Origin of the sequence: Pseudomonas sp. W15Feb9B (assembly GCF_000828175.1) — a bacterium.
Lineage (GTDB): Bacteria > Pseudomonadota > Gammaproteobacteria > Pseudomonadales > Pseudomonadaceae > Aquipseudomonas > Aquipseudomonas parakoreensis.
Window position 1 is genome coordinate 112,591 of record NZ_JTKF01000009.1, and the last position, 43,835, is coordinate 156,425.

37 protein-coding genes (1 of these 37 running past the window's edge) are annotated in these 43,835 nt (G+C 59.9%); 10 read left to right on the forward strand and 27 right to left on the reverse strand.

The window, feature by feature from the left end:
- Nucleotides 1-296, forward strand: the final stretch of a protein-coding gene (gene ycaC, locus OC71_RS07000) for an isochorismate family cysteine hydrolase YcaC (protein ID WP_041066222.1). It extends 328 nt beyond the left edge of the window; only the last 296 of its 624 coding nucleotides appear in the window; the start codon falls outside the window, past its left edge; its stop codon occupies nucleotides 294-296.
- Nucleotides 297-495: 199 nt separating this feature from the next.
- On the opposite strand, the gene OC71_RS07005 is transcribed toward ycaC, so the two are convergent.
- Nucleotides 496-1,923, reverse strand: coding sequence for a mechanosensitive ion channel family protein (locus OC71_RS07005; protein ID WP_041066224.1), 1,428 nt, complete (start codon nucleotides 1,921-1,923; stop codon nucleotides 496-498).
- Nucleotides 1,924-2,100: 177 nt separating this feature from the next.
- Nucleotides 2,101-3,117, reverse strand: a complete 1,017-nt coding sequence (locus tag OC71_RS07010; protein WP_041066227.1) for an alpha/beta hydrolase — start codon at nucleotides 3,115-3,117, stop codon at nucleotides 2,101-2,103.
- 129 nt (nucleotides 3,118-3,246) lie between these two features.
- Between OC71_RS07010 and OC71_RS07015 the strand changes: the two genes are divergently transcribed.
- Nucleotides 3,247-4,134 carry a LysR family transcriptional regulator gene (locus OC71_RS07015; RefSeq protein WP_041066230.1) on the forward strand — a complete coding sequence of 296 codons (888 nt, stop codon included), beginning with the start codon at nucleotides 3,247-3,249 and terminating at the stop codon, nucleotides 4,132-4,134.
- A 199-nt stretch (nucleotides 4,135-4,333) separates the two neighbouring features.
- Entirely contained in the window at nucleotides 4,334-5,140 is an 807-nt protein-coding gene (locus OC71_RS07020) for a class I SAM-dependent methyltransferase (protein WP_041066235.1), read from the forward strand.
- Nucleotides 5,141-5,447: 307 nt separating this feature from the next.
- Here OC71_RS07020 and OC71_RS07025 read toward each other — a convergent pair whose 3' ends face one another.
- From OC71_RS07025 to OC71_RS07105, 17 genes are all read right to left on the reverse strand, one after another.
- Nucleotides 5,448-6,140 (reverse strand): GNAT family N-acetyltransferase, encoded by a 693-nt coding sequence (locus tag OC71_RS07025; protein ID WP_041066238.1) that lies wholly within the window; start codon nucleotides 6,138-6,140, stop codon nucleotides 5,448-5,450.
- A gap of 55 nt (nucleotides 6,141-6,195) precedes the next feature.
- Nucleotides 6,196-6,987 (reverse strand): ChbG/HpnK family deacetylase, encoded by a 792-nt coding sequence (locus tag OC71_RS07030; protein ID WP_041066240.1) that lies wholly within the window; start codon nucleotides 6,985-6,987, stop codon nucleotides 6,196-6,198.
- Nucleotides 6,959-8,137, reverse strand: coding sequence for a GNAT family N-acetyltransferase (locus OC71_RS07035; RefSeq protein WP_041066243.1), 1,179 nt, complete (start codon nucleotides 8,135-8,137; stop codon nucleotides 6,959-6,961). Before OC71_RS07035 ends, OC71_RS07030 begins: the two co-directional genes overlap by 29 nt.
- A 4-nt stretch (nucleotides 8,138-8,141) precedes the next feature.
- A complete protein-coding gene (locus OC71_RS07040) occupies nucleotides 8,142-8,831 on the reverse strand; it encodes a GNAT family N-acetyltransferase (RefSeq protein WP_041066246.1) in 690 nt (229 codons plus the stop codon).
- 176 nt (nucleotides 8,832-9,007) lie between these two features.
- Nucleotides 9,008-10,927 carry a hypothetical protein gene (locus tag OC71_RS07045; protein WP_041066249.1) on the reverse strand — a complete coding sequence of 640 codons (1,920 nt, stop codon included), beginning with the start codon at nucleotides 10,925-10,927 and terminating at the stop codon, nucleotides 9,008-9,010.
- Complete coding sequence (locus tag OC71_RS07050) at nucleotides 10,924-12,228, reverse strand: lipopolysaccharide biosynthesis protein (RefSeq protein WP_041066252.1); 1,305 nt, start codon at nucleotides 12,226-12,228, stop codon at nucleotides 10,924-10,926. The genes OC71_RS07045 and OC71_RS07050 overlap by 4 nt, the downstream gene beginning before the upstream one ends.
- Nucleotides 12,225-13,226, reverse strand: a complete 1,002-nt coding sequence (locus OC71_RS07055) for a polysaccharide deacetylase family protein (protein ID WP_041066255.1) — start codon at nucleotides 13,224-13,226, stop codon at nucleotides 12,225-12,227. Before OC71_RS07055 ends, OC71_RS07050 begins: the two co-directional genes overlap by 4 nt.
- Before the next feature lie 13 nt (nucleotides 13,227-13,239).
- Nucleotides 13,240-14,376 (reverse strand): glycosyltransferase family 2 protein, encoded by a 1,137-nt coding sequence (locus OC71_RS07060; protein ID WP_041066258.1) that lies wholly within the window; start codon nucleotides 14,374-14,376, stop codon nucleotides 13,240-13,242.
- Complete coding sequence (locus OC71_RS07065) at nucleotides 14,369-15,337, reverse strand: glycosyltransferase (protein ID WP_041066261.1); 969 nt, start codon at nucleotides 15,335-15,337, stop codon at nucleotides 14,369-14,371. Before OC71_RS07065 ends, OC71_RS07060 begins: the two co-directional genes overlap by 8 nt.
- Nucleotides 15,334-16,701, reverse strand: a complete 1,368-nt coding sequence (locus OC71_RS07070) for an O-antigen ligase (RefSeq protein ID WP_041066264.1) — start codon at nucleotides 16,699-16,701, stop codon at nucleotides 15,334-15,336. The genes OC71_RS07065 and OC71_RS07070 overlap by 4 nt, the downstream gene beginning before the upstream one ends.
- A complete protein-coding gene (locus OC71_RS07075) occupies nucleotides 16,698-17,789 on the reverse strand; it encodes a glycosyltransferase family 4 protein (protein WP_041066267.1) in 1,092 nt (363 codons plus the stop codon). The genes OC71_RS07070 and OC71_RS07075 overlap by 4 nt, the downstream gene beginning before the upstream one ends.
- Complete coding sequence (locus tag OC71_RS07080; RefSeq protein ID WP_041066270.1) at nucleotides 17,786-19,378, reverse strand: Wzz/FepE/Etk N-terminal domain-containing protein; 1,593 nt, start codon at nucleotides 19,376-19,378, stop codon at nucleotides 17,786-17,788. The genes OC71_RS07075 and OC71_RS07080 overlap by 4 nt, the downstream gene beginning before the upstream one ends.
- A gap of 17 nt (nucleotides 19,379-19,395) precedes the next feature.
- The gene (locus OC71_RS07085; protein WP_041066273.1) at nucleotides 19,396-20,421 is read right to left on the reverse strand and encodes a polysaccharide biosynthesis/export family protein; all 1,026 of its coding nucleotides are present in this window, start codon (nucleotides 20,419-20,421) and stop codon (nucleotides 19,396-19,398) included.
- Between the two features lie 21 nt (nucleotides 20,422-20,442).
- Nucleotides 20,443-21,090, reverse strand: a complete 648-nt coding sequence (locus tag OC71_RS07090) for a CpsD/CapB family tyrosine-protein kinase (protein ID WP_041066276.1) — start codon at nucleotides 21,088-21,090, stop codon at nucleotides 20,443-20,445.
- On the reverse strand, nucleotides 21,090-21,836 hold the full coding sequence (locus tag OC71_RS07095; RefSeq protein ID WP_041066278.1) for a sugar transferase: 747 nt from the start codon (nucleotides 21,834-21,836) through the stop codon (nucleotides 21,090-21,092). Before OC71_RS07095 ends, OC71_RS07090 begins: the two co-directional genes overlap by 1 nt.
- 18 nt (nucleotides 21,837-21,854) lie before the next feature.
- Complete coding sequence (locus OC71_RS07100) at nucleotides 21,855-22,892, reverse strand: NAD-dependent epimerase (protein ID WP_041066280.1); 1,038 nt, start codon at nucleotides 22,890-22,892, stop codon at nucleotides 21,855-21,857.
- The gene (locus OC71_RS07105) at nucleotides 22,889-24,241 is read right to left on the reverse strand and encodes a UDP-glucose/GDP-mannose dehydrogenase family protein (RefSeq protein WP_041066283.1); all 1,353 of its coding nucleotides are present in this window, start codon (nucleotides 24,239-24,241) and stop codon (nucleotides 22,889-22,891) included. Before OC71_RS07105 ends, OC71_RS07100 begins: the two co-directional genes overlap by 4 nt.
- Nucleotides 24,242-24,631: 390 nt before the next feature.
- Here OC71_RS07105 and OC71_RS07110 point away from each other — a divergent pair, with 390 nt between their 5' ends.
- From OC71_RS07110 to OC71_RS07135, 6 genes are all read left to right on the forward strand, one after another.
- A complete protein-coding gene (locus tag OC71_RS07110) occupies nucleotides 24,632-26,329 on the forward strand; it encodes a sulfatase-like hydrolase/transferase (RefSeq protein WP_041066286.1) in 1,698 nt (565 codons plus the stop codon).
- Between the two features lie 194 nt (nucleotides 26,330-26,523).
- On the forward strand, nucleotides 26,524-27,177 hold the full coding sequence (locus OC71_RS07115) for an ABC transporter ATP-binding protein (RefSeq protein WP_041066289.1): 654 nt from the start codon (nucleotides 26,524-26,526) through the stop codon (nucleotides 27,175-27,177).
- A complete protein-coding gene (locus OC71_RS07120; protein WP_041066292.1) occupies nucleotides 27,174-29,645 on the forward strand; it encodes an ABC transporter permease in 2,472 nt (823 codons plus the stop codon). The genes OC71_RS07115 and OC71_RS07120 overlap by 4 nt, the downstream gene beginning before the upstream one ends.
- The gene (locus OC71_RS07125) at nucleotides 29,635-30,705 is read left to right on the forward strand and encodes a lipocalin-like domain-containing protein (protein WP_041066294.1); all 1,071 of its coding nucleotides are present in this window, start codon (nucleotides 29,635-29,637) and stop codon (nucleotides 30,703-30,705) included. Before OC71_RS07120 ends, OC71_RS07125 begins: the two co-directional genes overlap by 11 nt.
- 157 nt (nucleotides 30,706-30,862) lie before the next feature.
- Nucleotides 30,863-31,105: a hypothetical protein gene (locus tag OC71_RS07130; protein WP_041066297.1), complete on the forward strand. Its 243-nt coding sequence runs from the start codon at nucleotides 30,863-30,865 to the stop codon at nucleotides 31,103-31,105.
- A gap of 116 nt (nucleotides 31,106-31,221) precedes the next feature.
- Nucleotides 31,222-31,806: a hypothetical protein gene (locus tag OC71_RS07135; RefSeq protein WP_041066300.1), complete on the forward strand. Its 585-nt coding sequence runs from the start codon at nucleotides 31,222-31,224 to the stop codon at nucleotides 31,804-31,806.
- A gap of 330 nt (nucleotides 31,807-32,136) precedes the next feature.
- Here OC71_RS07135 and OC71_RS07140 read toward each other — a convergent pair whose 3' ends face one another.
- Nucleotides 32,137-32,943 carry a glycosyltransferase family 2 protein gene (locus tag OC71_RS07140; RefSeq protein WP_041066303.1) on the reverse strand — a complete coding sequence of 269 codons (807 nt, stop codon included), beginning with the start codon at nucleotides 32,941-32,943 and terminating at the stop codon, nucleotides 32,137-32,139.
- A gap of 215 nt (nucleotides 32,944-33,158) precedes the next feature.
- Between OC71_RS07140 and OC71_RS07145 the strand changes: the two genes are divergently transcribed.
- On the forward strand, nucleotides 33,159-33,971 hold the full coding sequence (locus OC71_RS07145) for a VanW family protein (RefSeq protein WP_041066306.1): 813 nt from the start codon (nucleotides 33,159-33,161) through the stop codon (nucleotides 33,969-33,971).
- A gap of 37 nt (nucleotides 33,972-34,008) precedes the next feature.
- Here the strand turns inward: OC71_RS07145 and OC71_RS07150 are convergent, their stop codons facing one another.
- The 7 genes from OC71_RS07150 to tssI form a co-directional block, all read right to left on the reverse strand.
- Nucleotides 34,009-34,506: a hypothetical protein gene (locus tag OC71_RS07150; protein ID WP_041066309.1), complete on the reverse strand. Its 498-nt coding sequence runs from the start codon at nucleotides 34,504-34,506 to the stop codon at nucleotides 34,009-34,011.
- 68 nt (nucleotides 34,507-34,574) lie between these two features.
- Entirely contained in the window at nucleotides 34,575-34,952 is a 378-nt protein-coding gene (locus tag OC71_RS07155) for an Imm50 family immunity protein (protein ID WP_371260354.1), read from the reverse strand.
- Nucleotides 34,953-35,165: 213 nt separating this feature from the next.
- A complete protein-coding gene (locus OC71_RS07160; protein WP_041066313.1) occupies nucleotides 35,166-35,636 on the reverse strand; it encodes a hypothetical protein in 471 nt (156 codons plus the stop codon).
- A gap of 177 nt (nucleotides 35,637-35,813) precedes the next feature.
- On the reverse strand, nucleotides 35,814-36,176 hold the full coding sequence (locus OC71_RS07165) for a hypothetical protein (protein ID WP_041066317.1): 363 nt from the start codon (nucleotides 36,174-36,176) through the stop codon (nucleotides 35,814-35,816).
- Nucleotides 36,177-40,886, reverse strand: a complete 4,710-nt coding sequence (locus tag OC71_RS07170) for an RHS repeat-associated core domain-containing protein (protein WP_084234152.1) — start codon at nucleotides 40,884-40,886, stop codon at nucleotides 36,177-36,179.
- Nucleotides 40,886-41,623, reverse strand: coding sequence for a DUF4123 domain-containing protein (locus OC71_RS07175; protein ID WP_041066319.1), 738 nt, complete (start codon nucleotides 41,621-41,623; stop codon nucleotides 40,886-40,888). The genes OC71_RS07170 and OC71_RS07175 overlap by 1 nt, the downstream gene beginning before the upstream one ends.
- Nucleotides 41,613-43,655 carry a type VI secretion system tip protein TssI/VgrG gene (tssI, locus tag OC71_RS07180; protein ID WP_041066322.1) on the reverse strand — a complete coding sequence of 681 codons (2,043 nt, stop codon included), beginning with the start codon at nucleotides 43,653-43,655 and terminating at the stop codon, nucleotides 41,613-41,615. Before tssI ends, OC71_RS07175 begins: the two co-directional genes overlap by 11 nt.
- Nucleotides 43,656-43,835 lie beyond the last annotated feature (180 nt).

The window sequence follows — 43,835 nt, forward strand, 5'->3', positions numbered from 1 at the left end:
TCGCCGGTGTGGTGACCGACGTCTGCGTGGCGTTCCCGACCCTGTCGGCCATCGCCGAAGGTTTTGAAGTGTTTGTGGTCACCGACTCGTCCGGCACTTTCAACACCACCGTGCAACAAGCGGCGTGGGCGCGCATGTCGGCGGCCGGTGCACATCTGCTGAACTGGTTTGCCGTGGCCTGCGAGCTGCAAGGTGACTGGCGCAATGACATGGAAGGCCTGGCGCACCTGCTGTCCGAACGCCTGCCGAACTACCGCAACCTGATCAACAGCTACACCAAGTTCACTGCCAAGTGATTGCTTGAACTGAAAGTGCCCGCTTGATTGCGGGCATTTTCATGTGCAGTAAAAAGAGGCGCAATCCACCACCTCCTGTGGCGAGGAAGCTTGCTCCCGCTGGGCTGCGCAGCAGTCCCCGAAATCTTGTGAGCGCTGCGCACTCAAGCGGGAGCAAGCTCCCTCGCCACGAGGTTTGGCGTTCACCTGTTTGACAGGGCTAGCGCTTTTGCAGCCAACCCAGAAAACCACCTTTGCGCACCGCCACCGGTTTGGCCATCAACGCCAGCCGGCTGTTCTGCTGTCGCACGGCCTGCAATTTGTTCAGCGCCTGGCCGACTTCGCTGCGCTGCTCCATGCACTGACGGGTCAGGGCTTTGTCGAGGCGGTAGATGATGCTCGACGTCAGTGCGGTGAACGTCGCTTGCGACGGCGTATCGGCGAGGATGCTCTGTTCGCCCATGACCTCGCTTGGCCCCATGCGTCCGGCCTCGGTCTGGCCGTCGCCGTCGGGCACGGTCGCACTGACCACGCCGGTGGCGATGACAAACAGACTGTCGGGCACTTCATCCAGCCCCAGCACCACCTGACCGGCCGCGTATTGTTGTGCGACCATCGATTCGGCGAGGCGATCACGTTCCTCATGGCTCAACGAGCGGAAAACTTTCACTTCATCGAGCAACGCCCGGGCGCGGGTCGAGGGCTCGATCACGCCATCGGGATGGCGGGAAATACCTGCAGCTTCGAGATGCCGGTGGGCGAGGTCGAACAGTTGATTGCGCACTTCGCCTTTCTTGCCCAGTTCACTGATGAAACCGCTGGCGACATACTCGGACATCTCCTCACCGGCCTCTTTCAACACGGCTTTGGGCGGCGGATTGAGCAGCAGACTGCTGCTGCCTTGCAGGGTGCGGTCGAGGGCGTCGAGCACCCGCCGTGGGCGAATGTGATTCGGCACCTTGATGCTGATCGAGACCCCGTGCAGGTTGGTCGGACGGCTGAGATTGACGATTTTCGCCTTGGCCGCCACCGAGTTCGGTACGACCGCCAGGGTGCCGCTGCTGGTCAACAAATGCGTGGCGCGCCAGTCGATGTCGATGACCTTGCCCTCGACACCGTCGATCACCACGAAATCGTCGACCTGATACGGCTTGGTGGTGTTGAGCACGATCCCCGAGAACACGTCGCTCAAGGTGCTTTGCAACGCCAGACCGACGACGATCGCCACCACCCCGGACGTCGCCAGCAAGCCTTTGACCGGCAGCTCCAGCACATACCCGGCGGCCGCGACGATCGCCGCCAGAAACACCAGCGCGCCAATCACGTCCTGCAACAGCCGACCGCTGTGGCCAATGCGTCGCATCAGAATCAGGCCGATCACTTCGGTCAGCACCCGCGCGGCGTACAGCCACCAGAGAATGCCCAGCGCCGTCGCCCCGAGCTGCGTCACCGGGTCATCGGCAAACAGTGGAGCCTGCAACGGACTGACGCCGGCATTGATGGCCAGCGCGCTGAATGCCAGAAACAGCACCAGCCGCACACCGACCCGCGGTGCGCGGTGCTTGAACGGGGCGAGGTGCCAGAGCAGCGCGTCGAGCAGCAGCAGGGCGGCGCTCCAGGACAGCAGGTGGGTGAGGAAGAAGGGCATGATGTGCTCCACGATGATGAGCGCTGTTGTGGCGAGGGAGCTTGCTCCCGCTTGAGCGCGCAGCGCTCACACAATTTCGGGGCCGCTGCGCAGCCCAGCGGGAGCAAGCTCCCTCGCCACAGAATGTGGTCAGGCAAAAAACTCGCCACACCGTCGGGTGTGGCGAGTGAGGGGACCTCAGTTCAGATGCGTCTTCAACTCCGCCGCGGCCTGGCGCACGGCCGCTTTCACTTCGGGAATCTGGTTCAGCGGATTGAGCAAGCCAAAGTCATGAATCATCCCGTTGTAGCGCACCGAGGTCACCGGCACGCCGGCCGCATCCAGATGCCGTGCGTAGCCTTCGCCTTCGTCACGCAGCACGTCGAATTCGGCGGTCTGTACCAGCGCGGCGGGCAGGCCCTTGAGCTGTTCGGCGCTGGCATTGAGCGGCGAGGCGTGGATCTGCGCGCGTTCGGCCGGGTTGGTGGTGTAGTTGTCCCAGAACCACTGCATCATGCCCTTGGTCAGGAAATGCCCCTCGGCAAATTGCTGGTACGAGCCGTTATCGAACCCGGCGTTGGTCACCGGCCACATCAACAGTTGGAAGCGCAGGGCCGGGGTTTGCTTTTCCTTGGCCATCAACGCGACGACCGCTGCCATGTTGCCGCCGACGCTGTTACCGGCCACCGCCAGACGCTTGCCATCGACCCCGATCTGCTTGCCGTTTTCCGCGACCCATTTTGTCGCCGCATAGGCCTGGTTGATCGCTGTCGGGTACTGCGCTTCCGGCGACGGCGTGTAATCGACGTACACCGCGACCGCTCCAGAGCCGACCACCAGATCGCGAATCAGGCGTTGGTGAGTCGGGTAATCGCCCAACACCCAACCGCCGCCGTGGAAGAACATGAACACCGGCAATTCGCCTTTGACCTTGGCCGGCCGCACCACTTTGAGGTTGATGGTCTGGCCATCGACCTCGATCGCCTTGTCGCTGACTTCAACCCCGGAGAGGTCGACTTTCACCGACGCCTGAGCGCCAGTCAGCACCGCACGGGCATCCTTCGGGCTCAACTGTTCCAATGGTTTGCCACCGCCGGCGGCGAGGGCTTCGAGAAAGGCCTGGGTGTTGTGTTCGACGCCCGGGCTGCCGGCGGCGAATGCGTTGCCGATAGAGAGGGCGAGGAGGGATGCGGTCAGGGTTTTTTTGATGTTCATGCTCAATTCCATTTTCGAAAGTTGTTGGTGTTGTGTCGGGCTGTTTTCAAACCGTGAACACAGATTAATGAGCTGTCGAAAAGTGAAAAAGCGGCTATAAAGCGTTTAACTGTCCACCAGAGAGTGACAATGAACCCGTTCGAAGACATGCGTATTTTTTGCCAGGTCATGGACTCCGGCAGCTTCACGGCCGCGGCTGATCAATTGGGCCTGTCCAAGCAGTTCGTCAGCCGCCGTTTGATGCAGCTCGAAGAGCGCCTCGGTGTGCGGCTGTTGAATCGTTCCACCCGACGCCTCGACGTCACGCCGCTGGGCCAGAGCTACTACGAATCGGCGCTGCGCCTGCTGGGCGAAGTGGAGCAGGTCGAACAGGGCATCGCCGGGCAGACCGCCGAGCCACGCGGGACGATTCGCCTCAGCGCGCCGCTGTCGTTTGCCGTGGCGCATTTGGGTTGTCTGTTGCCGCTGTTTTTGCAGCGCTATCGCGATGTCACGGTGGAGGTGGATTTGAGTGATCGCCCGGTGGACCTGCTCGGCGAAGGTTATGACCTGGCGTTGCGTATCGGTGTGCTGGAAGACTCGACGCTGATCGCCCGGCGCATCGCCGCCATCGAACGGGTGTACTGCGCCAGCCCGGCGTATCTGGCCGAACGTGGCACACCGCTCAACCCCGAAGACCTGCACAGCCACGACTGCCTGCCGTACGGCCATGGTCGTTCGGTGCAATGGCGCTTCAACGCGGGGCAGGGCAAGCCGCTGCTGGTCAACGTCACCGGGCGCATGCGGGTAAACAACGGCGAGCTGCTGAGGGATGCAGCGGTGCAGGGAATGGGGATTACCTATCTGCCGACGTTCATCGTCGGCGCGGCGCTGAAGGACGGGCGACTGGTGCCGGTACTCGACGACTACAGGCCCGAACCGCTGACCCTGTCGGCGGTCTACCCGCAGCATCGCCAGGCGTCGCGCCCGGTGCAGGCACTGGTCGAATTCCTGCGTGAACGCCTGAATCAGATGTAAGCGTTCCGAACTACAGGAGCGAGCCTGCTCGCGATAGCGGAGCTTCAGTCGATGATGATTTGGCTGAACCGCCGCTATCGCTGGCAAGCCAGCTCCCACAGTGGATCGGCGGTGCGGCTTACAAAGTCGCAACAACCGTATTGATCGGGCTGTTCTAGACTCGGGGCCGCTCAATCACGAGCATCGTCCGGAGTGCGCCATGGAAGTGCCCAACAATAAAACCGCCATCGACAGCAATCGACAGGCGTGGAACGATTCCGCTCGCCATCACCGTGAATCGGCGGAATGGCAAGCGCTGTTGAACGACGTTTCGCAGGCAGACTTTTCCTGCCTCGACGACACCTTGCGCGGTCTGCTGGAACAGGTCGGCGTGGACGGTAAAGAGTTGATTCAACTCGGTTGCAACAACGGTCGCGAAAGCCTGTCGCTGTTTGCCCTCGGTGCACGCAGTGTGGTCGGCGTCGATCAATCGGAGGCGTTTCTCGAACAGGCCCGTGAGTTGAACCAGCGCTCGCCGTACAACGCTGAATTCATCGAATGCGATATCCATCACCTGCCGGCTGCGCTGCACAGCCGCTTCGACGTGGCGCTGATCACCATCGGTGTGCTGAACTGGATGCCCGACATCGGCGAGTTCTTTCGCCACGTGGCGTTAACCCTGAAAACGGGCGGCAAACTGGTGATCTATGAAACCCATCCGTTTCTGGAAATGGTTGATCCTGAAGGCGAAGACCCGTACCGCCTCGCCAGCTCCTACTTCCGCGCCGAGCCATTCGTGCAGGAAGAACCGATTGTCTACGTCGGCAAGATCGAGCAGCAGGCTGCCAAGTCCTACTGGTTCGTGCACACCCTCGGCGCGATCTTCAGCGGCGCCATCGCGGCCGGGCTGAACATCGCACACTTCAGAGAATATGCACATTCGAACCGCGAAGAGGTGTATGACCAGTACCTGAATCGGCCAGCGCAGATGCCGCTGTGCTTCACCTTGGTCGCCAGCAAGGCCTGAAGTTTTCCATCGATCCAACCGGCCTCATCGCTGGCAAGCCAGACTCCCACAGTTTTTTGGTTCGCACGAAAATAGCGAGGACACCTGAACACCTGTGGGAGCTGGCTTGCCAGCGAAGGCGTCGGCAAGATCTCAAGTCTGGCTGAAAGAATCAGAACCAACTTCGCCCGTTTGACCCTTCTGAATGTTTGAGCAAGCCTGTGCCACATAGGCGATGGCTCGAAGATGGTGTCGTACACAAATCCAATGTGGGAGCGAGCCTGCTCGCGCTGGCGGCCAAATGGCCGCCAGCGCTCTTACGACCGAATCACGCCTGCGCCGCCGCACTCACCACTGGCCGCCCAGGTTTGCGCAGGGGTTCCAGGCGTGAGCCGTCATAGCGGCTTTCGCGGTAGAAGCGCCAGCGGCCGAACAGGCCGTAGACGTGGGTGACGCGGCCCTGTTCGTGGTAGCCCATGCGGATGTGCAGCTTCAGCGCCGGGATGTTGTGGGTTTCGCAGACATCGACGACTTTGTCGCAGCCTTGAGCCGCCATGGCTTCCCAGAGGGCGACTTGTACGTCCACCGACAGGCTGGTGCCGAAATACGGCCGGGCCATTTCGCCGCCGAATTCGAAGAACTCGCCAGGTTTCACCGGGAACCAGCAGCCGTAATAGTGGCGGTCGTGGTAGTCGCGAATGCTGCCCCAGATGAAGGCCACCGCGTGGCCGTCGGCATCGAGGTACATGTGTCCGGTGTGACCCTCGGCGGCGAGTTCGGCCATGGTGTCGACGCGATCGCCGAAGTGTTTGGCGAACGCCCCGGTGTTCAGCGGGGTGATATCGACTTTGCGCAAGCCTTCGTAGGGGCGCAGCTTGTGCGGCGGCACCGGGGAGACCAGGTCGCGCTCCATCCACAGCAGCTCCCAGTGGAAGAACACGTAGCGTTTCCACAGGGTGGCGAAGAGACGGCCGAGGCCTTTTTGACGGATGCGTTCGCGCAGCTTTTCGATAACACTCATGTTGCCCTCCGTGGCCGAGGCCCGGTGTGGTGGATGTTGCTGTTGTGAGAATGAATCAATCGAGTGCCGCGGCACCCCGTAAAAAATCCTTGTTCAAATCGGCATAGGACACCCGCGGTACCCCCGTCAGCCGCTGCTCCAGCACGCGGCTCAGGGATTCTCCGGGGTTGAGATAGGCATCGCCGAAATCGCTGTCGAGCTGATTGGGGTGGGCGACGATTTCCAGCACGCCGTCGCTCGGTGCGGGGGCGTTGCGCAGGTCCACTGGCGTGCACACGTAGTCCGCCGTGGCGCCGGCCAGACTCTGCAAGCGCCAATTGAGCAAACCTTTGAACAAGCGTTTTGGCAGACTGAGGTTCTGCCCCAGATTGCGCGCCAGGCGAATCGGCACGCCTTGCTGAGCGGCAAACCGCGCGACGATTTCACCAATCGGCCAGATGTTGTGCACGTGTTGGTGCGAGTCGATGTGGCTTGGCCGTACGCCATGCTCGACACAACGCTGCCACTGCGCCTGCAACTCTTCTCGTACTGCGTCGCGATCTTCGCGACTCAGCCACAGGCTATGGCGTGGCAGGCTCAGATCGAACACGCCATGCCCGTCGCAAAAGGTTCGGCTGCGCAGAATCGAAGCACTCAGCGGTCGACCGTAAGTCAGATTGAAGTGCAATCCGACCCGACCTTGCAGCGACGCATGCCGGGCCATCACACAGGCCGCCTCAAATGCCGGCATGTTGGCCATGGCCGTGGCCGAGCTGATGACCCCGGCCTGAAACGCGGCGAAGATCGTCGCGTTTTCGTTCGGGCTCAAACCGAAATCGTCAGCGTTGACTATGACTTGGCGAGGCATGATCGCCCTCCGTGGTGATGACGACAGGTGTGGGTGCCGGTCTGGCTGCACGTCGCGCGCGCCATTGCTGCACCGTCGGTTTCAAGCGATGCCAGAGGCGCAACCCCAGCCCCAGCAATATCCCGCTGGGGCGCCAGGAATAGAAACTCCAGCGCCAGTGTTCCAGTTGGCCGGTCATGCGCTCGTGTAACTGGTGGCTGGAGTTTTCCAGGCTGACCCGCGAGGCATCGATCCAGCGCCAGTGCTCATCCAGCCCCCAGCGAATCCATTCCTCCAGCAACACCCGACCGCTGCCCAGATCGGCGTATTGCGGCAGGAACGCGAGGTTGTAATCGTAGAGTCGACCCTGTTCCAGCAAGCCGAGGCGATAGCTGATGCAACGCCCGTTGAGTTCCAGCGTCACCACCCGCACCAGGCCCTGGCCGGCGAGGGCGGTGAAGGCGCGTTCGATCCATTGCCGACTGCGCTCGCTGGCGAAGATCCCCACGCCTTCGTCACCTTTCCAGCTCACCGCTTCGACTTCGCTGATCGCCCGCAACAGCGGACCCATGCTCAGCGCGTCGGGGGTAATGCGCCGCACCAGGGCGCCACACGCGGCAATCCGTTTACGCGCCCGGCGCAGCTTGTAGCGCGGGTCACCGGAGACCTCCTGGTGATCCGCCTCGCTGATCAGATGCACCGGCACCCGGCAACTGAGACGGCGTTCGCCCGTCGAACTCTGGGCCATCCATGGGGTGAGAGCGCTTTCTTCACCCGCAGGCTCGGATAACTCGTTGAGTTGCAGCAGCGCGTGCGGCAGGTGTCGGCGGATCAGGCGCAGGGCTTCGCGCATGTCATCGCCCTCGAGCAACGACAGCAGGGCCAGTCGGTCCGCCAGTGGATGGCCCAAGTGATGCAACACGCGAAACGGCACGCCGGCAAAGCGCTCGCGGCCCGCCACCAGTGGCAGGCACAGGCGCAATTCGTCCGCTTCCCAACCGAGCAGGATGTGCAGGCTCTCGCCCGCGCTCAGTGCCTGCTCTGCCGCGCACAACCAGCCCAGTTGGTTGAACGGCGTGTGATCCGTCACCCGCAGGCGCAGCGCCTCATAGGCGACTGCCGGGAAATCGGCGGCGCACAGCGAAGTGCACCATTCGAATCGCGTCACCATAGATTCAGGCCGCCGTGGCTGTGACAGGTGGACGGGACGGTTTGCGCAGCGCATCCAGCCGCGAGCCGCTGTAGCGGGTTTCGCGGTAGAAGCGCCAGCGACCGAACAGGGTGTAGACGTTCATGATCCGGCCTTGCTCGGTGTACCCCATGCGCAAATGCAGTTTCAGCGCCGGGATGTTGTGGAATTCGCAGACGTCCACCACCTTGTCGCAGCCCTGGGCCGCCATGGCTTTCCACAGTTCCAGCTGAAGGTCTACCGACAGTTCGCTGCCCCAGTAGGCGCGGGTCAGCTCGCCGCCGAACTCGAAGAATTCCCTTGGTTTTACCGGGAACAGGCATCCGTAGTAATGCCGGTCGAAGTAGTCCCGTGCGCTGCCCCAGATGAACGCCACGGCATCGCCCTGATCGTCCAGGTGCATGTGCCCGGTGTGCCCTTCGTTGGCCAGCTCGGCCATGGTTCCGACGCGGTCGCCGAAGTAGCGGGCAAAGGCGCTGGCGTTGTCGGCGGTGATTTTTACCACCCGCAGCGGCGGGTACGGTTTGAGGCTGTGCGGTGGCACCGGACTGACCAGATCGCGCTCCATCCACAGCAGTTCCTGATGGAAAAATACGTAGTGCTTCCACGCCTTGGCGAGGGTGGCGCGCAGGCCTTTTTGTTTGATGTGCTGACTGAGTTTGCTGACGGTACCCATGTTCTGTACTCCGGCGATATCGCAGGGCGAACGACTGTGGCGAGGGAGCTTGCTCCCGCTCGGCTGCGCAGCAGTCGCCAATAGGGTCGCAAGTATTGGGGCTGCTTCGCAGCCCGGCGGGAGCAAGCTCCCTCGCCACAATTCTGTTTTCGCCATGCATTGTCTGAAATTCGGGTTCATGACGCGCTCCAGCTCAACGCGAACAGGGTTTCCCCTGGCAAGTCGAAGCTGACGCGTCCGTCGCGGCAGGCGAATGGCGCATCGCGGCTGCGGTTGTCCGTGCCGAAGTAACGCAACGCACCATTGTTCAGCGGGCACTTGGCGCCACTCAGGTCGACCCGCTGCAAACGCGTGCCCTTGTTCACACCGAGCAGGCCACGCTGGTCGTCGCCGGCCATCGCCAGCACATCGACTTCGAAGCCGTCGTTCTCCAGCCACAGCACCTGATGCAGCCAGTGCTGCGCGATGAACTGCTGGGCCAGCCCCACCGGTTTCAGCTCGAAACCCTCAGCGCCCAGGACCCGGATCATGCCTTTGGGGTATTCCGGCTCATCGGCGGCCTGAAACCAGTTGAGCATGCTCAGCAAACCGTCCTGCGAAGCGTTGATCACCACCGACGTCCACCACAGCGCGGCGTACCGGGTTTCTTGATCGTAGGGGCTGAGGCTGGAGCCGCTGGAGAGGTTGGTCTGATCCAGCAGCAAAGCCTTGCGCGGTTGGCCGCGAGCGTCGAGGCCAACCAGTTCGGCAGCGCGGCGCACGCTGTCGCGGTAGACCCGGGTGGCGAGCAGGTCGCGGATCATCCATTCGTGCCAGGCCAGTGCGTCGATCTGCTCGGCGGACTCACCGAGCAAGCGCCGCGCCCAGTCGATGCCACGCTTGTCTGCCGCGTTATCGGCGAACGGCCCGTTGACCAGCCGCGAACTGGCGGGCATGGCGATGCGCACGCCGGCCCTGGCATTCGCCGGATCGCTGCGCACTTGCCTGGCCATGCTGGCGAAAATTGCCCGGTATTGCTCGAAGCTCGAATAGTTGAGGTTCGGCTCATCGGCAAAACCGATGTAGTGCGTGCCTTTGCCGCCCAAGGCGCGGGTGCTGGCCAGCCACGCGTCGAGCCCGCCATTGCTTTGCACATCGGCGCGCAGATCGGCCTGACGCTGGCTGCCGGCGAGCAGGGTGATGTCCTGACGAATGCCGAAGCGCTCCTGATAAACCTTGCGGAACGCGTCTTCGAAGTGCGGATTCTTCGCCGTGACATCGACAAAACTGTAGTAACTGGCGGCGGTCGCTTTCAACGCATCCAGCACCGCATGGCTACTGGCGGGCGGCATCACATAGGGCAGGGCGATGCCCAGATCCGGCGTGCGTCCGAGGATTTTGTCGTGCAGGGTCAGGTGGATCTGGCCGGTCTCTTCGCGCACAGGTTTGAGTTGCTGCGCAGTCTGCGCAAACCGATTGGCCGTGCCGTCGAGCCAGAACGCCGCTTTGCCGCTGCCTTGCAGACGCAGGCGCCAGACCTGTTCGCGTTCGCTGACCGGCAACGCCAGTTGATCGAACTGCCAGTAGGCGCGATAGGGTTTGAGCGCCAGCGTCAGTGGCTGATCATCGCCCACGCGTTGCGCCTGCAGCGCGTTGACCCCGCCATGAAACTTGCCGGCCAGCACCGCGTGTTCCCCCGGCGCCACCTTGAAATACAGCTCGTCGCCGTTCTGTGTCTGCGCGCTGAAATGCACCTTGGCCGGCTCGAACAGCGCCACGGTGTGCTCATCGTGTTCGACCCGATAATTGCGGAAGCTGTAGCCAGGAATTTCCAGGCGATAACTGGCAGCGCCCGGCAGCAGCGGCCAGCTCTGGCTGCCACGGGTTTCGCTGGCCTTGATCAAGCGTTCGCCCTGCAGTTTGCCCTGGCCGTCGAGCAGGTACAGATGCTCTTCGTTGGCCTCGGCCTGCCACGCCGGGGTCCAGCGCACGGTCACGGTGTCCGGGCGATCGGCTTGCAGATACAGGCTGCCGTCGCGGATCTCGCCCCAGCGCATCGACGCGGCAAAGGCGTCCAGCGACAGGCCGAGACCGAGCAGCAGGAGCAGGCCTTTCATACGGCCTTCCGGTGCAGCATCTGCCACATCGGCGCGACATCGCTGGGCAGGATGATCAGGGTTTGCCAAAACGCCACGCCGCTTAAACGGCAGTACAACACCAGCATCGCCACGGTCACGGCCAGGTAGGCAATCGACGATGCCGCCGCTGCACCGACGATGCCGTAGGCCGGAATCAACACCAGGTTCAGCGCCAGATTGAGCAGGGCGCCGAGGCCCATCAGCAGCGACACCGTACCGGGGCGGTTTTTCCCCAGCAGGTCCAGACGCAGGATGCTTGCGTAGCACAGGCCGAGCAGCCCCGGCAGCAAGGCGAGCAGCGCCGGATACGCCGGTTGGTAAGCGATGCCGAACAGGGTGACGATCAGCCAGTTGCCGATCACGGCCATGCTCAGGCACGCACCGAGCATCACTGTGGCGGTCAGGCGCAGAGCCAGCGGGGTGACCTTGTCCATGCCTTCGTCTTGTTGCAACAGGCGTTTCATCAGCGGCGTGGTCACTGCTTCCGGGACGATCAGCAGCAGTTCGGCGGCGGCGCTGGCCATCGCATAATGCCCCAGCGCGGTGCTGCCGAGCAGGGCGCCGATGAACAGGTAGTCCGAGCGCAGAATCACCTGTTGGAACAGCAAGTCCGGATGGCTGCGCGCGCTGTAGCGCAGCAGTTCGTTCTGGCTGGCGCGATCCCATTGCAGGTGCAGCGGTTGCGCGCGTTTGAGCCAGACCCAACCGGCCAGCACCACCAGGCTGATCCCGGCCAGCCAACTGATCAGCGCCGCTTCCAGCGCCGCGCTTTTCCACATCCAGAACAGCGCGAGAAACAGCAGCAGCGGCGCCAGTGATTCGGTCAGGCGTAAGGCGTTGAACGCGACCACGCCACCGGAGGCGTTGTGCAGGGTCAGCAGACCGCTCTTCAGCACGGTCAGCGGTACCGCCAGCAGTAACAGCCAGGCCAGCAGACCGAGCTGCACGGTGACATCCAGTTCACTGCCGAACTCACGCACCAGGGCTACCACCAACAAGGTCAACAGGCCGGCGAGCAAGCAACCAAACACCAGCACCTGACTCAGCAGCAACCCCATCGGCCGTTGCTTGGCGGCCTGATAACCGACGGCTGAATTCAACCCGCCACTGGTGGCAGCGCTGATCAGATCGGGCAAGGTGCTGAGCAGCGCAAACAGCCCTCGCTCACTGGGGCCGAGGATCCGCGCCAGCAACACATTGCGCAGCAAACGCAAGGCGATCATCGCCAGTTTGGTGCCCATGCTCAGCGCCAGATGCTTGAGGTAATGGCTGCGGCTCATGGCCGGTTTCCACGAAAGATACGCCACGACAGCAGCTCGGGATTACGCGCGGTGCGTTGGCTGACGCCGAAACGTGGCAGGTTCAGTGGATCGCCTTCGCCGCGATAGATGCCGGTGCCGGTGCCCAGCGCGAACGGGTAATCGTGGGCAGCCATCTGCTTGCGCACACGGTCGTCGTTGTTGCCGTTGGGGTAGCAATACACCGGCAGTGGCCGGTTGCAGCCGTTGTTCAAGGCGTCGCGGCTGCGGCGGATTTCTTCGCTCAGGCGCACATCGTCCAGTTCCGTGAGGATCGCGTGGCTGGCGCCGTGCGGGCCGAAACGCACCAGTCCCGAGGCTTCCAGCGCCCGCACCTGGTGCCAGTCCAGCGCTTGCGGCTGCGCTTCGGGTGGGCATTCGTCGGTCAAGCGTTCGAGCATCGCCGGTTCAAGGTTTTTCAGGCTTTGCAGGTAGTGCAGCAGCGACAGGCTGCGGCGGTCGACATCGATGTCATCGACCAGTACCGGCAGTGGGTGGTGGATCATGTGCAGGTATTCGATCAAGTGCATGCGGGCCTTTTCGCCATGGCTGCCCCACAGGGTCTCGCCAAGGCTTTCCCACCAGAAGCGCTGGCGGCTGCCGATGAAATCGGTGGAGAGAAAGATGCTCGCCGGCACCTGATGTTTTTGCAGCAGCGGGAACGCATTGACCGCGTTGTCGCGCCAGCCGTCGTCGAACGTCAGTGCCACCCGTGGACGGTCGCTGCGCAGTGAGGTGGGCGCAAGGATGTCCATCAGCGGCACACAATCGAAGTGTCGGCGCAGCCACACCAGCAGGTGCTCGAAGGCTTTCGGTCCGACACACAGCTCATTGCGGTGCGGCAGGTCGGCGGCGCGGTCGTTGGCCAGCACCCGGTGCAACATCAGGATCACCCCGGCGCCGTGCAGCTGATTGCGTCCCACCGGGGAATTGAGGTAAAGCCAGCCACTGGTGCGTTTTATTAATTGTTTGATCGCCATGGCTTCGCTCCTTTCAACGGTTTTGTTCAGGATTCCACTGGGCGTAACGCTGGCCGCGCAAGAACTGCCACAGGCCGATGCTCATGCCTGCCAGTGTGACCAGCAGAAATGCCGCAAGGCGAAACGGTTTGGGTAACCGGTGTTGTGAATCCAGCAGTCCGGCAATCGCCACGGCGTAACCGAACAGTTGGGCGATCAGGGCCAGTCGATAGAATCCGTGGTCCTCCCACAGCCAGAAATTGCTCAGCAGCAATGGCAGCAGGAGGATCGGTGCCAGGCGGCGGATCAGCTTGTGGCTGATCAGCGCAATCGAATACAAGCCATGTTTGAGCGGGTTGAGCAGTTCACGGCGCTGGGCGAGGCTTTGCAGGCCACCGACGGTGACGCGTTGACGGCGGCGGAACTGTTTGTCCGCTTCGTCGACACCGTGGTCGATGACCTGCGCCTCGGGCACATAGACAATGCGCTTGAAGGCGACCGGCGCGCAGGTGCTGAGAAAGAAGTCGTCATTGACCTCCGCCGGTACGCTCTGGAACAGCTCGCGGCGCAGGGCGAGCAGGGCGCCATCGGCCGAGACCATGCAACCGGTGCGATTCTCCACCCGGCGCAGCCAGCCCTCGTAATGCCGGTACAGACTGTCGCCGACGCTGAGGCCGCCGCCGGTCACCGGAATCACCATGTGCCCGGCGCAGGCACCGACGTTGGGGTCGCTGAGTGGCGCGAGCAGGTAGCCGAGGGTTTCCCGCGACCATTGGTTATCGGCATCGGTGAACACCAGGATATCGCCGGTCGCCAGTGCCGCCCCGGCATTCAGCGTTGCCGCTTTGCCCTGGCGCGGCAGGTCGAGGACAGTGATGCGCGAATCAACCACCTTGTGCGCGCGGGCCACGGTGTCGTCGGTCGAGCCGTCGCTGGCGAGAATGATCTGCAGCGTGGCCGGCTGATAGTCCTGCGCCAGCAGCGTGCGCAATTTGTGCTCGATGTGCCGCGCCTCGTTGTGCGCGGCGATCACGATGCTGATGTTCAGCGGCGGCGCCGGGCTGTGGCGCCAGGCCGGGAACAGCGGCGCCAGCACCGTCAGCAGCAGCGGGTAGCCAAGGTAGGCGTATACCGGCAGCAGCAGGCACAGCCAGAAAATGAATTCAGCCACGGGCAGGCCTCCTGGCATTCCAATGACACAGACTGAGAATGAACGCGGCGCCCGCCAGGTGCAGACGCACCCAGTGCAGGCCCCACAGTTGCAGGGTCAGGCCGATGTCGCGGTGTTTGATACTCTGCCGCACGCTCAGCACCAGCCCCGGCAGAAGGGTCAACGCGACCATGGTCGCGGCGTGATGCGGGAAGCCGTCGAGCAACGCTGAAATCGCCAGGAAGTCGAGGATCCACACCGCAATCGACAGCAACGGAAAACGCAGCAGGCGCAGGCTGAACCCGTGGGTGCGCAGCAGTTGCAGGTGGCTGCCCTGGCGCCACATTTCCTTGCCCATCCACTCGCGCCAGTTCATTTCGTAGCCCCAGTGCAGGGCGACGTGGTTGTTGATCGAGAGCAATACGGCGCCGTTGTCGCGCAGGCGCAGGGTGAATTCCTTGTCCTCGCCAGTGCGCAGGTGTTCGTCGAAACCGCCGACCTTGTCGAACCAGCGCCGGCGCATCAGCAGGTTGGAGCTGGGTAGCCAGTCCACCGGGTGCGAGCTCTGGCTGGACGGGCGCAGCGTGCGCCGTTGCCAGGCAGCGGCGTACCACGGCGCGGCAGCAGGAGTGTGCAGATCCAGACCGAACACATCGGCCTGACCCTCGGCTTGCAGTTCGAACAAGGGCTTGAGCCAGTCTTCGGGCATCTCGACGTCGGCATCAATGAACGCGATCCACTCGCCGCTTGCCAGCAGCGCACCGCGATTGCGCAGCGCACCGATCAGCAGGCCCGGTAGCACCAGCACCTGTGCACCGAACTGGCGGGCGATGTGCGGGCCGTCGTCGCTCGAACCGTTGTCGACAACGATCAACTCGCACTCGACATCGGCTGCATGTGCGGCTTTTTGCGCGGCCAGCAGCGTGCGGCCAATGTGCCGGGCCTCGTTGAACATCGGGATGATGATGCTGATCCGGCTCATGTCCTGGCCTCGTTCAGTGGCGCCTGTTCGGCCTTGAGGCGCAGGACGCTGGTCAGCGCGAGCATGATCCACACGTATTTCTGATTCGGTGCACTGAGGAACATCAGGAACAGGGTCAGTGACAGGAAGCTCACGCCGAGGTGGGTCATCAGGTCCGCCTGTTGCCAGTCGCGCCGCAGCATCCACGCGGCGCGGGCGCGGATCAGGTTGTACAGACCGAGGCCGAGCATGCCGACAAACAGCAGGCCGGCGGGGATCCCCAGCTCACTGAAAATTTCCAGATAAGTGTTGTGGGCACGGCGGTACAGGTCACCGATCTTGCGGTTGGCGGAAAACGCCTTGGCGTAGCCGGTGGTCGCGTAGTGCAGCGGGAAGGTGCCGGGTCCAGAACCGAGCAACGGGTTCTCGCGGATCATCTGCCCGCCGACCACGATGTACGAGGCGCGGCGGCCGAGGGATTCATCCTGTGCCTTGGAGCCGGCGCTGAGAATACTCAGCGACTGAATGCGCGCGGCGTAACCGGCGGGCATCGCGTAGATTGCCAGCGGGATCACGATGGCTGCACCGAGCATGGCGAAGCCCAGGTGCCGAGGGCGAATCCGCGTCAGTTGCGCGCGGTAGTGCCAGCAACCGATCAGCAGACTCAAGGCCACCACCACCAGCCCGGAGCGCGATTCGGTCTTGGTCATGCCACCGAGCAGCAGCAAGCAGCAAGCGCCCCAGAACAACCGGTGCAGCAGGTTAGGCCCCCGAATCACCAGCAGCAGGCCCAGCGGAATGGCGAAGGCGATCAGCAGGGCGAAGGCGTTGGGGTCCTCCAGCAGCCCGGCGGCGCGGCCTTGATCCTGGAATTTGGTCGAGAACATTGCCATGGCGCAGGTGGCACTGACGCTCAGGGTCACCAGTCGGGCGAACAGGTCAAGATTCAGTTCACGGCCGATCAACAGGGTAATGACAAACAGGATCAGCCCGACGCTCAGTTCACGCAGATGCCCCAGTGACATACCGAGGTCATCGGTGTTGAGCAAACTGAGGAAATACAGGACGAGGAACCACAGCAGAAACCGCCAGATATTGCTGCGCAGGCGCTCGCCGGGAATCTGATGCAGGGCCAGTTGCAGCATCAGGATCACCGCCAGCGAGGCGCCGATCAGTTTGCTTCCGGACAGCGCACTGTCCTTGAAGAAACCTTCAAACGGTACCAGCGCGGCGATGCCCAGCAGGCCCCAGGTCGGCTTGCGGTACAACACCGTGAACCCCACCAGGCCAATGACCGCGCCGGGTGCGAGAAATGGATAAGGGCTGGCGAGCAGACCGATGCACACCAGACCGAGCAGCGTGACGATCGAGAGCGGGAAAATCATGCGCGTGCCTCCCGTGCCGTGCGGATGTACAGCTGCGACCAGCGTTCGGCCAAGGCCTTGAGGTCGTAGCGATCCTGTTGCGTACGCTTTGCGTTGTCACACAATTGCCGAGCCAGGTTCGGCTCGTTCAGTAGGTTATCGAGCTGGCGGGCGAGGTCGGCGCTGGCGGCGGGTGTCGCCAGCAAGCCGTTGTGCCGGTGCTCGAGTACATCGGGAATGCCGCCGACCGCAAACGCCACCACCGGCACGCCGCTCTGCATCGCTTCGAGCAGAATCATCGGCGTGCCTTCGGTGCGCGAGCTGATCACCAGCGCATCCAGTTGTTGCCACCACGGCTGCATGGCGGTCTGGTAACCGGGCAGGCGAATTCGTTGCTGCAAACCTGCGGCGTCGATCCGCGCCTGCAGCGCCTCACGTTCCGGGCCGTCACCGAGCATCACCGCGTCCAGTTGCGGATGCTGGTGACACAGCGGAATCAGGGCATCGAGAAACAGGTCCGGGCCTTTCTCGCTGCTCAAGCGTCCGACGTAACCGGCGAGCCAGCGCTGACTGTCAGTGGTGCTGATCAACGCTTCGGCGGCGGGCAATCCGTTGGGGATCACCTGAAGTTTGTCCGCCTGCACGCTGGCCTGACGATGCAGCACGGCGATGCTCTCGGCCACGCACACCACCCGATCCACCGAGGCGGTGCGGCATAACTGCAGACTCAGCCAGGTATAGAACTTCTGTTTGCGGCTGCGCGGGGTGAAGCCGTGTTGGGTGATGACCAGCGGCAAACGCAACAGCGTCGCGCCGACCCAGCCGAACAACAGCCCTTTGAAGTTGTGTGTATTGATCAGCGGCCGTTCACTGCGCCGGGCCCGCAGGTGGCGCAACAACTCGCCCAGCCCGGCACAACCACGACAGTCCACCCCGGCCTCGCGAAAGCGCGCGATCAATGCGGGCGGTGCATCGAGAAACAGCACCTGGTGCTGCCCCGGTGTCGCCAGGCAGTGATCGAGCAACATGCGCTCGGCCCCATAGAAGCCGCCGCTGCTGAGCAAGTGAATGATCGGCAGCGCGGCGTTCGGGGTGGACAGCGTGTTCAATTGCGCACCCAGTGCACGAAGCTTGGCACGGTCCAGTTCTTGTGCGGATTGCTCGGCAGCACGTTCTCGTCGTTGATCACCAGCAACACCGGCAGGCCCAGTTCGTGGGTGATTTGCGCCGGGTGTTTGAAACGGTGATCGAAGAACTCACGCACATAGACCAGGGCAATCGCCAGCAGCAGGCCGGTGAACAGCCCGAACGGAATGATCAGCAGCGGTTTGGGGAACGCCGGCTCGGTCGGCTCGAACGGCGGGCTGAGCACCTTGGCGTTCGACAGGTCGTCGTTGAGCGAACCGGCGGTGCTGCTTTCGGCAAAGCGTTGCGCGTAGGTCGAGAACGCCGTGTGCAGCGCGTCGATTTCCGTGTCCATCTGCCGCAGCTTGCTCTGGGTCTGTTGCAAGGTGTGGATGCGGTTCTTGAACTCGGCGATGCGCGCGGTTTTCTGATCGATCACCTGTTGCACCACGGCCAGGTCGTTGGTGCGTTCCTGAATGCGGTTGCTCACCACTTTGAGGAACTGCTGGCGGGTGCGGGCGATCTGCTCACGGGTCAGCAGCATCGGCTCGCTGCCGGGCTGGAACACCGCGAGGTCATTCATGTAGCGGCTGACCTGAGTGGTCAGTTGCTCGCCCAACTGTTTGATTTCCCGATCCTCGAACGCCACGTTATCGACGGTGGTGGTGAAGGTGAAGGGGAAGGTGTAGTCGTTGAGCTTGTTGCTGCTGGCGGCCGTCAGCGCGGTTTTCAGGTATTCGAGCCAGCGCTGGCTCTGCAACAGGCGATCCTGATACAGGTTCAGGGCCTGCTCTTCGGTATTGATCGCGTTCAGGCGGAAGGTGATTTCTTCCTTCGGATCGGACGATGCAACACTTTCCAGCAGCGCTTGCCGATTACCTTCCAGCCCATCGAGGCGCACCTGATACAGGTGCTTCTTGGTTTCGTAGAAGGATTGCGGCAGGTCGATCGATTGCAGCGCCTGACGGCTGACCAGATAGTTCTGCAGCAGGGTCGCAACGAACGTGGTGCCCTGATGCGGATCCGGGAAGCTGTAGATGATCGAGATCACGTTGGAGCCGGGCAGGGTCTCGATCTTCAGGCTGTTGATCGCATCTTGCGTCAAGCCATCGAGCACCGTGTCACGCACCGGATCGGTTTGCAGCCCGAGCATGTTGCGCAGCGGATTGATCACGTACTCACGCAGTGGCGAAGAGACGTAGCGCCGGATCGGATCGCTCACCAGTTTGGCGAACATACCGACCGGCGGGTTGTACTCGCCCTTGTCGCGCAACTCGCTGATGGTCTGGCGGATCAGCGCCGGGGACCGCAGGATGTTGCTTTCGGTTTCCATGTCCGCCAGCGACGGCGGAATGAAGGTGGCGTTATCGACCGTCAGTGACGTGGTGGCGTCACCCTGGGAGAGTTTTTTCGACTGCACGATCACTTGGGCGGTGATATCGAAGCTCTGTTTGAGCACCAGCGGCAGTACCAACGCGATGACTGCAAAGATCAGGAAGACCCGTTTCACCAGCTGCTTGTTGGCGAAGAAGATCCTGAAGAACTCATGCAGGTAGTTTTCCTTTGGATTCATGATCGGTCACCTGAGAGTCAGTTGTTGTTACTGCCTTTGTTGTCGACGCGGTAGCCGAAGCTGAAACCAACGCCCTGGAACAACACCACGTCGGCCAGTTGCCGGGCCAGATCGCCGGCACTCGCCAGTTTGGTTTTTGGCACGAACAGCATGTCGTCCGGTTGCAGGTAGGCGATCTGCGACGCATCGCCCGACAGGGCTTTTTCCACGTCGTAGTGCACGGCCTGCACCTGATTGCCGTTGCGGCGCATGATCACCACCGAGTCCAGACGCGCTTTGACATTGGTGCCGCGCGCCAGGGTCAGCGCTTCAAGCACCGACACTGGACGGCGGATCGGGTAGGAGCCCGGTTGGCCGACCTCGCCCAGCACGTAGATCTCGTTGCCGGCGGTGGACTTGAGCATCACATCGACGCTCATCCGCCCCGGCAATTGCGCGTACTTCTGGTTGAGGAAGGTTTCCAGTTGATTGATGGTCATGCCTTGCAGCGGCACCGCGCCGATTTCCGGAAAGCTCGCATAACCGTCGTTGCCCACGGTGATCTCGCGGCTCATGCCGGTGGCCGGGTGATTCAGCGCGCTTTTCAGGTTCTGCTCATTGGTCAGCGGACTGATGACCTGCACCGTCAACTGATTGCGGTTGGGCTGGAACAGCTGTTTACGCTGGTAGGCACGCTGGATTTCATCGCGCGCTTCATCGGCGGTCAGGCCGGCGATTTTCACCGAGGTGTTGGCGCCGGGCAGGTTGATGGTGCCGTCGGGCAGCACCAACTGGTTGCCATTGAGCTGGCTGGCGGCGGTGAAGTTCAGGCCGATCTGGTCACCCGACTGCACGCGGTAGGCGTCCGAGCCGCTGGTGCTGATGTGGAAGATCACATCCAGCACGTCTTGCGGACGCAAGGTCTGCTCGATCTTCGGCATGTCGGTGGCCTGGGCGTTGGCCGGGGTGGCGGTGAGAATGTTCACCGGCATGTTCTGGGTTTCGGAATTGCTGGAGCAGCCTGCAAGCGGCAGCATCAGCAGAACCAGTATCTTGGCGTTCATGGCGTCATCCCTCGCGTTTGCTTACAGGTTTTTGTAGAGCCACTTGGGCATGTAGTACTTGCGCCGGTTGAATACGCTGCCGACCACTTTTGCCCCGGCCTGGGTCAGGCGTTGCACGGCGGCCTGGGCGACTTCCCAGCGGGTGTCTTCGGCGCGCACCACAAACACCACGCCATCGACTTGAGTGGCGAGCACCAGCGTGTCGGCGGCGGAATACACCGCGTCGCCGTCGATCACCACGAAGCGATACTGCGTGCCCAAGCGGTCGAGCAGCGGGCTCAGGCGCTCGGCGGTCAGGTGTTCGAGGGTGCGGATCGGCCGGCCGTTGGGCAGCACGTGGAACGGCAGGCTGGAAACCTGCACCACGCAATCCTGCAACAGCGGCGGGTTGTCCGGGTTGAACAGCAAGTCGCGCAGGCCGCGTTCCTTGCCCAGGTTCAATTGCTGCGTGAGGCTGCCCGCCGACTGGCTGGCATCGACCAGCAGCACCTGGCCGCTGCTCATCTGCGCCAGTTGGCTGGCCAGCGCCAATGCGCTGGTGGTGGTACCGGCGCCCGGGTTGGCGGCGGTCAGGAACAGGATCCGCAGATCCAGATCCAGCACGGTCGAGATCAGGTTCGATTCGCTGGGGTTGGCAATGCTCAGGCTTTTGTTGGTTGAACCGTCCATTAGCTTGCTCCGTGGCCACTGAATACTTTGAAGGGGGTTTTCAACAAGATCTTCAGATCAAGCAAAAGGCTTTGCTCGGCGATGTAGCTGAGGTCCAACTCAACGCGCTGGTCGAAGTCGATGTTGCTGCGCCCGGAGATCTGCCACAGGCCGGTCATGCCGGGGTAGATGCTCAGGCGCGCGAGGTGATTGTCCTTGTAGCGGTAGGCGTTGAACGAGGTCGGCCGCGGGCCGACCAGGCGCATGTCACCGCTCACCACGTTGAACAGGTTGGGCAGTTCATCGAGGCTGGTGCGCCGCAGGAAACCGCCGATACCGGTGATGCGTGGGTCCTTGTCGATCTTGAAATCGATGGCGTCGACCCCGTGCTTGTTGAGGTGACGCAGCGATTCCTTCAGCTCTTCGGCGTTGCAGACCATGGTGCGGAACTTGTACATGCCGAAGGTGCGGCCGCGATAACCGGTCCGTTTCTGCACGAACATCACCGGTCCCGGGCTGGTGAATTTGATGGCCAGTGCCAGGCCCAGCAGCAGCGGCGAGAACACCACCAGCAGCACCAGCGCACCGAAGCAGGCCAATACCCGGTTGGTGCGTGACAACGTCCATGGCCGGCCACCGTCGCGGCCGGTCAACCAGCCACGGCCCTGCATGTGGATGGCGGAATCGAGGCGCATTCGGTGCTCGGGATCCATGCGCTTGTCGCGGCGCATCTGATTGATCGGTACACCTTGTTCATGTCCAGTCATGGGGTCCTCCGCTGATGTTCAGCCGCGAGCGGCGCGTGGGCGATAGGCAGTGGGGTAGTAGTCGCGAAACCAGGCGATGAAACGCCCCAGTCCTTCATCCAGCTCGATCCGGGGCTGGAACCCGGTGGCCTGGGCCAGATCATCGGTCTCGGCACAGGTGTTGAGCACATCGCCCGGTTGCAGGGGCAAGAGCTCGACAATGGCTTTCTGGCCGAGGTGTTTTTCCATCAGCGCCAGATAGGTTTTCAGCTCCACCGGGTGATGGCCGCCAATATTGAACAGGCACCACGGGGCCATGCTGCTGCCGGCGTCGGGGTGTTCGCGGTCCCACTCCGGGTGGTTGTGCGGCGGATGGTCGGTGAGGCGCGCGATGCTTTCGACGATGTCATCGATGTAGGTGAAATCGCGCTGATGCTCGCCGTAGTTGAACAGTTTCAGCGGCGTGCCTTCGGTGATCGCCCGGGCGAACTGGATGGGCGACATGTCGGGCCGCCCCCATGGCCCGTACACAGTGAAAAAGCGCAGGCCGGTGCAGGGAATGCCGAACAGATGGCTGTAACTGTGGGCCATCAGCTCATTGGCTTTTTTGGTCGCGGCGTACAGCGACAGCGGGTGATTGACGCCGTCGTGCACCGAATACGGGGTGTGCTGGTTGGCGCCGTAGACCGAACTCGATGAGGCGTAGATCAAGTGCTCCACCGGATGGTGCCGGCAGCCTTCGAGAATGTTCAGGAAGCCGCAGAGGTTGCTGTCCAGATAGGCTTTCGGATTTTCCAGCGAGTAGCGCACCCCGGCCTGCGCCGCGAGGTGGATCACCACCTGCGGTTGCTCGCGGACAAACAGCGCTTCGATCGCGGCGGCGTCGGCCAGATCAATGCGTGCCAGCGGGAAATGCCCGACCTGATCACGCACCCATTGCACGCGATCGTGTTTGAGCTGCGGGTCGTAGTAGCCGTTGAAATTATCCAGGCCGACCACCGCATGCCCGTCGCGCATCAGCCGCAACACGCAATGGGCACCAATGAAGCCGGCAGCGCCGGTGACCAGGATTTTCATGGGCGCAATCCTTCCGGTGCGATGTGGCGCAGGCCGATGCCGCTGTAGTGCAAACCGGCGGCGGCCACGTGTTCCGGGTTGTAGAGGTTGCGACCGTCGACAATCACTTTGGAGCGCAACTTGCTCGCCAGCAGCTCGAAATCCACTACGCGAAAATTCTTCCATTCGGTGCAGATCACCAGCGCATCGGCATCTTCCAGGGTGTCGTCGCGGGTGGCGCACAAGTGCAGATCGTCGCGATAGCCGTACAGGCGCCGGCACTCGGACATGGCCTCCGGATCGTAGGCCTGCACGCTCGCGCCTTCGGCCCACAGCGCGTCCATCAGGTAGCGGCTGGGGGCTTCGCGCATGTCATCGGTATTGGGTTTGAACGCCAGGCCCCAGATCGCGATCGACTTGCCGCCCAGGCCTTGCGGAAACTGCGCCTTGAGTTTGCTGAAAAGAATGTGCCGCTGGCTGTCGTTGACATCAGTGACGCTGCGCAGCAGTTTCAGCGGCATGCCGTTGTGTTCGGCGGTGTGCAGCAGGGCGCGCAGATCCTTGGGAAAACACGAACCGCCGAAGCCGCAACCGGGGTAGATGAAGTGGTAACCAATGCGCGGATCGGAGCCGATGCCTTTGCGCACCGCTTCGATGTCGGCGCCCAGCAATTCAGTGAGATTGGCCAGCTCGTTCATGAAGCTGATACGCGTGGCGAGCATCGCGTTGGCCGCGTACTTGGTCAGCTCGGCGCTGCGGTTGTCCATGAACATCAGTTTTTCGTGGTTGCGGCAGAACGGCGCGTACAGCTCGCTCATCTGTTCGCGCGCCGCGTCATCACGGGTGCCGACGATGATCCGGTCCGGGCGCATGCAATCGGCGAGGGCGCTGCCTTCCTTGAGGAATTCGGGGTTGGACACCACCCGCACCTTGAGGCTGCTGCGGCCGCGGCGCTGCAATTCTTCGCTGGCCTTGGCGGCGACCTGATCCGCCGTGCCGACCGGCACCGTGGACTTGATGATCAGGGTGCGATCGGCCTCCATGTGCGAGGCGATCTGCCGGGCGACGTTGAGCACGTGGGTCAGGTCGGCGGAACCGTCCTCATCGGCCGGGGTGCCCACGGCGATGAAGATCAACTCGGCATGCTCCACCGCGTCGCTGGCCTGGGTGCTGAACAGCAGACGGCCGGCCTTGATATTTTCTTCCAGCGCGGCGGATAAACCCGGTTCGCTAATAGGCGGTACGGCCTGTTGCAGTTGTTTAATCTTGTTCGGGTCAATATCCACACATAAAACCCGATGTCCGACATCGGCAAGTGCGGCTGCTTGAATAAGGCCAACATAGCCCGTACCAAATACGCTCACGTCCATATTGGCGTGCCTCGTAAGACGGTGGAAGAAGATCAAAATGGAACTGTCAAAAGGGGTATAGCGCAGGTGTGGAAAAGCGTGTCAGCAAAATGACATGTTGCACGTGTATAACACCGGGCTTTTTTCAGGCTATTGGCCATCAAGTGCTTGCTATTGCTGGATTTGTCGCGTCCTTGACCCTTTATTCACATCCTGAAGAAAGCGATAAACGGTCGAAAGCCTTTAAATTAACGACTTGTAGCCGCTGGAGTGTGTCAGGAATGAGTCAACAGTTTTTTGACGCTTGACAGAAAAGTCAGGCTTTTCTTGCGCTTTGATGGCCGGGTGCTAGTGTCAGATTTTGACCGACAAACTATTGACCCAATGCCGTTTCGTACGACCGGAATCGCCATGTTTCGATATTTAAAAGAACTGCTTTTAGTTATTTATCTGCTGCTTTATTCCGAATATTACATTGAGCGGTTAAATGCTATCGGGGTCGGTTTTGCTGTGCTTCTTTTTGGCGCGATGTTTTTGGCGCTCACTTTAGCGTTATATCTAACGGCTTATATTCGTCAGGCATTGATTCGACACTTATTCGCAATAACGCTATTTGCTTCGGCGGTATTCTTTGATGTCTATACCCGGGTCACCGCGGATTACCTGAGCTACAGCAGCTTTGTCTCGCTGGTGTACTCCGGCGGCTTCATTCAGGAAGCCGCTTACCAGTATCGCGACGCGATCATTCATGGTGCGCTCAGCGGCCTGCTGTTGCTGTTCGGCATCGGGCTCAAACCGCGGCATGCGCTGGTGGTGCCCAATGCATTGCGGGTGGCGGCGCCGGTGTGTGGTGTGCTGCTGTTGAGCGCGGTGTTGTTCCTGCGGGCGGGCGAGGGCGCGCGGGGCTTGCCGATCATGTACACGCCGCTGGCCTATCTGAACCTGTTCACCTATGAAGCGCTGCACAACACGGTCGGCCCGCGTGAGCCCGTGACGCTGGCGCGCAGCGCTGCGACGGTCAATCACGACATCGTGTTGATTATCGACGAAAGCATCTCCGGCAATTACCTGGACATCAATGCGCCGTTCGGGGTGCACAGCAACCTCAAGCAGGCACATCCGGGGGTCGAGATTTTCAACTACGGCTACGCCGCGTCCATTGCCAACTGCAGCGCCGATACCAACGTTACGTTGCGTTACGGCGGTACGCGTGCCGACTACATACGGATCAACAGCACGCTGCCGTCGATCTGGCAGTACGCGAAAAAGGCCGGGTTGCGCACGGTGTACATCGACGCCCAGCGCACCGCCGGCAATCTGCAGAACCTGATGACCGACACCGAGAAAAAGGACATCGACGAGTTCGTGCAGTTTGACCAGACCAGCGTGCGAGACCGCGACATGGCTGCCGCCGCGAAGCTGATCGAGTTGCTCAACGACGATCAGCCGGAGCTGGTGGTGATCAATAAAGTCGGCGCGCATTTCCCGGTGCACGACAAGTACCCCGACGCCTTCATGGCCTACCGTCCGACGTTGCCGCGCGGGCAGTTCACCGAAGTCGCCGACACCGGCAAACGTGACGGTTTCAACGGCCAGCCGGACGATTGGCTGTTATACCGCAACGCCTACAAGAACACGCTGTTATGGAACGTGGGCGAGTTCTTCGCCCGGGTATTTGCTCAGGCCAGGCTGAACAATGCGCTGCTGATCTACACCTCCGATCACGGCCAGGACCTGCATGAGCGCGGCAACCCCGGGCTCAATACTCACTGTGGTGGCGATCCGGTGGAGGAAGAAGGGCTGGTGCCGCTGGTGGTGATTCAGGGCGATCAACTGCACGGCCCGGATTGGGCGCAGTCATTGCCGGTGAACAAGGACCGTTCCAGTCACTACAACATTTTCCCGACGCTGTTGCAGCTGATGGGTTACGACCTGGCGGGCATCGAGGCGGTATATGGCAAACCGCTGACGCTGCCGACGGCGGACGATTTCACCTTCAACTACCGCTTCAATGCGCGGCTGGGGGCCAGGCCTGAGTGGAAGCACATTGATCTGAAAACCATTGTCACGCCGGGGGAGGCGGCGACCAGTGTGGCAACCGGGCAGTGAGTATTGGCTTTGCAGGACTGGCCTCATCGCTGGCAAGCCAGCTCCCACAGTGTTTTTGGGTGTGCTCAGTATTTTTGAACAACCCAAGCCCTGTGGGAGCTGGCTTGCCAGCGATGGGGCCATTGGTTTCAACGCTGATCTGCTGAGGCCGCTATCCGCTATCCTTGCCCCACACTGATCCAACGGATGGCGGCATGCTTCAGGTTCAAGGCGTTTTCAAAAGTTACCTCACTCCCCAAGGCTCATTGCCCGTGCTGCAAGGCGTCGACCTGACGCTCGAACCCGGCGGCAGCCTGGCGCTGATGGGCGAATCCGGCAGTGGCAAAAGCACTTTGCTGCACCTGATCGCCGGCCTCGACAAGGTGGATCGCGGCAGCATCCACAGCGGCGAGCATCGACTGGAGCAGATGAACGAAGCGCAACTGGCCGACTGGCGCCGTACCGAAATCGGTCTGGTGTTCCAGCAGTTCAACCTGATCGGCAGCCTGCGGGTCGAGGACAATCTGGCGTTTCAGGCGCGTCTGGCCGGGCGCCATGAGCCGCGCTGGCAAGCGCATCTGGTGCAGCGTCTGGGTTTGGGTGATTTGCTCAAGCGTTATCCCGAACAACTGTCGGGCGGCCAGCAGCAGCGGGTTGCTTTGGCCCGGGCGTTGGCGTCGCGACCGAAACTGCTGCTGGCCGACGAACCCACCGGCAGCCTCGACGAAGCCACCAGCGATGAAGTGCTGCGTCTGTTGCTGGAGTTGCTCGACGACACGCCGACCACGCTGCTGATGGTCACGCACAGCCCGCGCGTGGCGGCGCGACTGGCGCAGCGGGTGGTGTTGTCCAAGGGCCGCCTGACGTGAACGTGTTCTGGCAAACCCTGCGTGCGCTGCTCAGCCATTGGCGGCGGCATCCGGTACAGTTCTTCAGTGTGCTGACGGGTTTGTGGCTGGCCACCAGTCTGTTGACCGGCGTCGAAGCACTGAACAGCCAGGCCCGCGACAGTTACGCCCGGGCGAGCCAGATGATTGGCGGCGAACCACAGGCCAGCCTTGCTACGCCCAATGGAGCGACGTTTACCCAGCAATGGTTCGTTGACCTGCGCCGCCAGGGCTGGCCGGTTTCGCCGCTGCTGCAGGGGCGGCTGGTACTCAAGGATCACCCGGATCAGCGCCTGCAACTGATGGGCATCGAACCGGTGTCGCTGCCGGTGGATTCCGCCGTGGCCGGGCAGGCGATGCCGATCGAGCGCATCGTCGCGTTCTTCTCGCCGCCGGGCAGCACGTGGATTTCCCCGGAAACCCTGCACGCGTTGGGCCTGACCGAAGGCGCAACACCGCAGGCCGTCAACGGACAAAGCCTGCCACCGCTGCACGCGCAACAAGACATGGCGCCGGGCGTGTTGCTGGTGGATATCGGTGTCGCGCAAACCGTGCTTGAGCAACCCCGGCAACTGTCGCGCTTGTTACTGCCCAAGGATTTTCACGCCGAGTTGCCGGCCGCGTTCAATGGCCGGTTGCAGCTCAAAAGCAGCGCCGAGGAAAACAATCTGGCGCGCCTGACCGAGAGCTTCCACCTGAATCTTGATGCCTTGGGATTTCTCTCGTTCGTGGTCGGGCTGTTCATCGTGCACGCGGCTATCGGTTTGGCACTGGAGCAGCGTCGTGGCCTGCTGCGCACGTTGCGTGCCTGCGGGGTCAGTGCGCGGATGCTGATCGGCAGCCTGATCGTCGAACTCGGTGTGCTGGCGCTGATTGGCGGGGTGTTCGGCGTCGTCAGCGGTTACTGGCTGGCGAGCGTGTTGCTGCCGGATGTCGCCGCTAGTCTGCGTGGTTTGTACGGCGCGGAAGTGGCAGGGCAGTTGCGTCTGAGTCCGTGGTGGTGGTTCAGCGGTATTGGTTTGAGTCTGTTCGGCGCGTTGCTGGCCGGCGCCAACAGTCTGTTGCGTGCGGCACGTTTGCCGCTGTTGGCGGTGGCGGATCCACAGGCCTGGCATCAGCAGCATGCACGCTGGTTGCGCCGTCAGGGTTGGCTGGCGGCGATGTTGGCGCTGATTGCACTGCTGGCGTTGGTCTGGGGCGACAGCCTGAGCAGCGGTTTCATGTTGATGGCCGGGTTGCTGCTGGGTGCTGCGCTGGCATTGCCGGTGGTGCTCAGCGCGGTGCTCAATCAATTGCTTGGGCGCAGTCGTTCGGTGCTGGGTCAGTGGTTTCTTGCTGATTGCCGCCAACAGTTACCGGCACTGAGTCTGGCGCTGATGGCGCTGTTGCTGGCGCTGGCGGCAAACATCGGCGCGGGCAGCATGACCGCCGGTTTTCGCCAGACCTTCAACGACTGGCTCGAACAACGCCTGAGTGCCGAGCTGTACCTCAACCCGGTGAATCCGGCGCAATCGCGCGAGATGTACGTCTGGCTCAAACAACAGCCGAACGTCAGCGCGGTGCTGCCCAACTGGCAAGTAGCCGTGACCCTGCAGGGCTGGCCGGCGGATGTATTCGGGGTGATCGATCATCCCTATTATCGCCAACACTGGCCGTTGCTCGAGGCGATCGCCGGTGATCCGTGGCCGCACCTGGCGACGGACGATGCGGTGATGCTCAGCGAACAACTGGCGCGACGGCTGAAGGTTCGCGCGGGGGATCATCTGAGCGTGCCGACGCCGGGCGGACCGTGGTCACCGCGCATCGTCGGCATCTACGCCGATTACGGCAATCCCAAGGGCCATCTGCTGGTCAACAGCAACCACCTGCTGCGCCTGTGGCCGACACTGACGCCGAACCGTTTCAACCTGCGCATCGCGTCGCCGGACATCCCGTCGTTTTTGACTGCGCTGCAAACGCGCTTTCAGCTCGATGACAGCCGCATCGTGGATCAGGCGCGGCTCAAAGGTTGGTCGGTGCAGGTTTTCGAACGCACTTTCGCCGCCACCGCCGCGCTCAACAGCCTCACTTTGGCGGTGGCCGGTGTGGCGCTGTTCATCAGTCTTCTGACCCAAAGCCAGAGCCGCCTCGGGCAACTGGCGCCGCTGTGGGCCTTGGGCGTGACGCGCCGGCAGTTGATGCTGCTCAACCTCGGCCAAACCTGGTTGCTCGCGCTGCTGACGCTGGTGCTGGCGTTGCCGCTGGGGATCGCCCTGGCGTGGTGTCTGGATGCGGTAATCAATGTGCAGGCATTCGGCTGGCGCTTACCGTTGCGGATCTTCCCGCTGCAACTGCTGCAATTGATGGGATTGGCGTTACTGGCGACCTTGCTGGCCTCGGCGTGGCCGCTGTATTCGTTGTACCGCACGCAACCGGCGGATCTGCTGAGGACGTTTGCTCATGAGGATTAAGCGGGTTGCGTTGCTTTTCACGCTGCTGCTTTTGGGCGGCTGCGATCAGCCTGTGCCTGAGCAAAAGGGCTTTGCCGGGCTCGGCGATCAGGCCGCTCAGTTCACTCCCGTGGTGCCGGGGCGGGTGTTCAGCTTCCCGGCGGATCACGGCGCCCACGACGGATTTCGTATCGAGTGGTGGTACGTCACCGCCAATCTCAAGGACCAGCAGGGCCACGATTTCGGTGTGCAATGGACGCTGTTTCGCAGCGCCTTGAAACCTGCGCCAGAGCAACCGGGCTGGGCCAACCAGACAATCTGGCTCGGGCATGCCGCGGTGACGTCGGCCACCGCGCACCATGCTGCCGAGCGCTATGCCCGGGGCGGAGTGGGGCAGGCCGGTGTCAACGTCGCGCCGTTCGAGGCGTGGATCGATGATTGGCGCTTCGCCAGCCAGGCGCAGGATCCGCTGACGGATGTGCAACTCAGTGCCCGCGACAAAGCCTTCAGCTATCAATTGCACCTCACCTCCAGCCGACCGCTGGTGTTGCAGGGCGACAACGGTTTCAGCCGCAAATCCGAACAGGGCCAGGCCTCCTACTACTACAGTCAGCCGTTCTTTCAGGCCCGCGGCACCCTGCAAATCGACGGCCAGACCTACACCGTCAGTGGCCCGGCGTGGCTGGACCGTGAGTGGAGCAGCCAGCCGCTGGCGGCCAATCAGACCGGTTGGGACTGGTTTTCCCTGCATCTGGACAGCGGTGAATCGCTGATGCTGTTTCGCACCCGACAAACCGATGGCGCACCGTATCTGACCGGCACCTGGATCAGCGCCGACGGCCGTACCGAAACCCTGCACGGCGAGCAGATCAGACTCACACCCAAGGACAGCGCAAAAATTGCCGGGCACACGATGCCAGTGCGCTGGTCGATCAGCATTCCCGACAAACACCTCGACATCAGTCTCGACGCGCTCAACCCCAAGGCCTGGATGAACCTGCGCATTCCTTATTGGGAGGGCCCGGTACAGATCAGCGGCAGCCATGGCGGGCGCGGCTATCTGGAAATGACCGGGTACTGACTGCTGCCCCGCAACCAATGTAGGAGCTGCCGAAGGCTGCGATCTTTTGATTTTGATCTTTAAAAAGATCGCAGCCTGCGGCAGCTCCTACAGGGATTGGGTTGAACTCTGTTTTATTGCGCAGCCTCTACAAACTATTACCCGTGGAGGATTAGCCATGAGCGACGACCTGCAACCCCCAGACCTCAACACCTGGCAGCGCCTGTTCGACGATCAGACCTACTGGCAGCAGTCCCCCGACGCTCACTATTTCGACCTGCAACGCATCGCCGACGATCTGCTCGGTCAAGGCGCGATCGATCTGGAGCAGTGGCAGATCCTGCGCGCCAAGGCCGATGACCTGCACAAGAATTCGCCCGCCGCGAATGTCGCCAATGAACTGGATGACCCCGAAGCCTGAGGACCCGGCATAAACAACAGCCAAGCCCTGAACAGCGTCTATGCTCAGTGGCACATTCGGTGCCAAACACGCGTTGGCGCCGGTTGCTGCCATTCACTACAGGGAAAGTACCGCTCATGAAGCTCCACGCTCTGGCCAAGGCCATCACCCTTGCAACCGTTCTGTCCGCCACCAGCTTCGTTGCCATGGCGGCGGACATTCCGCTGTCCGCCACCATCGAGGCCGATCAGGTCACCACCAAAGTGCTGGCCGTTGATGCGGCCAACCATCAGGTCGTGCTCGAAGGTGCAGAAGGTCGTCAGGTTCACGTCCAGCTCAGCGACAAGGCGAAAAACCTCGCCAACCTCAAGGTCGGCGACCTGGTAAAACTCGAAGTCCAACGCTCGGTGGCGGCTTACCTCGATACCGATGTGGATAAAGGTCTGCCTGGCACCGTCGAACGCAGCGGTGAGCTGCGCAAGGCGCCGGGCAGCGAAAACCCGGGCGGTGAGGCCTATCGCCAGATTCAGGTGCAACTGAAAATCACCAAAATTGATTTGAAGAATAATCAAGTGACCCTGCAAAACCCGCAGGGTCAGTCGAAAACACTCGACGTGAAAAAGCCTGAAATCCAAGCCAAGCTGAAAGATCTGAAAGTCGGGCAGAGCGTAGTTGTCACTTATACCGATGTATTAAAAGTGACCAGTCAGCATGAAAGTTGAGTATTGACTCTACAAGATGGTTGTTCTTGTACAGATTATTGTATGAGAACAATCATCTGAAATGAGTTGGGCTGTGCAGTGAAAGTTTCACGAAAGGATTTCGTCGATAAATATCTATTAACTTTTTCGTACATAAAATTTACCTTTGTATATGACGACATATCCGCCAACTTCTATTAAAATCCTTCCCGTTCGCCCAGTGTCAGGGCTCTTTACCGGTGCATGGATTGCCAGGCCATTACACTGGGCGAACACCTCCTCGGAACGGATGTATACAATTTCAGATTAAAAAAAGGGCGACTTTGCAGTCGCCCTTTTTTGTGTTCGTGATCAAACCGATGCTTGCTTTTCAAAACGTTTGAGAGTGGCCTCGTACATTCTGGTACGACGGTGGTTTTTGCCGTAGGTGCCGGCGGCAGCGACGGTGCCTGCCTGGATGTGATCCAGATAGCGGAAAATCTTGCGCGGTGACAGCAGCTTGATGCCGTAGCCCAAAGCGACCATTCGATCCTGCAGGGTATAACCGGGAACTCGGTCATCCATGCAAAAGTGCAGTCCCTGAGACTTCATCAACCTGGCGTTCCACAACGTGCAAAAACTTTTGAGGTGAGTTTCCCGATAAGGTTTCGGCTCTTTACTGCGCAAACCCAATGCCTTTTTCGCCCGGCGAATATAGTGTTTGCAAAACCGCGAAGTTAGTCGCCAGGTGTCTCTGACAATCCCGCGATTGATTTGCTCGACACACCCGACTGCAGCGATGTCTGCAGACTTTGCGCACTCACGCAGCATCATCGCGAAGACTTCCTTGTCGTAGACAAAAGTGTCGGTGTGCAGCAAAAACAGATAGTCGGTTTCAACTTTTCCCAGCGCCAGATCCAGCGCCTTGCCATGCGCAATATGTCCCGCTTCTTTGCCGGGGGAGGAGCGTTCGATCAGATTGATCCAGTCCAGCGAGCGCAAATAATCCAGACTGGCGTCGGCAGAGTCATTGTCCACCACCCAAACCGGGATGCGCTGCGCCTGAACATGCTCGCGCAACAACTCCAGGCACATCCGGGTGATGTCCGGGGTTTTGTAATTTACCAATACAAGACTGAAATTCGGCTGCGTAACGGCTGGTAAATCAAACTGGCTCATTCGGTAAGCTCATCCGCGGTTGATCGGCGACAGGTGTCTCTCGGGCCGGGATGCTAGCGACGCAAGCTTAGTTGAAGCTTAATTTGACGTTCAGGAGGTGAGGCGAGGTGTTTCGAGACACGACATCTCGCGCACGACGCAAGCCGGCCCACAGGCTAAACTGCGCGCCCCTCAGATGCTTCAAGGAAGAAACGGCACCTGCCGTCGCCCCACGGATGAAACCACTTTCCCTCTATCACCCGGCCCTGTACTGGCTGCGCGTCTGGCAAAAAAGACTGTTCCGCCAGATCGCCTGGCACTGCTCCAGCAATCGCTACGCACGCCTGGTTGCCGGCGCTGACCGTCTGCCATTCCGCTACCTGAAACACACCTCAAAACTCATCCGCAAACTCGGCGACTCCGACCTCGCCCTGCAACACAACAAAGTCATCAACCTGAAACTCGCCGTCGCCGCCATCGACGGCCTCATCATCGCCCCCGGCGAACACTTGTCCTTCTGCCGCCTCGTCGGCCGCCCAACCCGCAAACGCGGCTACGTCGAAGGCATGGAACTGTCCTTCGGCGAAGCACGCAGCGGTATCGGCGGCGGAATCTGCCAACTGAGCAACCTGATTCACTGGATGGCGATTCACTCACCGCTGGTCGTTGTTGAACGCTCCAACCACAGCTTCGATCCATTCCCGGATGAGGGGCGAGTGCTGCCATTCGGTTCCGGTGCGGCAATTTTCTACAACTACGTTGACCTGGTACTGCACAACCCGACGGATCGGAGTTTTCAGTTGAAGTTGAATGTGGGGGACACGCAGCTGGAGGGCGAGTTGTTGTGCGATCAGGTGCGGGCGTATCGGTATCACGTGTTTCAGGAAGGGCACCGGTTTGTGCGGGAAGGGGAGCGGGTGTATCGGGAGAATGAGATCTGGCGGGAAGTGCGAGAGAAGGGGCAGGTGGGGGAGTTGGTGGAGCGGGTAAGGTTGTATCGGAATCGGGTGGTGGTTAAGTATGAGGTGATGGACGAGTTGATCGGGTAGGGCGCGCCAATAGCAACATGATATTGGCGCCCACTGGTCAGTTTCTGAAATAAAGCTCGTCCAGTTGGCGTTTGCGTATGGACAGATACTCTTCCCATACCTTGGGGAAGTCTTCATCTTTGGTCAGCGGGAAGGTCAGATAGATGTACCTTCCAACCACACTGATATATTGCCTCGCACGCTTGAAGGCGGGTTGTTCGTAAGCTGCCACGCTTTCGTCATAGGCGTCATGGTAGTGATGGATGCTCACTCGGTGCGGGGCGATCATGCACCGCGAGAAATCGATCACCCAGCAGCTGTCAACGGCTGTGCTCAAATAACCGTAGACACCGTCGCTGGATAGACGAATGCACGAATTAGCCTGGGTGCCGTCGTCATCGTTGACCAAAATGATCTTGTCCGCGAAGTAATTGATATTTCTGCCGTCAGGCCCTTGCAGGACCAAGCTCCAGCCTTCGGCTCCCATGCGGAATTCACCGTTGTTTTCGAAGGTGGCGATCCAGTTGTTGGCGAGTGTGATTTGATGTTTATTCATGGGTGCTCATGTAAACCGAAGGGTCGCAAAGTAATGGGTATTTTGTTTTGAACTCCAATAGAGAGTTTTCATTTTCTGCACGGATTAAAAAAATACTCGTCAATTTTCTCTATTTTGATAGTGAGGCTCTCTTGAGTAGGTATGTTTTTTAAGAATAATTCCTTGACTCCGTTGCAGCTCAAGCCAATGCGGCAAGTGTTGAATCCCATCTTTATCCATTTTTCAGGTGCGGAGTCGGGGATTTCTGGGATATCGAATTCGAAGGTTATGTTAGGTCTGTTGTTGTCGATTGTTATTTGGAATAACTTTATCGTGCTAATTTTAATAGGTTTGGTGAACACTCTATTGAATAAGGTGTTGCCATCAAATTCATTCCAGGTTTTCATTTTTTTCCTTGAAGGGGGAGTGTTCTTTGGTGCCGGGGACCTTTCCGGTCCTAGTGTCATCGAAGGCAAAAGAGGCAAAAGGGAACAGATTTATTTTGATTGCTTTTTTGGGCTGCCTACACCAAAAATCTGTGCACTTTATTCGTTTTTATATAGTGTCGGGTGGTCGCTGATATTAATATGATATTTTTATGGGGTTAGCAGAGTTTTTAGACTTTGAATTCTTTAAATGTCTATCATCAGCTGTGCCGAAGTCGTGATCTGCATGCTTTTTCAAAGCTGTTCAAGATTAAGAGTGCATCCCTTGAGCTTTAATCGTTTGATTTCCTCATCAAAAGTGTACTTTGGCAGATCTTTGTTTTTTAAATCGTACTGTTGCCTAAGCAAACGAAATAGTTTTCCTATATCTTTCTTGCTTCTCTCGTCAAGACTTTCGATTAAGTCGTAACTATTGCTCGATAAAAAGGCTATTTTATTTTTAAGTGTGTAGTAAGCGCTTATATTTGAGAATAATCCTTCGGCATCTGAATAATCTTCCTTCAAATATTTTGCGTAATCTTCAAATATCGATGTGAGTAAATTTTGTGCGGCTTTCTGATTTTTTAAAACACTGCACATTTCCTGCCAGTTGCTGATAAAAAGATGGTCTCCCCAGTCGGAGTCTCGAGCAAAATATTGTCCATTTCCTTTAAAGAAATCAGATATTTCGTGAAGGTCTAAAGCAGTTTCAAAAGTGGTCTTCATTGAAGCTTTTCCCAGCCATCGAATTTTTTCAATGAAAAAATGGGCGGATTTATTTTCTGAAAAGAGGGCTGGCCAAGGGGAGTCTTTCAACCTCTATTGATTAGAAAGGGCAGGCTGGAAAATAAATTCATCCCCTTTTGCCGAGATTTATTTTTTAATTTTTTTGGTTTTAAGTGTTTAATTGAATTTTTTCTTAAGTTTTTCTAGTGTTATATCTAGATTAAGCTCTTCCACCTGTTTTTGTGTAGCGCACCAAGAAATGATAAAAGCGATAGCGTCTTTAAATGGCAATGTGACGTGGCTATCCATAAATTCAAAAGCAATTCCATCTTCCAGGTATTCAGGGATGTTTTCTGGATCTTCGTCCGTGCTTATATATATCCCAGACATTTCTATGCCAAAGCCATGCGATTTAATTAGGCTTTCTAAAGCTTTTGGCAAAAAACTAGAGTTGTGTAAAGATGATGACTCCAGTAAGTCTAGTAGACAATTGTTGACTATGTCGCGTTGCTTTTCTGAAAGCTGTTCTATGGTCATCATCTATTTCATCGTTGGGTGAAAGTTTGTGACGGTTGTTAGTGTTTCATCTAGGTAGATCCTAAATGTTATACCGTCGTGAGATGCGCTATACACTCGATTACCACTAGCTCGCGCCTGATTGTATCCGGATGCGGCGGCTTCTCTGCCCGAGTTGAACATTTTTTCTGTCGAGATTACGTTCGGATCATAGACTGTTTTTGGATTGTCAAATTCTTTTATTCCTACAGCTTGCCCAGTTCTATCCAAGGAGTCTCGTCCGTAGGTAATTTCAGATAGTCCAGGAGTTTTCGGGCTTTGGGTTTCTGAAATTATGTGCAAATTGTTGTCCGTGGCGGCTTTAAGAAAATCATCTCGATTGTGAGCGCCTTTGATCCCGCTTTTTTTACTGTATCCATCAGCTTTCTCAAGATGATTTTTGGCATTGTCACTAATGGGGACGCCTTTGTAATTCGTAGATCCTGGGCAATTATTCAACCCCAACGGATCCACCCACCCCGTAGGATTGGGCACGTACTGGTAGTTATTCAACCCACCCGCAAGCTTGATCGGATCCGGCGTCAAAAACCGTCCAGTGCCCGGATTGTAGTAGCGGTGACGGTTGTAATGTAACCCCGTCTCGGCATCGAAATACTGACCTTGGAAGCGCAGCGGATTATCGATCTCGCTGACGTCCAGCGCCGCGAGGTTACCGTAGGCGCGGTACTTCGCTGACCACATGATTTCGCCGCTGTAGTCGGTGAGTTCCTGCGGTGTGCCGAGGTGGTCGAGTTGATAGTAAAACGGCGTGGCTTTGCGCGGGCCTTCGCCATCGAGCATCGCCAGTGGACGGAAGCTACCGGGCTCATAGATGTAGCTGCGGTAGCGGTTTTCGGCGCTTTCAGCGATCAGTCGTTCGCCTTGCCACAGGAATTCTGTAGTGTGGCCGTCGACGGTTTTTTCGACACGGCGACCAAAGGCGTCGTATTTGTAGGACGCGTTGCTGCCTCCGGGCAGGCTTACGCCGATCAGGCGATGTTGGCAGTCGTAGCGGTATTCAGTAACGAGTTTCTGGCCGGTACCACGGCGTTCGCGGATCAGGTTGCCGTAGGCATCGTAGTCATAGTGGCGGTCGCCTTGCATCAGCAGGCGGTTGCCTTTGACGTTGGCGAGGTTGGCTGTGCCTTCGTTGTTCTGACCGAGCAGGTTGCCCGCCGGGTCGTGGGCGAAGCTTTCCGGTGTCGTACCGCGTACGCTGATGAGCCGGTCGAGCGGGTCGTAATGGTAGCTGCGATTGCCCTTGCGGCTGTCATCGATGCCGGCGAGGTTGCCGTTGGCGTCGTAATTATAGCGACGCTGGAACAGGTTTTTATCACGCTGACCGACAGTGTGGGCTAGCAGTCGACCCTGTTCGTCGTACTGGTATTGGCTGAGCAGCAGGCCTTGCTGGCGCTGTTGTTCGCGACCGGCGCTGAACTGGTGAGCGGTGAGACGTGAGCCGTTGAGGTCGATGCTGCTCAGGCGTCCGCCGGACAGGTGGCGGTAGTCGAGTGTGCTGCCATCCGGTAGGCGACAATGGCTCAGCTGGCCGACGCTGTCGTACTCGTAGCGTAGGGTGCCCCAGCCTTGGTGTTCCTCGATGAGGCGGTCTTGCAGGTCGTACTTGTAGGCGAGCGGCCAGTGGCCGTCGTCGACGTTTACGAGGCGACCGAGGGCGTCGTAGCTGTAGTGAATCTCCTCGCCATCGGCGAGGGTTTTTACCAGCAGACGGCCAGCGGCGTCGCGTTGATACTCGGTAACGAGTTCGCTGCCGTCATCGCCGAATTCGGTTTTCTTCAGCAACTGGCCGTTGAGGTCGTATTCGTAGGCCGTGCGGCGACCGTCGAAGCCGGTTTCCTGCTGGATCAGGCCGTTCGCGTAGTAATCGAGCTGGTAATGCTCGCCGCGCTCGTTTTCGATGTCGGTGAGCAACAGACGGGAGTTGTCGTAGCGGTAGCGCAGTTGGCTGCCGTCCGGATTGATGCGGCGGCTGACCAGGTGCAGGTTGTCGGCGTATTCGTAGCGAGTGATGCGGCCGAGTTCGTCACGTTCGGCGGTAACGTTGCCATAGGCGTTGTAGGTGAAGGCACGTGTTGCACCGCCCGGCAGCGTGACTTGTGCCAGGCGGTTGGCCGCATCCCATTGGTAGTGGGTGATGGCGCCGGATTCTTCCTGGCGGGTAATCTGCCGACCCAGTGCGTCGTAGCGATACTTGCGTTGACCGCCGTCCGGCAGGCGTTCTTCCAGTAACTGTCCGAGATTGTTCCAGCCGAGTTGATGGCGGCTGCCGTCCGGGTGGCGGATCTCCAGCAGGCGACCCTGGGCGTCGTAGCTGTTTAGCGTGGCATTGCCATCCGGGTCGATTTGCTGGGTGATGTCGCCCTGACGGTTGCGTTGGTACTTCCAACTGGCTTTGCCGCGATGAACATCGCTGACGAAACCATTGATGTATTCATACGTGGTCGCTTCGTCTTCCGGCGGGATGACAGCAGTCATCAGTCCGTTGTCGTCGTACCGGTATTCGGTGACAGCACCCAAAGGATCCTTTTCCGCGATCAACTGACCTTTGTCGTTGTACGCTTTGAGGTGTTCGGCGCCGTCCGGGTCGATCTTGCTGATCAGTCGCGCTTGGTCGTCGTGGGTGTAGACCTCTTCGCTGCCATCGGCGTTGGTTACCGTTACGCTGCCTTTATCGTCCCAGGCGTAGTGCGCTTCCATCTGCGAGAAGTTGGCCCAGTGACGGATGCAGCGAGACAGTTTGCCTTCGTTCTCCCACTCCCAGTAGAAGGCCGCGCCGCCTGCCAGTTGGCGCTCCAGAATCACGTGCTGATCGTTGTAGCGATAGCGCTCGGCTTCGCCGGCCGCGTTCTTCGCTTCGATCAGACGGTGCTGTGCGTCATAGCTGTATGTCACCAGCGTTTGAACGGTGTTCCAGGCATCTTCAAGGTTGTCCGCCGGCAGGAACTGTTGATAGTCCACAGCGATAATGTGTTTGCGGTCGTAGCGCAGCAGCAGGGCGCGACCGGCACCGTTATCGAGACGCTTGATCCGACCGTGGATATCGCGCGTGACGTGCAGCCGATTGCCATAGCTGTCGCTGATGGCGATCAGGGTGGCGCCTTTGCTGTTGAAGCGGAAGTGGTAGAACGATGGACGTTTGCCTGCCTGTGCCAGAACCAGTTCTGACGGATCGTCTCCAAGAAATATCGCTGCCTTCGACAGGCTGTTGGTAATTGCCGGACGTTGTTCGCTTGGGAGGGGGAAGGGTGTCGAGCGGTTTTCGTGGTCGGTCCAGATGACTTCGTCGCCACTGATCTCGAGGCGATGCGCCAGCGCATGGCTCCAGCCATAACCCAGGCCACAATCGATTTCCACTGCACTGGTTCGGTAGAGACGGGTCCATTCAAACGGCAGCAGACCGTCAAGTTGGCCGTCGGTCAGCGTCAACAGTTCTTCACCGGTAACCATTGAAACCGGACATCCATTGGTGCAAGTGTCGGCTGCCGGCTCCGCGCTTTTCTCGGCAGGCGTTTTTGCCTGTTTGGAAGCATCGTCGGCTATTTTGCCATCCGCGAGTTTGGCGTTTTTCTTCCCGTCAAAACGCAACTCGGAAATACCATTCCTCACCTTGGCCGTCACACCCCGCGCCGCAACAGCTGTGTACTTCGCGACGTATTCCATAAAGCCGTTGATGATCTTGAACAACGACTTCACGAAACCGATGACGGCGTTGAGCACCAACTCACCGTACTTCTTGAGTCGGGCAGCGAGATAGATGATCCCGGTGCCTTCGGCTGCGATGGTGAGTACCACACCAATCACGATGTCGATCGCGATACCAACGACGATCGCTGTGGTCATTTTCGCCACGTCGCCTGCCATCTTCATGGGTGGCAAACCGGCCAACCAGATCACTGCACTGCGCACCAGCAGGAACAGTGCGGCTTCGTCACTGGCCAGCAACATGGCCTTTTTCATGACATCTGGCGAGCTTTTGGCGACCTTGATCAGCTCATCAGCACCAGCCCCAAGATCCTTAGCAAATTTCTTCGGGTCTTGCAGGATATCGAGCACCAGACTGATGCCATCCCACACCCCCTTGATAGCCTCCCAGCCACCTTCAAGAATGCCGTTGCCGATAGCCATCGCGGTGCCCGAAGCTGACAGATTCGACCATTGCGGTTTGAACCCTGCCCACTCTTTACGCAGGAAACCTTCCAGGTCAGCGGTCACGCCGCTGTAGGAGCTGAAGAGGGCGTCTATCTGCGCCGGTGTCACTTCGTTGTGAACGCGGATCTGATAGAACTTGCCGGGAATACCTCCGGCCCACTCAGCCTTGCCTTGAGCGTCGAGTTTGACTTTGCTGACCGCACCACCTTCCACCGCGACAATCTCGACTTCGATGTCGCCAATCGGGATGTCGTAAACAGATTCGAATTTACTTTCGATCAGCAATGGACCCTTGAGAGGACACTGAGCCACGTTCGAGGCAAAATTACCGTCGTTCATGCTCACCGATTTACTGGTGTCGCCAACCTTGATCACGCGCTCCATGCCCAACAGGGAGGGCAGGTCAGCAGCTCGACTGGCCTTGTCGGCGGCCCTTGCGTACCAGGTTTTGGTTTGTTCCTGATACAGCTTCAGACTGTCCTTGAAGGTGTTCAGTTGGTTGTCAACAAAGGCAACGCGATCCATCAGCCTTGCTCCAGAATCAGGTGGTTTAACAGTGCTTCTTTAAGGTTTTTCGGCGCATCCGGGCGGCGCACGAAACGGCTGACTTTCAGCTTCAGGTTGTTCTCAGGCCAAGCGCTGTAAATATCCGGGCGGTCTTCTTCCAGCCACTGCATCAGGTTGCTGATCAGTGTCGTCGGGTTCTCCTTGGCTAAGCCATCCAGCAACTCCTTCGGCACCTCCCACCACGGCCAATCCTTCACCTTCGGCAACACCCGTGTCCCAACCTCCAGCGTCTGCCCGTTAATCAGATACCGTTCAAACACCGGCAGTACTTCCCCAGCCTTCTCCCCAAGCTCCTTCAGAATCGGGTAGATATGTCGCCCATCCCAAAAGCGGAAAAACACCTCAGTCCCGTCCGGCATCTTCACCTGTGTCAGGCTGCGCAGGTGCTCGAACACGTCGTTCGGTTCGGCGCGTGAGACGGCCAGCCAGCCCCAGTCGAGGGCGTCGGTTTCGGCGATCCAGGGCAGGAATGCCGAGTTCGGTTTGAGTTCGGTGACGTAGGGCATCACCGGTTGCCAGGTGGAGTAGGGCGTGCCGCCCCAGATTGGCAGGAGTTGGGCGGTGGGTTCGGTCAGGTACAGGGTTTTCAGTGCGTCGGCATCGCTCGCTGCGCTGATGATCAAGTACAAACGCTCGCCAATCTGCAGCGGCTGTTGCGCCAGCCAGTCCTTGGGTGTCAGTCGATCAGATGGCACAGGCACCTGCCTTGCATTTTTCGCATTCTTCGCAGAACGGCGCGTTGCGTTTGAGGGTGTTGATCTGGGCCGGGGTCAGGACCTGGCCGGCCTTGTCGGCGTCGGCCTGTTTCAGCACGCCGGGCATCAACGGGGCGGCGCCGGTGCCGCTGCCGGGGCTGCCGCCGGAGTTGATGTTGATCGTCGGGCCGCTCATGGTCACGCCGCCGGCGTCGATCTTGATGAAGCTGCCGCCGCCGACCAGGGTCAGCTCGGCGCCGGCTTCGAGCACGACTTTCATGCCGCTGCTCAGGTGGATTTCCTGGCCTGCATCAATGAACTGGCCGGTGCCGATCTTGATGTGCTGGTTGACGCCAACGGTCAGGTGGTCGTTGGCGCGGGCTTCGACTTTTCGATCTGCGTAGACGGTGTGGTGTTCTTCGGCCTTGAATTCCGTGTAGCTGTTCTGCTCGACGGTGTCGTGGCGTTCGTTGCCGACGCGGATCTTCTGGTCGTGCTCGATGTTCTCGTCCCAGTCGCGCTGGGCGTGCAGGTAGATCTGCTCCTGACCTTTCTTGTCTTCGATGCGCAGTTCGTTGTAGCCGCCGCCACCCATGGAACTCAGGGTCTTGAAGGTGCTGCGGGTCTTGTTTGCCGGCAGATCGTACGGGACGGTGTTTTCCTTGTGGTACAGGCAGCCGCTGATCAGCGGTTGATCGGGATCGCCCTCAAGGAAGGTGACCAGCACTTCCATGCCGATGCGCGGGATGGCGATGCCGCCGTACTGGGCGCCGGCCCAGGCGCTGGAAACACGCAACCAGCAACTGGTCTTATCGTCGGCCTGACCTTCGCGGTCCCAGTGGAACTGGACTTTGACCCGGCCGTACTCGTCGCAGTGAATCTCTTCACCTTTGGGGCCGGTGACCACGGCGCTCTGGCTGCCGAGGATGCGCGGTTTCGGGTGGCGTAGGGGCGGGCGGTTCGGCACGTCCCACGGGGTCGCCTGGAAGCGGTTGCGATAGCCCTGATGGAAATCGTCTTTCAGTGCGGTGGTGTCGCTGGTCACCGACTCTTCGAGCACTTGCGGCTGTTTGCCTTCGTGCAGGACTTCGGTCAGCAGCCACAGGTCATTCCATTTGGCTTTCGGGTGCTCGGTCAGGGCGAGGAAATGACCGCTGACCAGCAACGGCTGGTCGCTCTTGCCTTCGGCGAGCTGGAAGTCGCTGCGGTGGCGTTCGAGGGCGCGTTTGGCCAGGTGTTTGCCGCGCTCGCGGTCGATGAACCGGCCCGGGTAGTCGTAGTCTTCGAGGTCGGGCAGGGCGTCGCCGCGGTTCTCGCTTTCCAGGGTCAGGCGCGGTTTTTCGAAGTCGTAATCGCGGCGCGTGGTGCGGCTGGTGCGGGTTTCCAGGCGCAGGTCGAAACGTTTGATCACCGGATTGCTGGCGACCATGCCGGAGTCTTGCTGGTAGGCCACAGGCTGGAGTTTCGGGAACACCGTCTGGTCATCGCCGAACACCAGCTTGTGCGCCGTGGCGCTGTGCTGGAAGTGGTAGTGGATACCTTCTTCCTCGCACAGGCGCTGGATGAAGTGCAGGTCCGATTCATCGTATTGCACGCAGTAGATGCGCTCAGGATAGATCGAACCGGTCTTGAATTCGTAGGCGTTGCTCTGGATGCCGTGCTCTTCGAGAACCATGCCGATGATTTTCGGCACTGTGAGGTTCTGGAAGATGCGTTGGTTGACGCGATGCGCCAGGTACGACAGTTGCGGGCGCAGGGTTACCGAATAGCGCGTCAGGCGCTTGCCTGAGTCACCTTGCGCGGCGCGGTAGATCTGGCCATGAATGCCGCTGCCATCGGGCGACAGCTGCAGGAAGGCCGGTTTGTGCAGCAGGGTTTCGAGGTCCAGCGACGGCTGCTCACTGACCAGCTCCACCTCAAAGACAAAAGGCTGGCTGATGGCTTCCCGGCCGGTCAGGGTGAATACCTGAAAATCGGCGGAGAGCCCTTCGATGGTCAGGGCAAAGTGGGTTTCATTGGCCGGCGCGAACATCCCTTGTTCCTCGTGCTGTACAGCGGCGTTCGTCGACTACCGCCAGGCGGTTCAACGCACGCGAAATTCTGGAGGGGCGTAAACAACATCGACCAGCAGTGCTGGTCGATGCTTGTAACGATCAGCCGTAATTAAACGACTGGAGCACGCCAGTCATCGGAACCCGAAGTACCGGATACT

Bases quoted from the DNA above. Each gene is read 5' to 3' on its own strand.
- OC71_RS07005 (WP_041066224.1), bottom strand. From the start codon at position 1,923: ATGCCCTTCTTCCTCACCCACCTGCTGTCCTGGAGCGCCGCCCTGCTG.
- OC71_RS07010 (WP_041066227.1), bottom strand. From the start codon at position 3,117: ATGAACATCAAAAAAACCCTGACCGCATCCCTCCTCGCCCTCTCTATC.
- OC71_RS07015 (WP_041066230.1), top strand. From the start codon at position 3,247: ATGAACCCGTTCGAAGACATGCGTATTTTTTGCCAGGTCATGGACTCC.
- OC71_RS07020 (WP_041066235.1), top strand. From the start codon at position 4,334: ATGGAAGTGCCCAACAATAAAACCGCCATCGACAGCAATCGACAGGCG.
- OC71_RS07025 (WP_041066238.1), bottom strand. From the start codon at position 6,140: ATGAGTGTTATCGAAAAGCTGCGCGAACGCATCCGTCAAAAAGGCCTC.
- OC71_RS07030 (WP_041066240.1), bottom strand. From the start codon at position 6,987: ATGCCTCGCCAAGTCATAGTCAACGCTGACGATTTCGGTTTGAGCCCG.
- OC71_RS07035 (WP_041066243.1), bottom strand. From the start codon at position 8,137: ATGGTGACGCGATTCGAATGGTGCACTTCGCTGTGCGCCGCCGATTTC.
- OC71_RS07040 (WP_041066246.1), bottom strand. From the start codon at position 8,831: ATGGGTACCGTCAGCAAACTCAGTCAGCACATCAAACAAAAAGGCCTG.
- OC71_RS07045 (WP_041066249.1), bottom strand. From the start codon at position 10,927: ATGAAAGGCCTGCTCCTGCTGCTCGGTCTCGGCCTGTCGCTGGACGCC.
- OC71_RS07050 (WP_041066252.1), bottom strand. From the start codon at position 12,228: ATGAGCCGCAGCCATTACCTCAAGCATCTGGCGCTGAGCATGGGCACC.
- OC71_RS07055 (WP_041066255.1), bottom strand. From the start codon at position 13,226: ATGGCGATCAAACAATTAATAAAACGCACCAGTGGCTGGCTTTACCTC.
- OC71_RS07065 (WP_041066261.1), bottom strand. From the start codon at position 15,337: ATGAGCCGGATCAGCATCATCATCCCGATGTTCAACGAGGCCCGGCAC.
- OC71_RS07070 (WP_041066264.1), bottom strand. From the start codon at position 16,701: ATGATTTTCCCGCTCTCGATCGTCACGCTGCTCGGTCTGGTGTGCATC.
- OC71_RS07080 (WP_041066270.1), bottom strand. From the start codon at position 19,378: ATGAATCCAAAGGAAAACTACCTGCATGAGTTCTTCAGGATCTTCTTC.
- OC71_RS07085 (WP_041066273.1), bottom strand. From the start codon at position 20,421: ATGAACGCCAAGATACTGGTTCTGCTGATGCTGCCGCTTGCAGGCTGC.
- OC71_RS07090 (WP_041066276.1), bottom strand. From the start codon at position 21,090: ATGGACGGTTCAACCAACAAAAGCCTGAGCATTGCCAACCCCAGCGAA.
- OC71_RS07095 (WP_041066278.1), bottom strand. From the start codon at position 21,836: ATGACTGGACATGAACAAGGTGTACCGATCAATCAGATGCGCCGCGAC.
- OC71_RS07100 (WP_041066280.1), bottom strand. From the start codon at position 22,892: ATGAAAATCCTGGTCACCGGCGCTGCCGGCTTCATTGGTGCCCATTGC.
- OC71_RS07105 (WP_041066283.1), bottom strand. From the start codon at position 24,241: ATGGACGTGAGCGTATTTGGTACGGGCTATGTTGGCCTTATTCAAGCA.
- OC71_RS07110 (WP_041066286.1), top strand. From the start codon at position 24,632: ATGTTTCGATATTTAAAAGAACTGCTTTTAGTTATTTATCTGCTGCTT.
- OC71_RS07115 (WP_041066289.1), top strand. From the start codon at position 26,524: ATGCTTCAGGTTCAAGGCGTTTTCAAAAGTTACCTCACTCCCCAAGGC.
- OC71_RS07125 (WP_041066294.1), top strand. From the start codon at position 29,635: ATGAGGATTAAGCGGGTTGCGTTGCTTTTCACGCTGCTGCTTTTGGGC.
- OC71_RS07130 (WP_041066297.1), top strand. From the start codon at position 30,863: ATGAGCGACGACCTGCAACCCCCAGACCTCAACACCTGGCAGCGCCTG.
- OC71_RS07135 (WP_041066300.1), top strand. From the start codon at position 31,222: ATGAAGCTCCACGCTCTGGCCAAGGCCATCACCCTTGCAACCGTTCTG.
- OC71_RS07140 (WP_041066303.1), bottom strand. From the start codon at position 32,943: ATGAGCCAGTTTGATTTACCAGCCGTTACGCAGCCGAATTTCAGTCTT.
- OC71_RS07145 (WP_041066306.1), top strand. From the start codon at position 33,159: ATGAAACCACTTTCCCTCTATCACCCGGCCCTGTACTGGCTGCGCGTC.
- OC71_RS07150 (WP_041066309.1), bottom strand. From the start codon at position 34,506: ATGAATAAACATCAAATCACACTCGCCAACAACTGGATCGCCACCTTC.
- OC71_RS07155 (WP_371260354.1), bottom strand. From the start codon at position 34,952: ATGACACTAGGACCGGAAAGGTCCCCGGCACCAAAGAACACTCCCCCT.
- OC71_RS07160 (WP_041066313.1), bottom strand. From the start codon at position 35,636: ATGAAGACCACTTTTGAAACTGCTTTAGACCTTCACGAAATATCTGAT.
- OC71_RS07165 (WP_041066317.1), bottom strand. From the start codon at position 36,176: ATGATGACCATAGAACAGCTTTCAGAAAAGCAACGCGACATAGTCAAC.
- OC71_RS07170 (WP_084234152.1), bottom strand. From the start codon at position 40,886: ATGGATCGCGTTGCCTTTGTTGACAACCAACTGAACACCTTCAAGGAC.
- tssI (WP_041066322.1), bottom strand. From the start codon at position 43,655: ATGTTCGCGCCGGCCAATGAAACCCACTTTGCCCTGACCATCGAAGGG.